This is a genomic window from Pseudomonas frederiksbergensis (assembly GCF_017114915.1).
GTDB classification, from domain to species: Bacteria; Pseudomonadota; Gammaproteobacteria; order Pseudomonadales; family Pseudomonadaceae; genus Aquipseudomonas; species Aquipseudomonas frederiksbergensis_I.
On the sequence record NZ_JAAUOE010000003.1, the window covers coordinates 1 to 57526 of the forward strand.

Here is a 57526-nt window from a genome sequence, read left to right on the forward strand (position 1 = left end):
TCAACAGAATCGGCCGATTGCTGCCTGTCGCGAATGGCTCAGAATGGCCGCTCTCTGTCGCTCGTCTCTTGTGCGTGCATTGGTCAACCGGATGCAAACGGTGGTCACCACGAATGCAAATGACTGGTCAGTAGTAATGCAATTTAGTGGTCATGTGCGATGCAATTACGCAACAAGCAGCTGATGTCGGGCGGCCCGCCGAGCGCAGTGACCACCACCAGCGACCCGCTTCACACGGTGCTTTGGACATAAAACCTAATGTTTCCCAGATTACCCAACGAAGCATTGGGTCGTTCTCCAATGTCAAGTTGCTTGCGTGAACCAAGAGGTTTCGAGGCTCGAAACTCCCGCTACGGTTTACGCCCCATCAGCGTCCTCCAGCGTGATAGGGGTTATACGGCAGTCAGCTCTTGCCATTGCTTCACGCAAAAGACCTCAAGATCAAACACATGATGAATGGCTCTACTACTGCTTACCTGCGGATGACAACGCTGGAGGCGTGCCTAAGTACGAGGGATGGGGTTGAAATTGGACTTCTAGCCTTTGGACAAGAGCGAGAATTTTGCTGGTCAACGAAAGGACGCGGATGCGCGCCGCAACCTCTTCGATTTGCACGTGACCCAACAAGAACCGGATCGCCAAAAAAGTACTTCACTACATGGTTTCGAATTGAACAGCGGGCTTTCACTTCCGTCTATCCATACTTGGTCTGTGGACGGCACAAGACATCTCTCCACATATGGCCAAGGTATTTCTCCACATATACCTCCTGGTCAACGCCATCCCGAGCGAACAAACAGAAAAGGTTTCCCCTAAAAAACAGGCAAAAGACAAGATTTTTATCTAGATATAGAGAGTTTTTTAAGAAATTTATCTATTTAGTGGTTCTACACACTTCGTACACGGACGGCACAAGACATCTCCCCGCATATGGACAAGGAATTTCTCCACATATAGAGACTGGAGGTCATGCCGTTCAGAGGCTCCATTGCGTCTAGAGGGCAGTGAGATAATTGCTAGAGAGCCAGGTGTGTTCCATCACTCAAAGCCCTTGCGCTGTAAGCGCTTGCTGAAGTCGCGTTACGTAACCTAGGCAGGCAGAAAACAGCGAAGTGCCGACATAGTCGTAAACTGACCGTGAGGGATCAGCCCATTTGCTATGCTGGCGTAATGATTAGCTCAGGGGCCCACCCATGCTTACTCTCCATTTGCCACCCGAGCTTGAAGAACGCCTTCAAAGGCTCGCTCAAGCTACTGGCAGGTCCACGGCCTTTTACGTCACCCAAGCCATTGCGCTACATCTCGACGATATTGAAGATTTGAGTATCGCAGAGCGGCGCCTGCTTGATATTCAGGCCGGTAGCTCAGAGACAATACCTTTAGAGCAGGTGCTAACGCATAGGCGCAGGCGATAACACACGCCTTCTGGCAGCTTTGCTGCAAGGGCGGTAATCGATAAATCAGCAGTCATTCGACAAGTGTTCTGATCAGGCGTAAGTTGAAGCGTTGCGAAGAGCAGGTCTGAATTCCTAACGCCAGCTGAGTGGGGCTGGTATCGGCGTCAGAAGGTACCTCTAGCAACCCCCACAAACCCCGGCCTTGCCCGGGGTTTTGCGTTTCTGGCGTTACGCTTTGTCGCGCAGTTCGAAGTGGTAGCGGTGATGGCGCCCGTCTTTTTTCTCCGGACCACAACGCCCACCGCAACGGCTTTGCTACCAATGCACATAGCGCCGATGAGCACCCGCGTCTGGTTGAGTTCGCCCGCTTGGGTATGGCTGTAACCATTGAGCTTGAGCAAGCCGGAATACCGGCCATTCGATCTTCGAGCCAAGAGGTCAAACTCTAGTCTCAATCAAATGATCGGAGGGTCAATCATGAGCGATGCTCAGCAAGCACAGGCAGAAATCCTAGCGTTGTCGGTCGCTGTATTGAAGGCGCGCGCCACAGTAGTTGAAGCGGGTGGGTATGATGAATCTATCGACCAGCTCCGATTCGCTTTTGCCGATGCAGGGGTAGATATTTGTGCATTCCAAAAACGAGTTCTGGACGATCTGGAAGTTAGGCGCAAGGTTGCTCAACTGGCACGGAAAGTCGAAAGCGAGACTGCTCATCGTCTGCTTAACGATGAGGTTGCGATGGCTGAGAGGGTTTACTCCCGGGAGCTCGATGCCGAGGCGGCGCGCCTTGAACTTCAGTGCAAGGTGGCTAGTTCTGAGTACCAGCGCAAATTCGCCGTTTTAATTAAAACCGGTTTGACAGAATCGCAGGTATTGGTTGCGATCGGACCTGAGCCAGATGTTCGGGCGCTGGCTTTGCGAGCGCAGGAGTTGCGGCAAAACGCTGAAGGTCGCCGTCAAGCCATTCGCGAGACAGCCCAAAAGTTAGCCCGTATCGAAGCGTTGCCGCACCGCATAGCCTCCGGGCACTCAGCTTAATGTCAATTCGGATTGATCCCCAAGCCGAGAATGCATTGGCAGTTCAGTTGGGTAGGAGGCTTAAGCGTGCCAGGGCAGCGGCAGGGATGATTCTTGATGACGCTAGGAAAGCATTAGGCCAGCAGAATCTTGGGCAGGTCTGCCAACATGAAAAAGGCCGCCGCTTGCCTGGTACCCTCCAGATTCTGCGGTATGCCAGGCTGTACGGTGTGAGTACAGATTTTCTGTTTGGGCTGACTGATGTGCCAACACCCCGACCGACGCCTAAGGATGTTCCTAGCGCTGCAATCGCTGGCGCTGTGCAGAAGTGCATGACTGAGTCGCTTGAGTCGCTAACACACCTTATGGCGAGCCGCATTGGCGTATTGGTTGTCGGCTTCGGTCAAGATAGGGCTGAGCTGCGCAAGGCACTCGAAATTGCTAGGCAAGCCAGTGAGTCACTTGCACGCATTCGAGCGCGACATTCCCAGTTTGATGACCGGATCTGTGGTGGTGCAAAGCTGGTCACTTTGCTAGGTCAGCTTTCGACAGCCGCGGTTGAGTTTAGCGCCCGTGAGAGGCGTGAACGTCTTGAGCTGGGGGATATCGAAACTGCTGTTCTTAGGCCCACGCGATTCGGCTTTTGTGATTGACCAAAGCTAATGCTCAAGCGGAGTGCTCAGTGCTTTGGTAATAAAACCTAATGTTTCCCAGATTACCCAGTGAGGCTTCTGGGTCGTTTTCCAACGTCAAGTTACTTGCGCGAACCAAGAGGTTTCGAGGCACGAAACCCCCGCTATGGTTTACACCCGAAAGCAGGTGTTTTGGCTGAAAACCCCGTCACGCATATAGTTCCTGGCCATAACCCATCAGCGCCCTCCAGCGTGATAGTGGTTATTGCATCCAAAACGGCGCTCATCGACGAACACTCCTTTTTCAACTAATGTTCAGTCGTCAGTTGCCCCCACGGGCCGCCTCTCTCGCAGAGTCCCGTGCGTAGCGCTTCCAGCGATGGGAGATGTCACCAACGGACCATGGAAGGGGCACCCAAATCTGAACGACTGGACGTAGATCTGATTTGCGTAGGCTGGTGTGGCGTCATCACACCGCCCCCAGCGCATCCCCTCCCAACCTCTATCCACGCTGGATTTGAAATCTGACTTGGCGGGCTCCCCGGTTTTGGGGACACCCGTGGGGCTGGAGCAGGCCCTCAAGATGCTGGACGAGGAAATACCGCTGATGAGCGTTGGTACATTTCAAGGAATGTATTAAGAAAACGCATCACCGCACCGTCGTCCTCTAGAAATAACATCAACTTTTCGTCCTCAAAGTCATCATCCTCCAGACAATCGCAAGCGTGATCCAGAATAAGCTGCCATTGCACATCTTGGTCATACGTAATGCCAAATGTCACAGCAAGCCAAGCATACTCATCAGGCTCGCCCCCAAAGCCATCCTCCCCCCAGACACGATCCGTCTCCAGTAGAACTGCACTGATTAACGTTTTCCTGCTCATAGTTAGCTCCTGGGGTTACCTGACAACACTGTTAATGATAGAGCTGGCGTCATGTTGCATGAGGTACAGCTCCTTTTACTGGGAAGCCGCCACCTTCGCGACCAAACGAATGGAGGTGGACAGGTTGGTCAACCGGGGTAAAAGAAACCCGGCAGGCGCGAACGCCACTCACAAACAGCCGCCATAACTCGAAACGACAGGCACAAAAAAGCGCCTGCGTTCTCATGGGGCGCTTGTGCGCCTTTTGCTTTATTGAGTGACCAAAGGGACGATCAGGGGATGATTTTCAACGAGCGCGATCAGCAGAGCATTTGCCTGGACGCTGCCTTGATCCGCTGCGTTGCGCAGGCGTCCCCAGGCGGCTTTGACTTCGGCGCGGGTTGGTTTGGCCTGGTGGCCGCGGAGCTTGGTAGGGGTCGACATGATTTGTCCTCTATGAGCTGTAAAAGCCGTTCAAGGCTCACATTAGGCCTGATCTGAGTGTATATCCAGTGCTTTTAGGGTGCACTCTAGGTGATACACGTAACCGGATTAAACGGGACTGAAATAGTTGGATTGTAGTGGATCGAGGAGGGAGTTTTTGTTGCAGTAAGTCGGGGATAGGCTAAGTGATACAGGGCTGTGTTTTCAGCTCAGTTGATCAGCCTCAGTCTGACCTCAGATAATTACTGGAGCGCGTCGGAGGGTGGAAGGTTTTACGAGTAGGTCGCAAAAGGAGAGAGAAGGTGGCAAGAAGTGGCTGGTTTGACGTCAGATTCCTGGACAACGACCTGATCTCCCATTTCGGTAGGGCAGGTGTCGCGACACGTTTCGCGAATAATGAAAATGTGTCGCGAACGGATAGTATAAATGGCGGCACACCGAAAGGGCTTCTCGGGATTCGTGCAGCTATGGTTTCGACAGAGTATTTGAGGGGGGGCGATATTGCGGGGGTGAAAAAAGCCCGGCGCTTGGCCGGGCATTCTCTGTGATCAAGGGCGAGTAAAATCAGTAGCTTTGGGAATTGGATACTTGCGGACTGCCTTCACCTGTTCTTGCGATATTTCCTTCATCATCTGAATCAGATTGCTCGCTGGCAGGCCCTGCGACTCCTTCTGAGGCGTCAACAGCCTGCTCAACGCCTGCTCCTGGGCTGCTTTGGACGGTGTCATTACTAGTACCCTCAGCGGATGGTGGGATCAACGCCACAAATGTGAGATTTGTATCGGGATCATGGCATAAACCGTAGAGCGATTCGACGGCTTTCAGTTCCGCATCCGACGGAGCGCGTACCTTGTTGAAAAGAGTCGAAGCTTCCTTACGATCAATTACGAAACCATGTGATGGGTAGTCAAGCATAAGGGAGCGAAGCGAGTCGTCAGTTTTAAGATTTTTTACTTTATCATTGAGACGTTTTCCATAGGAAAACGCTATTGATACTGCGCGTTGAGACTCACCTATTTTATATGGATCGATTTGGGCGTAGATTGGTGCAATTAGCCCAGTCGTGAGCTTTGTAGCAATTTCTGCTGCTGTTTTCGTCGTGACCGAGAGCTGTACATTCAAGTCTATGAGAACGCTTTTAAGAATGTCTGTCGATTGGCTGCGTAGAAAAGCCATTGCCTGGGTAATATCAAGTCCAGAGGACATATCAAATAATTCGTCTGGTTTCTTCAGCTGCATATCCAACGGGCCCAGCTCTCCTTTGTCTGCGATTACCAGTTCGTCAGCACCAATTGCCATCAGCGTTCCCGCGCTCTTGCAATAGGTGGGAATGACGATCGTCAAGTGCTCGTAATGATGTCGAAAACCTCGAGCTATTCGGTAACCCGCCGACGGATCGCCCCCATAAGTGGCTAAGAAGAGGTAGGCACTTTTAGTTTTCTTTTTGATGAATTCGTCAGTTATTCGATCGTATCCGCTGCGGCTGACGTTCCCGACATAGATGTAGCAGTCCTTGCCCTGGGTAGTACTCAGATCTGCAATATTTTTCCATGCGTCTTCAAATAAGCCCATCTATGTCTCCCTGGCTGCGCTCTTGGTGATTCGAATATAGCAACACAATTGAGAAGGCGCGCGGCAAGGAAGTAGCTGTTGATGAGCCTGCTCCAGCCTGCTGTCTGGTCCGCGGTTGGTCCTTTACTGACAGCACTGCAATGTCTTCCCTGATGTACTCCAGGTTCTCATCCAGAGTGACCAGTGCGCAGCGCACGTTATCGGCAACGTCTGCCGATCCGCGCTGCCCGACCCAATTGGAGAGCTCTTCTACAGCGGCGCCCAGGGCGAGTTGGTTTTGATTCAGTGCGTTGAGCAGGCCGGCGATCATCGTGTTGTTCATTGCATCCCTCCATGTGAATTCGAAGGGTAGCAGTACGTGCTCATCTCGACCTGTTACCTGGCGCTGACCAACGTTAGATAACGGTGGACTAACGTTATTGGGCGGCGGGTCGACTTGCGGGTGCAACGACGCGCCCAGCTTAAGTACATAAGGTCTTTGCAGTTCTGTGAGACCAAATCAGTCTCACTGAGACCAAGTTGTCACATATCGCGATATTTCACTGTGGGAGCGAGAGTATTGCAGGGAGTTTACCTGGGGGAGAGAGTTGCACTCAGACTTGAGGGCATCAGCCAGATGCGCGGAATTCTGCTCGCATCTTGTCCAGGCACCCGATGTGCTCAAACTTGAGCACATCTCTGTGCAATATTGGTTACTGAAGAGTTGTAGCGAGGAAGCGCTCAACGTCATCGATCATGCCTTTTACGTCTCCAAGGTTGAATTTTTCTACATCGCCATGGGCTGCGGCATTGCGGATGCCTGCCATCGCTGTGATGCGTTTTTGCTGAATTGAGTTGTAAGCGCCCGCTTTCGCCAGGTCGGCGTTCATCTTGTCGAGCTTCCCATGGTCGATACCTCGATCGGTGCAGAGGTTGCGAATAGTGGTTTCCAGTACCACCCCGGCAATCACCGCGGCTGCCGATGCATATCCTGCGGAAAGCAGCTCGCTGGCTTGTTCGAGTTCGCTCCCGAAAACTTCTGCCTGAACCAGGTTGCGGACAGTGTTGAGGTAACCACCCTCGAAATCCTCCTTTATGGCAAGAAATACCGCCCTGAGTTGTTTCAGAATTTCGTAGTTGGTTGCGAGGCCGGGTGCTTTCTCAGCGGCGATGAAACTGACCAGTTGCTGCGACGATTCCCCGCACGTATTGATAAGAAGCGTTTTTGCTTTGACTTTCCAGTTGAGCAGCGCATTTTGGTCGACGTATATCGAGGCTGCCCCTGTCATTGGGCTGGGCGCACTTCTCTTGGACGCCTCGATTGCCTCCAATTGCTCCTCGAGTTCAGAGAACCGCTTTTCGAACAACTTCGTCATTTCGAATTCCTTTTCCAAGTAAGGGCCGATCCCCAGGGCAGATACTAGCCTGGGCCCGCGACGTTAGCATTCGCAATCAAGCGGTTTCCCTCGACCACTGCCGGATCTAAAACCGAGAAGGGTGTCGTTCCCAGCAACAACACCTGAAGTTATTTTGCATACCTCATTGCGTGACTAGCAACGAGGAGTTCAGATGACGGATGAAGTTAAGCCTCCGCGCTCAGCAGCAGCCAGGCAACGGGACTACAAAGAGCGCGAGCGAGCGGCCGGCTACAAGCTCACGGCGCTGTGGATTCACTCGGAGACGGAGGATGAGGGCAAGCAGGCAGCGCGGGATGGCAAGCCACTCAAGCCGATGGGCACGAAAGATTCCTTGAGCTGGGCGGCAGGCTGGATCACTGAGAAGGGTAAGCAGTAAATACTCCCGGATTCAGGGTATTTAGTCGGCTGAACATTTTGCCGATTGATCGATGGTCCAGAAATGGTCCATCACAGAAGAGGTGCCAATCCGGTACGCGAACACCGGGATGACGATCACACGACGACGCTTAGAGGCTCACGTCATGCAATGTAAAAAGTTTGGAAGTAACCAAGGCACTACCCCACAACAGGGTGGTGCCTTTTTTTCGGTTTGAAACACTGCTCGACTTCTAGGGTGGCGGATCGGCGACTATCGGCCTTGGCCCTTTTCAACCTGGTAGATCAGATCCTTCCTCACTTCCTCCGCGCATGGACGACACATACCGATCAGCGTCCAAGGGAGGAAGTCGACAACAAGAAAGGTGAAGCCTCCAACGCGTTTACATTTCCCTGAATAACCATGGGCGCATCGCGCCTGCTGGTACGTCTTTGGTCCCATCTTATAAACCCTGGTGGTGGTAATTTATAAAGGGTGGGATTTTTTCCGTTTTCATACCCCTCTGGAGGCCCCGGTTTCATTGAAAGGTACTGGGAAAAAATCCCAGTACTGCACCATTTCAGAAAACAACCGGACACAACCGGACAATGAAGGCGTGTTGACTGGGAAAAATTCCCAGTACTAGGCGGAAAAATTCCCACCGAAAAACTCGAAATTAAATGAACTTGAAGCGCGGCGGCCCAGGGGAAACGTCGAGGTCTTTTCCTGGGCAATCGTCTATTGCCGCCCAGGTAATCGCATACAACGCACAGCGAGCCATTCCCTGCTCCCTACCTCCCTTACGGCTCTCCCTGGTACGAACGATCAAGCCTACTTCCATCAGCTCAGCAAGGGCGGACGCTAATGTCTTGGCATCCATGGGTTTGCCCTTGGCGATCATTGATGCTGTGCAAGACAGGTCGCCGTTGTTGCGGCCGTTGTAGTTCCTGGCCAGCTTGATCAGCACGGTTACCGCTTTAGTCGACAGATTGTCGAAGGCGTCACTGATCAGCAGTCGATAGGGCAGGGCCAGTACTCGACCGCCGCCAAAGTCGACCTTGTATTTTTTCTTCCTGGCCATTCGGCGGCTCACAGGCAGGCGCAGAGGCCTCCACAAAACTGCGGCGACCTCTGCGATCTCTGGATTACGACGCTTCGCGCATGAGGATGTATTTGGCTACGCGGTGGGGTGGCCGGCCTGGTTCAGTTGACTGATGCGTCCAGTAAGTGCGGATTTCATGCCCCTTTTTCCTGAGGCGGCGGATGGTGTTTGGTGGCTGGACGATATCCAGGTTCTTTGCTGCCTCGATGGTCGATACCGGGCCGATGCGCAGGGCCTCCATCATTTTGCGGTCTTGCTGAGTTGAAGAATGGCGTGTCATAGTTTGCCCTTCACGTTGGTGCTATCCAGTGTGTTTTTGCTAAGGCGGTGTTCGAGCACCGCCTTAGCAACCTTCCGCGCAGTCCTACTCAATTCCTGCCCCTTGTTCATTCTGAGCTTCACCTTGCGCCGGCATTCGCTGCTCGCTCAATGAACGCCTTCAGTTCGGATGCCAATGCCAGGCGCCGACGGCCGATCTTGAAAGTCTTGATTTCGCCTTGAGCGATCAACTCGTAAGTAGCTGAACGCGAAATACCCAAAATGCGGGCAGATTCTTCGACGCTCACTGACAGCGGTGCAATCTGTTGCTGCGCTTGTTCCATATCTGCCTCCTAAGTCCTAGTCGGTATGTCCAGGATCTGGAGCAAATCCTATTGATGTGTTTGCTGCACGTCAACTGCAATCATGTACTTTGTGTGAGCGTGTGGACTTCGCTGGATGCAAAAGGTACGATTTATTAGGCATAAATTGACAGGTACTAGATAGATGGCGAAGAACAAGTCAAACCAAGGTGCACGGAAGACTGAGACTCTGACACTCCGCCTTGATCCTAAGGTGAAGATGATGATCGAAATGATCTCTAGGGTGCGTCGACAGTCCATTACTGGTGTCGTCGAAGCAGCGATTGAAGAGATCGCCTCCGATCTACTCACCCCCTTTTTTCACAATGGCGAAACTTTTAATTTTTCGCTTTCAGACGTTATCGGTGAGGTTTGGTCGACTGATGAAAGTGAGCGCTTCATCAATATGTGCTATCACGTCCCTACCTTGCTCACTTACGAAGAGCAGCGAATTTGGGAAACCATCAAAGCGTCTAAAGTTTTCTTGTGGACAGACGGAATAATGGAAACTTCTTGGGAGCTTGAGGGAGGGGGGCGTCTGGACCGCTTAGAGTTAGGTCGCTGGTGGAGTGATCTGCTTGGGCACGTAGAAGCGCATAAAGATAGCAGGACCGTTGTTCCCTTTGAGCCGCAATTCTAAATCAGTTCAACTGCCGCCGCTTTTGTACCTGGGGCCAGGTGCGCATATCGAAGTGTCATTTTGATATCGGCGTGTCCTAGCAGTTCACGTACCGTGTTGAGTGGCACGCCGGCCATTACCAGACGTGAAGCGAAGTCGTGGCGCATATCGTGCCAGCGAAAACCCTCGATCTTGGCTCGCTCAAGCAACTTGAGCCAGGCGCTTTTAACATCCTCCAAGCGTCCACCCGCCTGACTCGGGAAAACGTACCGAGAATTCCCTGCCTGTTTCTTCCAATCCGTCAGCACGGCAAGCGTTTCCTTGTTCATTGGAATATGCCGCGTGTCGCTCGTTTTGGTGGTGGCACCGGCGGCGGTGATCGTTTTCGTTTGGAAGTTCACCGCTGTCCATTGCAGGTCGAACAATTCGCCCCGCCTCATACCGGTATTCAGTGACACCAGCACCAGGGGCTTCAAGTGGTCAGTGAAGGGCAGCAGCAAACTTTGCATCTGCTCTTTGCCGCGATCTGCCCGCCACTTGTTTGCCGTCTCGCGCTCGGTCCGGGCCTCGTCTTGGCGTGCGTCTAGGGCTTCGTGCAGGCGCTTGGTCTCATCTGCATCCAAGTATCGGACCTTTCCCACTGAGTCGACCTTGAGCTGCTTCAGCTTTGCTAGCGGATGTGCGGCGATGTACTCCCATTCAACGGCCCGGCTGAATACGCCGCTGATCGAGCCCATCTTTCTATTTACTGTCGAAGGCTTGTTGCCGGCCTGCATCCATCCGGTGCGGATCTGCTCAAGATCGCGGCCTGTGATTGAGTCGATCCGTTGAGGCATTATCGGCTCGAAATTGTTGTCGAGCGTGTGCAGGGTTTTCTCGTGGCCTTTGTGATGGGTTTCGAACCACGGCATATAGGTGTTGTCGATGAACTCGCGCAAGGAGGGTAGGGTGGCACCCTTGCGGCCTTGGGTGATCGCCAGCGGCTCGCCGTGTTCGTGTGCGTCGGCCAGGTACCGGGCAGTCTCGGTGCGCGCCTGGTCAAGCGTCATCACCCCGACGCGGCCGAGGGTGGCATTCTTGTTGCGGCCCCAGGTGATCATGTAGGACTTATGCCCGCTCGGCAGCACGCGGATGAACAGACCCGGCTGCACAGTGTCATGCACCCGGTATGCTTTCTGTTCGGTAGTCAGGCTGTTGATAAGCTTTTGGGTGATCTTCGTTTTCAAGCAGTACAGCTCCGTGACAGCAGCGTGGCAGCAAAAAGGACTATACGGTGCCGTTTTCACGGACGCAACCGGACTAGAGGCCGCGTGATTGCTGGGCTTGTCCAGCCGGGGCTCGCTATAAGTTGACCCTCCTAAGGGGAAGGTTGGCAGTTCGAACCTGCCCTGGGACACCATATATTTGAAAACCCCACGCAGAGTGATCTGGTGGGGTTTTTTTGTGGCTGTCTGCAGCGGTGGATTCAACTCCAGCCCAACATCAAGCCGTCAGCGTATGGTCTCCCTCCCCAAACCAGGTGCGCACCAGATCGGTACCGCTCGTGCCAGTGTTGGCAAGAACCGCCACATCAGCGAAGTTCGTACCATTGGCTGCGCCATCGATGTCTACCTTCACGGTGATGTCACTGCCGGACTGCGCCAGTTGAACGAAGTCGGACGCCTGGCTGATACCGCTAACGAAGTTGGCGCTGAGCAGGGCAGAGAGGTCGAGCGCGTCGCCTTCGGCGAAGTTGTAGTCGAGGATGGTGTCCCCGCCTTCATCCACGTTGAGGTAGGCGAACACATCGGCGCCTGCGCCACCGCTCAGAGTGTCCTCGCCGCCACGACCCACGATGATGTCGTTGCCGTCGCCGCCACTGAGCGTGTCCGCGAGCATGCTGCCCACCAGTGTGCCGCTGGATTCGCCCTGGTAACTGACTTGGGTGCCGGCCTCGCCACCGTCGGTGATCTGGAAGGCTTCCACCGAATAGTGCCCCAGCAGGTTCATCTCAGCCCGATGCATGCCGTCTTCCACGGTCAGCAGGCCGCCGGCGCCAGAGGCGTTGGCGCTGTAGCTGAGTTGGGTGTTGGCACCGAAAGCGAGATCGCCGAAGGTCAGCATGTCATCGCTCTCAAGGCCGAGGATGCCGACCAGCGAGCCCGCCGATTCAGCCTGTGCGATCACCAGCGTGCCCGCACCTTCGCCGTGGAACGCGACGGACCCGTGTGCGGCGCCGGCGAAGGTCAGGGTCGCGTCGCCATCGATGGTGGCGCTGCCATTGCCGGTCACATCAGCCAGCAGGCGCAGGTCGCCACCATTGGCCCACAGGTGGCCGGAGTTTTCGACCGCACTGGCTACCGTCATGCCGCCAGCGCCCGTGGACTCCAGCACGCCGCTGTTGACGATGGTGTGGGTGCCGGTGTCGAGTACCAGGCTATTCAGCCCGCTGGCCAGGATCAGCCCCGCATTGACCAGTACCATCTGCCCGGCGCCCAGCTGACCGGCGCCGGAAATGCGGTTGTCGACATTGGTCAGCACGGTGTCGGCAGTGCCGCCGAAAATCACGTTTTGCGCGCTGTCGGATAGCAGCACCTGACCGCCACCGGTCAAGGTCGCGCCACGGAACAGAATCTCAAGGCTGGTCTCGCTGCCGGTGGAGCCGAGTTCGATGGTGCCGCTGTTATGGATGCTGCCACCGAACGGCATGATCGCGCCGTCGGCAATGGTGAGGGTACCGGCGTTGTTGGTGAGCGGGTCGACATCGAACTGGAAGTTCGCTTCGCTCAAGTCCGCGGCATCGATACCTTTCAGGGTGACGGTCTGGCCTGAACCGATGCTGACCAATGCATTGCCATTGGCGTCGTTAGTGATACTCAAGTCAGCGAAGCCGGTGACGCCCGTGAAGCCGATCAAGTCGATCTTGTCCGCTGCGGCATTGAAGCTGTGGATGACGTTGTTGCCGATTGGCTGGGCGAACACGAACAGGTCGGCGCCGCTGGAACCGGTGAGGTTGTCGTCTGCTGACAATGCGAAGATTGGCGAGCCGGGGGCGTAGGCTTCGATGTTGTCGTACACCGTGGCATTCCCCATGCTGCCGTCGGCATTGCTCCAGCTCATGCGGACATCCAGCACCAGGGCTCCGACGAAGTCGGCCGAGGTGGTAACGGTCAGGCTGCCGGGATCAGTGGTCAACACCGTCCAGCTGCCGTCTCCATTGTCGGTGCCGCCGCTGATCGTCCAACCTGCAGGCAGGCCTCTGATGTTCACCGCCACCCCGCCAAGATGATCCTCCGGCCCGGTTAGGGCGAGGTTGATCGGCTCGCCGGCAATGCCGGCAGGAGCGACGGTCGAAGTGATCGAGAAATTGCCGGCGTTGTCGTAGACCTTCGCGGTGACGGTTGCGCCGTTGCTGGGCTTGTTCCCGCCGTTGAAATTGAAGGTCCAGGCACCTGCTGCATTGAAGGTGGTTACGGTGCTGACCAAGGTGCTACCCACGAAGACTTCGACTTTCCATACGCCCGAGCCGTCGGTGTCGGTGGCGACTCCAGATGCTGAATTCCGGCCACTGCCAATCGTCAGTGTTGTGGTTGGCGCGACTTCGTCGACGTTGCTGATGGCGATATTGAAGGTCTGGGTGGCCGTCGAACCATCGGCGCTGGTGGCCTGTACGGTTATAGTGTGGTTGGTTGCTGTCTCGTAGCTGAGCGCCCCGGCGGTGGAGACCACACCGGTGTTGCTGTTGATGGCAAACCGGCCGCCTGCATTATCAGCCAGCGAGTAAGTGATGGTTTGGCCACCCGCATCCGCATCAGTGGCTAGGGCCGTAATGCCCACGGCAGTGCCGACTGCGGCATTTTCTGCCACGGAGTTGGCCGCAGCATTGCTGTCAGTCGGCCCGACTACCGGGTTGTCGTTGACGTTAGTGACAGTCACCGCAATCGCCTGGTCGTCAAACAGCGTGCCGTCCGACGCCCGCACAATCACGTTATAGACGTTGTTCGTTCCCGAATCGGTCGGCGCCTCGAAGTTGGGTGCAGAGACAAAACTCAGCGCGCCTGTGCCTGAAGTGATCGAGAACTTCGCGGCATCCGCGCCGCCGACGATGCTGTAGCTCAGCGTTTGCGCCGGAAGATCAGCATCGGTCGCTACCACTGTTGTGACCACTGTGGTGTTCTCCGCCACGCTGACCGAGGCCGCCGCACCACCGCCATTGGAGGTGATAATCGGGCTGTTGTCGTTGACTCCCGTCACGGTTACCGCGATCGCCTGGTCGTCAAACAGCGTGCCGTCCGAGGCCCGCACAATCACGTCATAAACGTTGTTCGTTCCCGAATCAGTCGGCGCTTCAAAGTTGGGGGCAGAGATAAAGCTCAGCACGCCTGTGCCTGAAACGATCGAGAACTTCGCGGCATCCGCTCCGCCGACGATGCTGTAGCTCAGCGTTTGCGCCGGCAGATCAGCATCGGTCGCAGCCACTGTCGTGACCGCTGTGATGTTCTCCGCCACGTTGATCGAAGCCGTCGCACCGCCACCGTTGGAGGTGATAGTCGGCGAGTCGTTGCTGCCGGCGATCTGGACGGTGACCGAAGTGAGGGTGCCATCGGCACTGCTCACCGCGAAGGTGTCGGTGTAGGTGATGCCAGCGGCGAACTCGTTGTGCGCGGAGTCGGCGATGTAGGTCCAGGCACCGTCGGTACCGATGGAGAACTTGCCGTAGCTGCCGGCGGTGTTGGTTTGGGCGACGAAGGTCGCGGTGCTGTCGACGTCGCTGATGGTCAGGGTGCCGGCGGTGGAGATGTCGGCGGCGGTATTGGTTTCGGTCAGGTTGGCGATGTCGGCAGATAGCACGGCGGCATCGTTGGTGCCGAGAATATGCACGGTGACCGAAGTGAGGGTGCCATCGGCACTGCTCACCGCGAAGGTGTCGGTGTAGGTGATGCCAGCGGCGAACTCGTTGTGCGCGGAGTCGGCGATGTAGGTCCAGGCACCGTCGGTACCGATGGAGAACTTGCCGTAGCTGCCGGCGGTGTTGGTTTGGGCGACGAAGGTCGCGGTGCTGTCGACGTCGCTGATGGTCAGGGTGCCGGCGGTGGAGATGTCGGCGGCGGTATTGGTTTCGGTCAGGTTGGCGATGTCGGCAGATAGCACGGCGGCATCGTTGGTGCCGAGAATATGCACGGTGACTGAAGTGAGGGTGCCATCGGCACTGCTCACTGCGAAGGTATCGGTGTAGGTGGTGCCAGCGGCGAACTCGTTGTGCGCGGAGTCGGCGACGTAGGCCCAGGCACCGTCGGTGCCGATGGAGAACTTGCCGTAGCTGCCGGCAGTGTTGGACTGCGCCTGGAAGCTTTCCGGGCTGTCGATATCGCTAACGGTCAGGCTGCCGCCGCTGGTTAGCGGAGCATTGGTTTCGCTCAGCGTGACGCTGGCCGAGGACAGCACGGCGGCGTCATTACTGCCGGTGACGGTCACAGTCACCTGCTGGGTATCCACGCCGCCGAGGCCATCGCTGACCTGTACGCTGAACACTTCGTTGTAGCTCTCGCCGGCCTTCAGCGACTGCACCGCACTGGCAACGCCATCGGTGCCGTTGGCCAGGGTGTACGTCCACTGGCCGGTGCTGTCGACGGCGATCGAGCCATAGGTTCCAGTTGGCGAACCATTGATGGTCCAGCTGGCGGTGGCATCGTGGTCAATGTCGGCCGAGCTGAACTGACCACTGACGCTGAGCTTGGTGTCTTCCTTCACGGTGCCGACATCGTTGCCGGTTGCGAAGCTGAGCACCGGCGCGTCGTTGCTGCCGGTGACGGTGACGGTCACCTGCTGGGTATCCACCCCGCCGAGGCCATCGCTGACCTGTACGCTGAACACTTCGTTGTGACTCTCGCCGGCCTTCAGCGATTGCACCGCACTGGCAACGCCATCGGTGCCGTTGGCCAGGGTGTACGTCCATTGGCCGGTACTGTCGACGGCGATCGAGCCATAGGTTCCAGTTGGCGAACCATTGATGGTCCAGCTGGCGGTGGCATCGTGGTCAATGTCGGCCGAGCTGAACTGACCACTGACGCTGAGCTTGGTGTCTTCCTTCACGGTGCCGATATCGTTGCCGGTTGCGAAGCTGAGCACCGGCGCGTCGTTGCTGCCGGTGACGGTGACGGTCACCTGCTGGGTATCCACGCCGCCGAGGCCATCGCTGACCTGTACGCTGAACACTTCGTTGTGACTCTCGCCGGCCTTCAGCGATTGCACCGCACTGGCAACGCCATCGGTGCCGTTGGCCAGGGTGTACGTCCATTGGCCGGTACTGTCGACGGCGATCGAGCCATAGGTTCCAGTTGGCGAACCATTGATGGTCCAGCTGGCGGTGGCATCGTGGTCAATGTCGGCCGAGCTGAACTGACCACTGACGCTGAGCTCGGTGTCTTCCTTCACGGTACCGATATCGTTGCCGGTTGCGAAGCTGAGCACCGGCGCGTCGTTGCTGCCGGTAATGGTGATGGTGACCGTCTGCGGTGCCGAGGCGGCGTCAGCCGCACCGCTGTCGTCGGTGGCGACCACCGTGTACGAGAAGGTGATGGTTTCGCCCGCGCCGAGGAAGTCGAGGTTCTGGTTGCTGCTGTAATTCCAGCTGTCCTGATCGACCGAGAAGCCGGCCACCAGTGCCGAGGCCACGCCCGCATTGAGCATACCGCCGCTCCAGGCGATGTCGCCGTTGGAGGTGTGCGACACAGTCACCGTGTCGATGCTGTCCGGATCGACAAAGCTCAATACGCCGCTGTCGCTCAGTGTGGCCGCACCGTTGCCTTCGTTCATCGCCCCGGCGCTATCGGCAATTGTCAGCGTCGGCCGGTCGTTGGTGCCGGTGATCGTAATGGTCACGGTCTGCACCACGCCGTCGCCGATCGCCACGTTATAGGTCTGGGTGCGAGTCTCTCCTTCGCCGAGGAACTGCAGGGCGGCGTTGTCTACTGCGAAATGCCAGCCCAGCGAACCGCTGTCCGTGCCGGTGCTGTCGTTCAGTGGGTCTGTGGTGAAGCTGCCCAGGTAGCCGGAAGCGCCCGGCGTGACGGTGACGCTGTGGGTGTCGATCAGGTCGACGTCGGTGAAGGTGATGCTACCGCTGGCCGCGTAGTCGCCGCTGTCTTCCTTGGCATCGCCAGCCTGCACGCCGCTGGTGATCTGCACCTGGTCGTTGGTGCCGGTGATGGTGATAAACACGTTCTGCGTGGTCAACGAGCCATGCCCATCACTGATGGTGACCACATAGGTTTCGCTAGCCGTCTGCCCCTGGGCCAGGGACTGGGCAGCCGCATTATCTATGGTGTAAGTCCAGCTGACGGTGCCGTCGGCCGCGTTGGCCGCTTCGGTCACGGGGGCAAGGACGAAGGTGCCCAGCGCTGTGGCATTGCCTCCTGCCGCCACGAATGAGGCGGTATGTGTGTCACTCAGATCGACATCGCTGAACGCAATCGTGCCTGTCGCACTCAGCGAGTCGGTCGAGCTCAGCGAGTCGGTTGGGCTCGGCGTCGTGGCCGCATCTTCGGTTACCGTGCCGGCCTGCATGCCAATGCTCATGGTCACACTGTCATTCATACCGGCGAATTGCACCTGCGCAGTGGCCCAACTGAGCGTGCCGTTGCCCAGGCGAATCGCATAGGTAAAGCTGTCTGTCAGGGACGCTCCAGCCGCAAGCGCCTGAAGTTGCGCCTTGAAAGCAGTCGACAACGTAGCGGCGTCGTAGCCGACCTTGCCATCCGATGTAATCCAGATCTTTGCCCCATTGAAACTGGTGTCAGTACTCGTCGCCTCGATTCTGCACGTGTCCTGGACCAGCAGGTCGGCCGGGGCATAAACCTTGGTGGCCGTCGAAAGACTGGTCGCGTTATCGAGTGACCAGAGTGTCTTAGCATTGCCGCCCAGGTCATTGGACATGACGTCCAGGTACACGACCCCCAGCAGTTCTTCAGTGATGCTCGCGGCGCCCGCGTCAGTAACACCGGTCGTGAAGATGTCGCCCGTCGCCTGCGGTGTGTTGGAAAACGAAGTGACGGTGCCGCCGCTGGTCGTTGTGGTGGTAGCCATGTCTTTCTCCCGAGAATGCTCTTTTTTTTAGAATTTCCAGATCCTGCCAACAGGACGAAGTCCCGTGCTGTGCCGCTCAGGTTGTTCAGGAGCGGTGCGAGGCGGCCGGACATCGTCGGCCTGACGAGGCAGGCGTTGCCGGCAGAGGGACGCTGGTATCACGGAGGTGGAAAAGTTCGCCGCACTTGAGGAGCGAATCGCAGGAGCGACTGGGCGAACGTGGGCCCAAGCCTGGGGCTGCGCTGCGCATGGCGCGCAATAACCTGAGAGCACCCATATGGCAGGGACTCCTGAAGTAATGGCTGGATGTGGCCGTGTCTTGGGTAACCCTGATTCAGGGAAACGGCCTTTCCTGATATCAGTTTGATAGGTGGTTTAGTTGTGGGGTCAGGCTTTGTAAAGGTGTAAACCGCAGGTAACAGTACGACGTGCCAATATTCCGACAAGTGGATGTTTTGGTGTCAATATTACGTCGATTTGTTTTTGGCGAAGGGGCCGCAGGCGCTCGGCACTGGTGCGGCTAAAATGAGCTGAAACCCTTATGCGGCAAGGGCTGGCTGCATAATGTCAGTGCCGGGACACTCTCAAATTGCAACGTCAGCGGTTAAAAAAGCTCCGCCAGAGCTTTTCTCCGGCGTTTATTTTCAGGCCCGAACCACCCGGCGACGTACCTGGGAAGTCTGTCATTGCTGTGTCTTACTCCTGGCTCCACTCAAGCCCCGAAGGTGGTCGCCGCTGAGCAAAGTCACCTCGGCGCTTCAAGGGAATGCGACTACTGGCCGATAACCCGGACGGTCGTTGTGGTTTTCGTTGTTGGCGGCCGGCAATCACGGGCTTCTGCGAAATGACTTGATAGCTTATGGCCTCTCGCTATCATCTGCGCGCCAAAAGCACCGCCCGTGCAGTTGCCTTTGGGTTTTCTTCTTAAATTTGCCTGGAAATCTTCGATGCTGTCGTATCACCAAAAAAGCTTTTTGATCGTCGATGATTTCTCGGATTTCCGCAGTTCCGTCAGGTCCATGCTGCGGGAGCTGGGCGTCAAGGACGTCGACACCGCCGATACCGGTGAACAGGCGCTGCGCATGTGCTCACAGAAGTCCTACGACTTCATCCTGCAGGATTTCCACCTGGGCGATGGCAAGAAGAACGGTCAGCAGGTGCTCGAAGACCTGATGATCGAGAAGCTGATCAGCCATGAAAGTGTGTTTGTCATGGTCACCGCCGAAACCAGCCAGGCCATGGTACTCAGCGCACTGGAGCATGAGCCCGATGCTTACCTGACCAAGCCGTTCAACCGCTCCGGCCTGGCCCAACGCCTGGAGCGACTGGAACAGCGCAAGACCTTGCTCAAACCGATCCTGCAAGCGCTTGACCGGGGCAAACCGGTTGAAGTGCTCAATGCCTGCATCGCCCTGTGTAAACAGGACATTCGATATTCACCGCTGTGCCTGCGTTACCGCGCCGATGCGCTGCGCGATTTGAACCAGAACGAAGCGCTTGAGCGTCTCTACGACAGCATCATTGCTGATCGCCCGTTGCCCTGGGCGTTTGCCGGGTTGGGCCAGTTGCTGTTCAAGCGCGGTCAGGTCAGCCAGGCCAAGGGCATTTACGAAAAAGCCCTGAAAGTCTTCCCGATGATGCCGGCCCTCTACGATGGCATGGCCGACGTGCTGGTCGCCGAAGGCGACACCAAAGCAGCACAGAAAGTGCTGGAAGAGGCTATTCGCCTGTCGCCGCTGGCGGTGCGTCGGCAAGCGTTGCTGGGCAAGTTGGCGATGACCAATGAGGATTTCGACACCGCCTCCAAAGCCTATCGCCAGGCCGTGAACCAAGGGGCGCAGTCACGTTTCAAGGATGCGGAAAGCAACCTCGGCCTGGCCCATGCGTTGATCAGCAAAGGCGCGGAAAAGGGCCTGGACACCCGGACCCGTCTTGAAATCAACACGACGCTGAGTGCGGTGGCGAAGGAAAACCCTTCCGATCCGGGGTTGCAGGTTCGCGCACGGCTGATGAAAGCCACCAGCCTGCTGCTCAACGATGCCGAAACCGCCGAGAAGCTCACCGAGCAGGCGATGATGCGCCTCGACGGCATGGAACAGTTCATGAGTGCCGAAGCAGCGCTGCTGGTGGCCAAGCAACTGCAAATGCTGGGGCAGGCGAGTGCCGGTGCTTCGATGCTGAAAAATTGTGCGGAAATCTACGGCGACGATCCGACCGTGATGCAAGGCATCGCCAAGCTGACCGACGACCCGACCATCCTCAATTCCGGTAATGCAGCCGCCGACCTCAACCGCCAGGGCGTGCGGGTGTACAAGACCGGCAATCTGGTGGAAGCCCGGGATGTGTTCCGCAAAGCCCTGGCGTTGCAGCCGAAGAACATCAGTATTGCCCTGAACATGGCGCAATCGCTGCTGCACGGCACCGACACCAGCGTGCCGTCGGCCGAGCTGGAGGAATGCCGGGCCTGCCTGAAAACCGTCGGCCTGATGCCCGATACCGACGCGCGGTATCCGCGCTACCAGAAACTGAAAATCAAGGCGTTCGGCGAATGATTGACAGCGAACCGTCACTCGATTTCTCCACGGTGATTGCCTCCACCGTGCACGACATGAAGAACTCCCTGGCCATGCTGATGCAGGCGCACAGTCAATGGCTGGCACGCTTGCCCGATCCCGAACGGCACACGCCGGAGCAGGGCGTCATCGAGTTCGAGTTCGCCCACCTCAACGGCATGCTGGTGCAGTTGCTGGGGTTGTACAAACTCGGCGTCAACCAGATGCCGTTGCAGCCGGCTTACCATGAACTGGATGACTTCATCGAGGCGCAACTGGCGGCTCACCAGGAAGTGTTCGCCAGCCGCGGCATTATCGCGACCTATGAAGTGGATCCGTTGAGCCCGCTGGGTTTCTTCGATCGGGAGTTGATTGCCTCGGTGCTCGCCAACAGCATCAACAACGCCATCCGTTACGCCCGGCATGCCTTGTTGATCAGCGTCAGCGATGAGGCAGGGCAACTGGTGCTGACCATCAACGACGATGGCGAGGGTTATCCCGCCGAGATGATCGAGCGTCAGGCCGATTACGTGCAAGGCATCAACCACAGCAGTGGCAGTACCGGCCTGGGCCTGTACTTTGCGGGGCGGATTGCCGCCTTGCACCAGCGCAATGGCGTGGGCGGACGCACCGAAATCAGCAATGGCGGCCTGTTGGGCGGCGGTGTGTTCAGGCTCTGTCTCCCCTGAACAATACGATCCTCAGGGGATTGCGCCTTTTTGTTTGACGCTGCTTGATATTCCGAACGGCCGGAGCCTATTTTGTACGGGTCGCCGTTCGCGGCTCGTACAACAACAAGGATTGCGTCATGACAACCGATGGCCATCGTTCACTCGCACAGCGATTGACGGGCATTGATGAGATTGAATGTGTCACGCCGGACCTGAACGGCGTACCCCGGGGCAAGGTGATGACCGCCGAAGGTTTTCTTGAAGGGCGGCGTTTGCAGATGGCGCGAGGCGTGCTGCTGCAATGCATCATGGGCGGCTATCCGCCCGCGCACTTTTACGGCAGCGATGATGGCGACCTGGCGCTGGTGCCGGATCCGGCGCAGATCCACCGCTTGCCCTGGAGTTCGCAGCCTCGGGCGCTGGCGATTTGCGATGCGCAGGAGCTGACGGGCGAGAGCTCGCACCTGTCGACCCGCGGCCAGCTCAAGGCGGTGATCGCTCGATACGCTGCCCTCGGTCTGGCACCCGTTGTGGCGACCGAGCTGGAATTCTTTGTGTTCGCACCCAACCCTGACCCGACGCAACCCTTCCAGCCGCCGGTCGGCCTGGACGGTCGCCGCGAGGACGGTCATTCGGCGTTCAGCATCAGCTCCAATAACGGCCTTCGTCCGTTCTTCAATGAAGTCTATGAATGCATGTCGGCGCTGGGTTTGCCGCGCGATACCTTCATGCACGAGATGGGCGTCAGCCAGTTCGAGATCAACCTGCTGCACGGCGATCCGTTGCTGCTGGCCGACCAGACCCTGCTGTTCAAACACCTGCTCAAGGAAGTGGCGCTCAAGCATGGCCTGACCGTGGTCTGCATGGCCAAGCCGTTGGCCCACACGCCGGGCAGTTCGATGCATATTCACCAGAGCATCGTCGAGATCGACACCGGGCGTAATGTGTTCAGCGACAAGGCCGGCGAGCCGACCGCGACCTTCCGTCATTTCATCGGTGGTCAGCAAGCTGGCCTTGCGGATTTCACCGCGTTGTTTGCGCCGAACGTGAACTCCTATCAGCGCCTGTGCCATCCTTTCGCATCACCGAACAATGCCTGCTGGTCCCACGACAATCGTGCGGCCGGGCTGCGCATTCCGGCCAGTTCGCCGGTTGCTCGTCGGGTCGAGAATCGCTTGCCGGGGGCCGATGCCAATCCGTATCTGGCGATCGCCGCGAGCCTGGCATCGGGGCTGTATGGCATCGAAAACAAACTGGAACCGAGTGAAGCGGCCCGGGGCGAATTCGTGGTGCCGGATAATCTTGCGTTGCCGTGTACCTTGCATGCCGCTCTCGAACGTCTGAAACGTAGCCAATTGGCGAAGGAACTGTTCGGCAAGGAGTTCATCGAAGGCTACATTGCGTCGAAGTCCATGGAGTTGACCAGCTTCCTCGATGAAATAACTCCCTGGGAACGGCGTGTTCTAGCAGCCCAGGCCTGACGACCTGTCGCCATCGGGCTATCGTTGTCGATAGCCCGATACTCACTGCAAGGAGCCGCTCGGAACGCCAATGCGCCAAATCCTGAAATCCTTTCGAGGACTTTATTTCGCCTCGCTGATGATGTTGATCGGCTCGGGCCTGTTGAGTACTTACCTTGCCCTGCGCCTGGCGGCCGATAACGTCGACAGCCTGTGGGTCGGCGCGTTGATGGCGGCCAACTATTTCGGCCTGGTGCTGGGCGGCAAGATCGGCCATCGGCTGATTGCCCGGGTCGGGCACATTCGAGCCTATTCAGCCTGTGCCGGGATCGTCGGCGCGGCGGTGTTGGGCCATGGTCTGGTGGATTGGTTGCCGGCCTGGCTGTTCCTGCGGGTGATCGTCGGCTTGGGCATGATGTGCCAGTACATGGTGATCGAAAGCTGGCTCAATGAGCAGGCAGAAGCCAACAAGCGTGGCGTGGTGTTCAGCGGCTACATGATCGCCTCGTACCTGGGGCTGGTGTTGGGGCAGCTGATTCTGGTCATGCACCCGGGGCTGGGCCTGGAGCTGTTGATGCTGGTCGCACTGTGTTTCGCTCTGTGTCTGGTGCCGGTGGCCCTGACCCGACGGATTCACCCGGCACCTTTGCACCCGGCGCCGATGGAGCCACGCTTTTTCATCAAGCGTGTGCCGCAGTCACTGAGTACGGTACTGGGGTCGGGGTTGATCGTCGGTTCGTTCTACGGTCTGGCGCCGCTGTATGCTTCGCAGCAAGGGTTGTCCACGGAACAGGTCGGTCTGTTCATGGGCAGCTGCATTTTTGCAGGCCTGGTGGTGCAGTGGCCGTTGGGTTGGCTGTCGGACCGCTATGACCGGGCGGTATTGATCCGCAGTTTTGCGTTTAGCCTGGCACTGGCCGCGTTGCCACTGGCGATCATGCCGCAGGTGCCGCTGGAGGTGCTGTTCATCGCCGGGTTCCTCTGCTCGTTGGTGCAGTTCTGTCTGTACCCGTTGGCGGTGGCGTTCTCCAACGACCACGTCGAGGGTGATCGCCGGGTGTCGCTGACGGCAATGCTGCTGGTGACTTACGGTGTCGGCGCGAGTGTCGGACCGTTGGTGGCCGGGGTATTGATGAAGTTGTTCGGCAGTCAGATGCTTTATGCGTTCTTCAGTTTTTTTGCGTTGGTGCTGGTGTGGCGAATCCGCCCGAAAGCGGTCACCAACCTGCACCAAGTGGACGATGCTCCGCTGCATCACGTGGCCATGCCGGACAGCATGACGAGTTCGCCACTGGTGGCTTGCCTTGACCCGCGAGTCGATGAGCAGGTGGTGCAGGATCAGATGCAGAATCCGGTCAACCCGGAACCTGATCCGGAGCCGGATGCCGAGCTTGAACCGGTAACGGAGTCAGAAGACCCGGACGCGGGGCGCGAGCAAGGTTTTACTGAAGCGAGGCCTTGATCAAGGCATAAAAAAACGGGCAGTCACCGCAAGGGACTGCCCGTTTTTTTATGGGAGTGGCGTATCAGAAGTCGTCTTTATCGAAACGCCGCGCTTCGCGCTGGAGCTGATAGACGAACCGCTCGACCTGTCGCTGCACCAGGCCGCTCATATTGTGAAAGCGTACGCCGGCGAAGGTGGTGTTGATCTTTTCTTCAAAGTGCAGGTAACGCAATTCCACAGGTGCCGTCATGCTGCCGAAGGGCAGGGCGGCGATGAAACGATCGTAGACCTGGCCCAATTGCAGCCTGGCGGTGATGTCGCCATCAAAGCGCAATTTGCAACCGGTGGCGGAGATGTCCAGCAGTTTGCCGCCGATCGGCGACTTGAGTTTCTCACCCCCCAGTTCGACATTGACCAGTTGTGCCAGCTTCAACGCGGCGCGGAAAGCATTGCGGCGCTGGTGGTAGACCACTTCATCGGGCAACGCGCCACGGTAGCAGCGGCCATCGCCGGATTCGTCGATCGTCAGCGGGCCATTGCTTTCCCAGGCGATGCGTACGCCGTCGTGGAAGCCTTCGACCTTGAACGGTTCGCCGGCCAGCAGAAAGCGTTCGCCGTCGCGGGGGATCATTTCGTCCAGGGCGATTCTGTTGCTGTCACGGTCGACGTCCACCAGATAACTCTGGAAGCGCTGGCTGCGCTCGTGGAACGTGATGATCAGCGGGTCATGGCTGTCTTGCAGCTGGCGCAGGTTGCCGGAGATTTCCAGGGGCGTGGTGAGCACCTTGGGTGGCTGCGGAGCATCTTCCGCGCTTAAGGCATTGAACACGGGGCATCAATCTCCAGGCAAATATGACAACTGGCCAGTATTCTGCCAGCATGTTTCGCGTCTTGATAGGGCGTGCTCATAGAAAGGCTCAAGCCTGACTGAGCGGGCGTGGCTTGGCGAGCTTGGAGGTTGATCCGCGGGCATCGTAGAGCGCTGGCGGTTCGCCGCCGGTGAGGATTTTCAGCTGGTTGGCCGTGGCGGCCTGCTGCACCAGAATCGACTGGCCATTGTTGGCGTTGGCGGCCTGGCATTGGGCCAGGAGGTCGGTCAGCACGTCGCTCTGGCTCAGCAACCGTTCACCAACGCTTGAATGGCTGGCAAGTTGCTCCAGGCCCTGGCGAGTGGTCGGCAGATTGAGGCTGGCGAGGATTTCACTGCGCTTGCGGCCATGCTGTTCGAGCAAAGTGATCAATGCCTGTTTGCTCGCCAGAATCTCTTCGAGCAGTGGCATGTCGCGACCGTGCAAGGCGAGGGACTCGGTTTGCAGCAACTCCAGCAGCTGTTGCGCCGGGGCAAAGTCGTCGATGATCAGTTGCAATAAAGTAGTGTCGTGCATGGCTGGCCTTGGGTTTTAAGCGTCCAAAAGCCTGGCGCGGGCGGTGGCCTAGCGCTGGGCTTCGAAGTTGAGCAGTTTGCTGGCTACACGGTTGCTGTCGACTTTATAGCTGCCATCGGCAATCGCTGCTTTCAACTCGGCCACGCGGGCGTTGTCGACGGCAGGCTGATCGCGCAGCTTGTCAGTGACCTTCTGCAACTGTTGAGCCTCATTGCTGAGGTGTACCGATTCCCCGCTTTGGGTGGCAATGGCCTGTTCGGCCGGGGTATTCAGCGGCGCGGATTGGCCGGCTTCGGCGGTTTCCTTCGCGGTGCTGGTACGTGTACTGCCCGTAAGTGACGAGGAGCTGTTTAAACGACTGAAATCAATGACCATGACAAAAAACCTCTGGGTATTTGGACGCTTGCCATGTTTTCGGCTATCCCTGTGAAAACTTTAGGCCCATTTATCAATGAGCTCGCATGCGCCAGCGCATGTCCTGCATGCGGCACAGTTTAGGCAACCGCCAGGCGGTGCGCCATGATTTCACCCACAGAGCGTTCTACATGGCAACTTCCACTTGGCCGGGCGCGGTGACTTGCGCCTTGATGACCCGTTGGGAGTTAAGGTTTTTCACACGAATCTGTTCGCTCAGGCCGCCGTTGGACAGCGCTTCACCCGGCATGCGCACACTGAGCGTGCCGCTGCGGGCTGTAATCACCACCTGGTCGCCCTTGCGAATCACTTCCGCTTGTTCGAGGTGCACCAGGGTGATGATCTGATCGGCGACCATCGGTCGGGTAAGTCTTTGTCCAATCGCCTGATTGACGGAAGTCAGAAAACCCTGATTTATCAAGCTGATATCGCGCTCGCGCAGGGTGACGTCCTGAGGTTCGATGATCCCTGTGCGCTTGAGGGGGCGAGTGGTGGTCACGATGTCGCGAAACAGCTTTACCTGGGCGGGCACGAAGACGGTCCAGGGTGAGGCGCTATCGCAGCGAACCTTGACCGTGACCCGGCCCAGAGGCCTCGCGGGGCTCTCGAGGGAGGCTGTCAATTCCTTGTCGCACATGGGCATGCGCAGGCGCGGATCGAGTTGATTGACCTGGATTTCGTAGCGACCTTCCGTTTGACTGCTGGCCAGATAGTCTTCCACGGTGAATTCAAGAAAGCCCTGGGTGACGCCGATAAGCATGTCAGGCAAGGTAACCGCGTCAGCAAGGGCAGGGCTGCCAGCGTTGAACAGGCAAGCGGCCGACACCGCGCAGAGTAATCGGCGGCAGGTTGATGTCAGGTGTCGGAAAAATGTCGGTTCTGTGTTCATAAGAGTTAAAAAGCAAGCGCCGTGCCGTTTCGTGATGAATGTGCGTCGCAACACACTTAGCGTTGGTGTAGGAGTCTGGGCATGGCTGGTGTAATGGATTCGGTGAACCAGCGCACGCAACTGGTAGGGCAGAATCGCCTTGAGCTGTTGTTGTTCCGTCTCGACGGCCAGCAGCTGTATGGGATCAACGTGTTCAAGGTTCGTGAGGTGCTGCAATGCCCCAAGCTGACCCTGATGCCCAAGTCCAGTCCTGTCGTGTGCGGTGTGGCGAATATTCGGGGGGCAACCATTCCGATTCTAGATCTGGCGATGGCGACCGGTGCCGGTCGGTTGCTGGACCAAAGCAATCCCTTCGTGATCATCACGGAGTACAACACCAAGACCCAGGGTTTCCTGGTTCGGTCGGTCGAGCGCATCGTCAACATGAACTGGGAGGAGATCCATCCGCCACCCAAGGGTACGGGGCGTGATCACTACCTGACGGCTGTGACTCGGGTCGACAATCAGTTGGTCGAAATCATCGACGTCGAGAAGGTGCTGGCGGAAGTGGCGCCGACACCGGAAGCGATTTCGGTGGGCGTGGTGGATGTCGAGACTCAGCACAAGGCATTGTCCCTGCGGGTGCTGACGGTCGATGACTCGTCGGTGGCGCGTAAGCAGGTGACCCGTTGCCTGCAGACGGTCGGTGTCGAAGTGGTGGCGTTGAACGACGGTCGGCAAGCGTTGGATTACCTGCGCAAGCTGGTCGACGAGGGCAAGAAGCCAGAAGACGAGTTCCTGATGATGATTTCCGACATCGAGATGCCGGAAATGGACGGGTACACCCTGACGGCCGAGATCCGCGCCGACCCGCGCATGCAAAAGCTGCATATCATCCTGCATACTTCGTTGTCGGGTGTGTTCAATCAGGCGATGGTCAAGAAGGTCGGTGCCGATGACTTCCTGGCCAAATTCCGCCCTGATGACCTGGCATCCCGGGTAGTCGACCGGATCAAAGCAGCAGATAACAGCTAGGGGCGTTCTGTCCCTGGCAGTCAACACGATTTAAGAGGCGGCATCTTTGTCTACGGGTAATTTGGATTTCGAACAGTTCCGGGTCTTCCTGGAAAAAGCCTGTGGCATTTTGCTCGGTGAAAACAAGCAATACCTGGTCTCGAGCCGTCTCAACAAACTGATGGAGCAGCAGGGCATCAAATCGCTGGGTGAGCTGGTGCAGCGCATCCAGACCCAGCCGCGCAGTGGTTTGCGCGAGCAGGTGGTGGATGCCATGACGACCAACGAAACCCTGTGGTTTCGTGACACCTATCCGTTTGAAGTCTTGAAGAACAAGGTATTGCCTGAAGCGATCAAGGCCAGCCCCGGCCAGCGCCTGCGGATCTGGTCGGCGGCGTGTTCGTCGGGTCAGGAACCCTATTCGCTGTCGATGTCCATCGATGAGTTCGAGCGGGTCAACATGGGCCAGTTGAAGATGGGCGTGCAGATCGTTGCCACCGACCTGTCCGGCACCATGCTGACCAACTGCAAGACCGGCGAGTATGACAGCCTGGCCATCGGCCGCGGTTTGTCGCCCGAGCGCCTTCAGCGTTACTTCGACCCCAAGGGGCCGGGGCGTTGGGCGGTCAAGGCACCGATCAAGAGCCGGGTAGAGTTTCGCCCGTTCAACTTGCTCGACAGCTACGCGAGCCTGGGCAAGTTCGACATCGTGTTCTGCCGCAACGTGCTGATCTACTTCTCCGCCGAGGTGAAGAAAGACATCCTGTTGCGCATTCACAGCACGCTCAAGCCGGGCGGTTATCTGTTCCTTGGCGCCTCCGAAGCGCTGAACGGTTTGCCGGATCACTACCAGATGGTCCAGTGCAGCCCGGGGATCATCTACAAGGCGAAGTGATTCATTGACGGCTAAAAAAACGGGAGTCCTTAGGGGCTCCCGTTTTTTTTGTGCCTGATTTCTCATTCCCGCCGCATCATCTGTAGGAGCGGGCTTGCCCGCGAAGGCGTCGTGTCAGTCGATATCAATATTGCTGACACACCGCTTTCGCGGGCAAGCCCGCTCCTACGAGGTTATGGGTGTTCTTTCGAGCGTGAGAAGCGGCAGAAAAGCGGCATCCGGCGGAAACCGGTTGCCGCTTTTCTGGCATTGCCGCCTTGCCCTTGCCCGCAAAGCCCCGGTTTACGGGCTTTTTTGATTTGGCACGCGGCTTGCTAAAGCCCTGATACGAAAAATCAGGTCACCCGAAGGTTTCCCGACATGAGCATCAGCTTCGATAAAGCGCTCGGTATCCATGAACAAGCCTTGGGCTTTCGCGCTCAACGCGCCGAAGTCCTGGCCAACAACATCGCCAACGCCGACACCCCGAACTACAAGGCTCGGGATCTGGACTTCTCGAAAGTGCTCGCCGAGCAGAACGAGAAAACCAAAAACGGCAAGTTCGCCTTGAACATGACCAACAGCCGTCACATCGAAGCTGAAGGCCTGGGCAATGGCGACGAGTCGCTGATGTATCGCACGCCGATGCAACCGTCGATCGACCAGAACACCGTGGACGCTCAACTGGAACAGTCGAACTACGCGGAAAACGCGGTCAACTTCCAGGCCAGCTTCACCCTGCTCAACAGTAAATTCAAAGGGCTGGTATCAGCCCTGCGCGGAGAGTAAGCCATGTCCCTATCCAGTGTTTTCAACATTGCCGGTAGCGGCATGAGTGCCCAGACCACTCGCTTGAACACCGTCGCCAGTAACATCGCCAACGCCGAGACCGTTTCCTCGAGCATCGACCAGACCTACCGCGCGCGTCACCCGGTGTTCGCCACCCTGTTCCAGGGTGGTCAGAGCGGCGGCAGCGATTCGCTGTTCCAGAACCAGGACGCAGCCGGTCAAGGCGTGCAGGTGCTGGGCGTGGTCGAAGACCAGAGCAACCTTGAAGCGCGCTACGAGCCGAACCATCCAGCCGCCGATGCCAAGGGCTATGTCTACTACCCGAACGTCAACGTCGTCGAAGAAATGGCCGACATGATCTCCGCGAGTCGTTCGTTCCAGACCAACGCCGAAATGATGAACACCGCCAAAACCATGATGCAGAAGGTCCTGACCCTCGGTCAGTGATAAGGGGCGATTCATATGAGCGTTATTAGCGATGTCTTGGCCAACTCCTCGGTCACGAACACTACCACCAAAGACAGCCTGACCTCGGCTGCTACCGGCGGCCAGGCACTGGGCAAGGACGCGTTCCTGCAGCTGCTGGTGACCCAACTGAAAAACCAGAACCCGCTCGATCCTCAGGACAACAGTGCGTTCGTAGCCCAGTTGGCGCAGTTCAGTAGTCTGGAAGGCATCACCACGCTGAACGAGACCGTCTCCGGTATTGCCGGCAACTACAACTCCTCGCAAGCCTTGCAGGCTTCTTCGCTGGTGGGCCGTTCGGTCATCGCGCAGACCGACAAAGCCGTGGTCGACACTTCCAAGAGTCTCAACGGTACCGTCGTGGTGCCGACATCGGTTTCCGCGGCGACCGTCAAGATCACCAACTCGGCAGGCACGGTCATCCGCACCCTCGAGCTGGGCAGTCAAAGCGCCGGCAACGCCAGTTTCATATGGGACGGCAAGGACAGTTCGGGCGCAGTGGCTCCGGCGGGTACTTACACCTTCGGCGCATCGACCACCATCGACGGCACGAACACCTCACTGATTACTTACCTGCCGGCAACGGTCAACAGCGTGACCATCAGCCAGACCGGCGGTGAGTTGATGCTGAACCTGGCAGGCCTGGGCAGCGTTGCCCTGTCCAAAGTGCAAACCATTGGTCTATAGAGCCGACTAACACGGCACAAAGGAGTGGAATATGTCTTTCAATATCGGCCTTAGCGGTCTCTATGCAGCCAACAAACAACTGGACGTGACCGGCAACAACATCGCCAACGTCGCGACCACCGGTTTCAAATCGTCCCGTGCAGAATTCGAAGACGTGTACTCGGCCACTCGCCTGGGTACCGGCAGCAAGACCATCGGCAACGGCGTGCGCCTGGCCAACGTATCCCAGCAGTTCAGCCAGGGCGATGTGAACAACACCGGCAACGTGCTGGACATGGGTATTCAGGGCAACGGTTTCTTCATTCTCAGCGACAACGGTTCGCTGAGTTACACCCGTGCCGGTGCGTTCAAGACCGACGCTGAAAACTATGTGGTCGATAACAACGGCAACCGTTTGCAGGGTTATGGCGTCGATGCCAACGGCAAGATCATCAACGGTGTGTTGACCGACTTGAAGATCGATACGTCAAGCCTCAAGCCGAATCCGACGACCAAGGTTGATCAGACGATGAACCTGAACTCGGCGGAAACATTACCGACCGTGACCACGTTCAGCCCGACCGATACCAACAGCTATAACAAGACCATCTCCACCAAGGTCTACGACAGCCAGGGTAACGAGCACACCATGGATCAGTACTACGTGAAAACGGGTACCAATGCCTGGCGTGTCCATACCTACATGGACGGTCGCTCCCCGGCCAACCCTGCAACCACGCCTCCAGTGGCGATCACTGCTGACATCACTTTCAACTCCGACGGCAGCATTAACACGCTGACGGCGGGTGCCGGCTGGACCAAGACGGGTAACACGTTGACCATGACCGGTTGGGTGCCAGGTGCCATTACCAACGCCGCAACGATTCCTGTGACCTGGGGGCCGAACGGTTCCGTCGCTGCCACTGGCGGTATCGCGTTCAACATGGCGCTGACCACTTCTTACAACTCGCCAACCGCCCGTACCGCCCAATACCAGGACGGCTATGCCACCGGCCAGATTTCCAGCCTGACCATCGACGCCAGCGGCGTCATGACCGCCAACTTCAGCAACCAGCAGACCAAGGCCATCGGCCAGGTGGCGGTGGCGAGCTTCGCCAACGAGCAAGGCTTGCAGCCAATTGGCGGCACCCGCTGGAAAGAAACCTTCGCTTCCGGCGTGGCCGGTGTCGATGCACCGAAGACCGGTACGCTGGGCTCGGTAGTCTCCAACTCCCTGGAAGAGTCCAACGTCAACCTGACCAACGAACTGGTTGATTTGATCAAGGCGCAGAGCAACTACCAGGCGAACGCCAAGACCATCTCCACCCAGAGCACCATCATGCAGACCATCATTCAGATGACCTGATGCTTGATAGTGCTGCATAAGAAACCCCTCGCAAGAGGGGTTTTTTCATTCTGTAGGAGCGAGGCTTGCCCGCGAAGAATGCACTGCGGTTTTTCAGGTATTACGCGTCATCGTTCTTCGCGGGCAAGCCTCGCTCCTACAAGGCAGAGGCAAAAGAAAACCCCCGACCAGCCAAAGGCTCATCGGGGGTTTCAGGTAAGCGCCGTGGAGCGCCTACCGGCTCAGCTTATTGGCAAGCTTCGCAATCCGGCTCGTCGATGGCGCAGGCCTTCGGCACTGGAGCTGGACCGGCTGGGGCTGCCAGGACCGAGTCGTCACCGTGGTTGCCGCCGCTGGAAACAGCGTTCAGCTTACCGGTGTTGATGGTCGACTTCTCGGTGCTGGTCGCGGCCAGGGCACGGAGGTAGTAGGTGGTTTTCAAGCCACGGTACCAAGCCATGCGGTAGGTCACGTCCAGCTTCTTGCCCGAAGCGCCGGCGATGTACAGGTTCAGCGACTGAGCCTGGTCGATCCACTTCTGACGACGGCTGGCCGCGTCGACGATCCACTTGGTGTCCACTTCGAAGGCCGTCGCGTAGAGCTCTTTGAGTTCTTGCGGGATGCGTTCGATCTGCTGCACCGAACCGTCGTAGTACTTCAGGTCGTTGATCATGACCGAGTCCCACAGGCCGCGAGCCTTCAGGTCGCGAACCAGGTACGGGTTGATCACGGTGAATTCGCCCGACAGGTTCGATTTCACGTAGAGGTTCTGGTAGGTCGGTTCGATCGACTGCGACACGCCGGTGATGTTGGCGATGGTCGCGGTCGGTGCGATGGCCATGATGTTGGAGTTACGAATGCCTTTCTGTACACGGGCGCGAACCGGTGCCCAGTCCAGGGATTCGTTCAGGTCAACATCGATGTACTTCTGGCCACGCTGCTCGATCAGGATCTGTTGCGAATCCAGTGGCAGGATGCCTTTGGACCACAGCGACCCCTGGAACGTCTCGTAGGCGCCACGCTCGTCAGCCAAGTCGCAGGACGCCTGGATCGCGTAGTAGCTGACCGCTTCCATCGACTTGTCGGCGAACTCGACGGCGGCGTCGGAACCGTAAGGGATGTGCTGCAGGTACAAGGCGTCCTGGAAGCCCATGATGCCCAGACCGACCGGACGATGCTTGAAGTTGGAGTTCTTCGCTTGCGGCACCGAGTAGTAGTTGATGTCGATCACGTTATCGAGCATGCGCACGGCGGTGTTCACGGTGCGTTGCAGCTTGGCGGTGTCCAGCTTGCCGTCGACGATGTGGTTCGGCAGGTTGATCGAGCCCAGGTTGCAAACGGCGATCTCGTCCTTGTTGGTGTTCAAGGTGATCTCGGTGCACAGGTTCGAGCTGTGAACCACGCCCACGTGCTGCTGCGGGCTGCGCAGGTTGCACGGGTCTTTGAAGGTCAGCCACGGGTGGCCGGTTTCAAACAGCATGGACAGCATTTTGCGCCACAGGTCTTTGGCCTGGATGGTCTTGAACAGCTTGACCTTGCCCGGGTACTCGGTCAGGGCTTCGTAGTACTCGTAACGCTCTTCGAAGGCCTTGCCGGTCAGGTCGTGCAGGTCCGGAACTTCGGACGGCGAGAACAGGGTCCACTTGCCGTCATCGAAGACGCGCTTCATGAACAGGTCAGGGATCCAGTTGGCGGTGTTCATGTCGTGGGTACGACGACGGTCATCACCGGTGTTCTTGCGCAGCTCGATGAACTCTTCGATGTCCATGTGCCAGGTTTCCAGGTAGGCACAGACAGCGCCTTTGCGCTTGCCACCCTGGTTAACGGCGACGGCGGTGTCGTTCACCACTTTGAGGAACGGCACGACGCCCTGGGATTTGCCGTTGGTGCCCTTGATGTAAGAACCCAGCGCACGAACCGGCGTCCAGTCGTTGCCCAGACCGCCAGCGAATTTCGACAGCATGGCGTTGTCGTGGATCGCGTGGTAGATGCCCGACAGGTCATCGGGCACGGTGGTCAGGTAGCAGCTCGACAGCTGTGGACGCAGGGTACCGGCGTTGAACAGGGTCGGGGTCGAGGACATGTAGTCGAAGGACGACAACAGGTTGTAGAACTCGATCGCACGGTCTTCTTTGTGCTTCTCTTCGATTGCCAGGCCCATGGCCACGCGCATGAAGAAAATCTGTGGCAGTTCGAAACGCACGCCATCCTTGTGGATGAAGTAACGGTCGTACAGGGTTTGCAGACCCAGGTAGGTGAACTGCTGATCGCGCTCGTGGTTGATCGCCTTGCCGAGTTTTTCCAGGTCGAAATCGGCCAGAACCGGGTTCAGCAGTTCGAATTCGATACCTTTGGCGATGTACGCAGGCAGTGCCTTGGCGTACAGGTCGACCATTTCGTGGTGGGTCGCGCTGTCGGCGACGCCCAGGAAGCCCAGGCCTTCGGCACGCAGGGTGTCCATCAGCAGGCGAGCGGTCACGAACGAGTAGTTCGGCTCACGCTCGACCAGGGTACGGGCGGTCATCACCAGGGCGGTGTTGACGTCGGTCAGGGCCACGCCGTCGTACAGGTTCTTCAGGGTTTCGCGCTGGATCAGCTCGCCGTCGACTTCTTCCAGGCCTTCGCACGCTTCGGTAACGATGGTGTTCAGACGACCCATGTCCAGCGGTGCCAGGCTGCCATCGGCGCGGGTGATGCGGATCGATGGGTGAGCGTTGACGGCTTCTTGGGCAGGGGTGTGCGCTGCGCGCTCTTTGGCGCGGGAGTCACGGTAGATCACATAGTCGCGGGCTACTTTCTGCTCGCCGGCACGCATCAGGGCCAGTTCGACCTGGTCCTGGATTTCTTCGATGTGGATGGTGCCGCCCGAAGGCATGCGACGCTTGAAGGTCGCGGTGACCTGTTCGGTCAGGCGGGCAACGGTGTCGTGGATACGCGACGAAGCGGCAGCGGTGCCACCCTCAACTGCAAGAAACGCTTTGGTGATGGCGACGGTGATCTTGTCATCGGTGTAAGGAACGACAGTGCCGTTACGCTTGATCACGCGCAGTTGGCCAGGCGCGGTGGCGGACAGATCCGGATTCGAATCGGCGGCCTGCGGCAAGGTGCCCTGCGGGTTCTCGCGAGTTGTGTCGGTTTGCATGGGGGGGTATCTCCACATTCTCTATGTTTGTTTGGGCACCATCACGGTGCCCACCGTTCTGTCCTGAAGCACTACAACCGACGGGCGTCGGGCATAACAACTTCGGGACAGTAGGAAAAAGGCTAATGATGCCGCTTCCTTGCCGAAGTCTTTAGTTGCGAGCCAGGGCTCGAAACCGGATTCCTTTCAGGGTGGCAGTAATGACTGCAACACCCGTACCGTTCTGGCCGTTCAGGCCTGAAAAAACGGTGCCCTCCGCGTGTACGGTTTGGGCTTGTAAAATCACGCTTGGTTCAACCATAAACAGGCAATAAAGCGCTTGAGTTTCTGGTCTTAAATGTGGTTGGGCTTTTGAGTAGAAACCCTACATGTAGGGTTTTTTTTGCGCCGTGCTACAAGATAATGCGTTTTAGGGGGGGATTGCAACGTACTGCCTGTGGATAAACCTGTGCGTAAATTGTGTGTGAAATGTGGAACGAGCGTGTAAGCCGCGACGCTGCTGGAGCGCATGATTTTTCGTCGATTTTCAAAGATCGAAAACGCGCGTCCGGATTTTTAAGGGCGCGAACCCTATCACAAAAAACAGGCTTGTCCGAACGTATTTGTCGGCTTGTGTTCCAGTCGTTCGACGTTTATACAATCGATTGATGGTTACGCATTCTTATCCTCCCCAATCATTACAAAAAGACGGGGGGATCCTTCCTTATTGGTGTTGTTGGCAAGCAGAGGTCATCGTGGAGCAAGAAGCCTGGCAGGTATTGATTGTCGAGGACGACCAGCGTCTGGCCGAACTGACCCGCGATTACCTGGAAGCCAACGGCCTGCAAGTATCGATCGAGGGTAATGGCGCCCTGGCCGCGGCACGCATCATCAAGGACAAACCGGACTTGGTGATCCTCGACCTGATGCTCCCTGGCGAAGATGGCCTGAGCATTTGCCGCAAGGTTCGCGACAAATATGACGGGCCGATCCTGATGCTCACCGCGCGCACCGATGACACCGATCAGATTCTGGGCCTGGACCTGGGCGCCGACGACTACGTCTGCAAACCGGTGCGGCCGCGCTTGCTGCTGGCGCGCATTCAAGCCCTGCTGCGGCGCAGCGAAGCACCTGAAGCGGCCCCGGAAAAACTTCGACGCCTGCAGTTCGGCCCGTTGGTGGTGGACAACGCATTGCGCGAAGCCTGGCTGCACGACAACGGTATCGAATTGACCAGCGCCGAGTTCGATCTGCTGTGGCTGCTGGTGGCCAACGCCGGGCGCATTCTGTCGCGCGAAGAAATTTTCACCGCGCTGCGCGGCATCGGTTATGACGGCCAGGACCGCTCCATCGACGTGCGCATCTCGCGTATCCGCCCGAAAATCGGCGATGACCCGGAGCATCCGCGGCTGATCAAAACCATCCGCAGCAAAGGCTATTTGTTCGTGCCGGAAGCCTGCACGCTGTGAACTCGATCTTCCTGCGTATTTATGGCGGCATGTGCGCGGCGCTGATTCTGGTGGCCGTGCTCGGCGTGCTGGCCTTGCACCTGCTGAACCAGGTGCGCAGCGAGCAGTACCGCGAGCGTCTGGCTCACGGCACGTTCTCGCTGATGGCTGACAACCTGCAACCGATGAATGAAACCGAGCGCCACCGGGCCTTGCTGGTGTGGGGGCGCTTGCTCGGGATTCCGCTGGCGCTGAAGACGTTCCCCCAGACCGACCTCGACCTGACCCAGCGCACCCGCGTGTTGCGCGGCCAGGCACTGGTGGAGCAGACCGGCCCGCACGCGGCGAAGGTGTATCGCCTGGTCAGCGACAAGGAACAACTGGTGCTCACCGGAGAAGTCCAGCAGATCAGCGAGCAACTGGCGCGGGCGACCATTTACCTGCTGGCCGATGAACTGGTGCGATACCCGGTGGCCGAGCAACCCAAGCGTCTGGCGCAGTTAAAGGAAGACAAGGGCTTCGGCTTCGATCTGCGGCTGGTTACGGTCGATCAGGCCGACATGGATGAAGACCAGAGCCGCCGTGTATCCGAAGGCGACACGGTCATGGCGCTGGGCAAGGGCGGCGATTCGATCCGGGTGTTTGCCGGCATGGTCGGTACGCCGTGGGTGCTGGAAATCGGCCCGCTGTACCAGATGAATCCTTACCCGCCCGAGTGGCTGGTGCTGATCGCGGCCCTTGGCTTGAGCCTGATCGGTTTGATCGTCTATCTGTTGGTGCGTCAGCTGGAGCGCCGTTTGCGCGGGCTGGAAGCCGCCGCCACCCGCATCGCCAAGGGCAGCCTGGAAACCCGCGTACCGGCGCGCGGCGCGGACTCGGTGGGGCGCCTGGCCTCGGCGTTCAACGGCATGGCCGAGCACTTGCAGCAATTGTTGGCGATTCAGCGAGAACTGGTGCGTGCCGTGTCCCATGAATTGCGCACACCGGTAGCGCGCCTGCGTTTTGGCCTGGAGATGATCGGCTCGGCCAATACGCCTGAGGCGCTGGAGAAATACCGCGAAGGGATGGATCACGACATCGAGGACCTCGATCGGCTGGTCGATGAAATGCTCACTTATGCCCGGCTGGAGCAGGGCTCGCCGGCACTGAATTTCCAGCGGATCGATCTGGATGCGTTGGTCAATCAGGTGATCGAGGAACTGGCACCGTTGCGCGCCGAGGTCACGGTGCAGCGTGGCTTGTGCCTGTCGGCCGCCGATTGTGACGGCGCCTGGGTCGAGGCCGAACCGCGTTACCTGCACCGGGCGTTGCAGAACCTGGTGAGCAACGCCATGCGCCACGCCCATTCACGGGTAACTGTCAGCTATCAGGTGGGGCAGCAGCGCTGTCGGGTGGATGTCGAGGATGATGGGCCGGGCGTGCCGGAAACGGCGTGGGAGAAAATCTTCACCCCGTTCCTGCGCCTCGACGACAGCCGCACCCGCGCCTCGGGTGGGCACGGGTTGGGGTTGTCGATCGTGCGACGGATCATCCATTGGCATGACGGGCGAGCGTTGATCGGCAAGAGCAAAAGCCTGGGTGGGGCCTGTTTCAGTTTGAGCTGGCCGAGGAATCAGGAACGGCGTTGAGATTGGGCACATGACCTGTAGCAGCTGGCGAAGCCTGCGTTCGGCTGCGAAGCAGTCGTAAATCCTGAGCACGCGATTTGCCTGAAACACTGCGGTTTATGGTTTGACGACTGCTTCGCAGCCGAACGCAGGCTTCGCCAGCTGCTACAGGGCTTCAGGCCTTGATACTGACCAGACTCAACAACTGCCCATCCATCACCGCAAACTGCGCATCCAGCTCAGTGCCGCTACGCCATTCACTGGACAGGTCGGTCAGCAACCGCAACCGTACTTCACCGTCCTCGCTCCACTCCAGCATTTCGGCGTGTTCGAAGTAGAAGCGCTTTTGGACGATCGGGTAGAGCGCCTTGAACAGGCTTTCCTTCACCGAAAACGTCAGCGTCACCAGCATCGCCAACTGATCGCGAGCCCCGGTGGCCATGCGCTGCAATTCTGGCCCGGTGAGAATTTCCCCGGCCAGGCGTTCGGCCCGTTCCGCGTCGAGCAGGTTTTCCAGGTCCATCCCCAAACCACGCCAATGGGCCTTGTTCGCGACAATCGCCGCAGCCCGGCCGGTGCTGTGGGTGATCGAACCGGTGATATGCGCCGGCCACACCGGTGCGCGGTCCTCGCCAATGGCCGGAATGAAGCTCAGCCCTTCCAGTTGGTGCAACGCGGCCCGGGCGCAGATTCGACCGGCGAGAAACTCGGCCTGGCGCTTGGCCACCGAACGCTGGATGCTCGCGGGCGGCTCAATGGCGCTGCGCAGGAAATCATCGCTGGCCAGTTGCATGGTATCGAAGTGGGTGCCCAACAGGACCGTATCGTGCAGCACAAACGGCAGCGGCCAACGGGCGTCGAGCGGGGTGCAGCAGGCGGGCAGGGCGGGGACGGGATTCATGACGGGCATTTTGCCGGGTTGCCTTGTGGCTGGGTAGCCCCAAGGTGATCGTTCCCACGCTCTGCGTGGTAATGCATCCGGTGACGCTCTGCGTCAAATCCGCGAAGGGACGCGGAGCGTCCCGGGCTGCATTCCCACGGGGACCGTGGGAACGATCACTGTGTCAGCCAAAGATCTTCTTGAAAAACGCCTGCATGTCCGCCCAGGATTTTTCATCCGCGTCCTTGCTGTAACCAATGTCCGGCCCGCCGTGATCGCCATGGCTCAGACGGTCCGCCTCGGGATTGCTGAATCCATGCTTGGCGCCTTCGAGGGTGACAAACTTATAGTCGGCACCGGCCTTGTCCATTTCCGCCTTGAACGCCGTCACGTTTTCCGCCGTCACCATGCTGTCCAGCGCGCCATGCTCCACCAGGACTTTCGCCTTCACGCTGCCGGGAGTCGCCGGCGTATTGGTCACCAGCGCACCGTGGAAACTCGCCACGCCCGCCAACGGCACGCCCCGGCGCGCCGCATCCAGCACCACCTTGCCGCCGAAGCAATAACCGATGGCCGCCAGTTTGTTCGGGTCGGTCTGTGGCTGTTGCTTCAACAAATCGAGCCCGGCTTGAAACCGCGCATTGGCCGCTGCGCTGTCCTTTAATGCCGCTTGCATGAAGGTCATGGCGTCCTTGGCGTGTTCGGTGTTCTTGCCGTCGCCAAACATATCGATGGCCAGCGCGCTGTAGCCCAAACCGGCCAGATCGCGGGCGCGGCGCTTGGCGTAGTCGTTAAGGCCCCACCATTCATGCACCACCACTACGCCTGGGCGTGGGCCTTTGATGGCATCGTCGTAGGCGTAATAGCCAATCAGCTTGGTGCCATCGGCACTCTGATAGGGCATTTCCTGGGTCTTGATGGCGGCCTGACTGAGCCCGCTCATGGCCAGTAATACGAGGGTGAGGAACATGCGCATGATCGAGTTTCCTGATTAAAAACCGTGAAGTGAGCGTAGTCGATTTGATTCAGCTCAGGTTCAGAGTGCGTTCAGGGGCCGTACAGGGTGAGGTCAGTAACCTTGCCCCGTACCCGAAAAGCACATAGCGCATGAGGCAATTCCCCAATGACTACCTTCAAAAAACTGCTGCTGGCTTTCACCGTGATGGGGGCCAGTGTTGCCGCCCACGCCGACACCACCCATTTCGCCGGCCTGACGTTTGGCCAGACCAGCGACAAGGTTAAAAAGTCCAACGCCCTGAACGACAACCTCAATCACCCGAACGCCGACGGTGTGATCGACAAGGACAACACCTGGGGCCTGCGTGTGGGTCAGCAAAACAGCCAGGGCCGCTACTACGCCACTTACGACAACGTGTCGGGCTCGCACAACGGCATTAAACTGCGTCAGGAAAACCTGCTGGGCAGCTACGATCTGTTCTACCCGGTGGGTGGCAGCACCCAACTGTTCGGCGGTGCCACGGCCGGTTTGACCAAACTGAGCCAGAACTCACCGGGCTTCAGCCATGACAGCGACATCGGCTATGCCTTGGGCGGGCAGTTCGGTGTATTGCAGCAGGTTTCGCAAAACACCTCGGTCGAGCTGGGTTACCGTTACCTGCGCAGCAACGCCAGCACCGAGATGAGCGAGCGCGGCGGCAGTAAACAGGGGTCGCTGGACTTGACCAGCAGCGCCCAGACCTACCTGTCTGCCAACTACGCTTTTTAATGTAGGGGCGAGCTTGCCCGCGAAAGCGGTGTGTCAGGCAATATCAATGTTGACTGTACCGCCGTCTTCGCGGGCAAGCCCGCTCCTACACGGATTTCGTGATTTGCCCCGGAGAGCCCTATGAAATTGCTGGTCGTCGAAGATGAAGCGCTGTTGCGCCATCACCTGCAAACCCGTTTGACGGACAGCGGCCATGTGGTCGAGTCGGTGGCCAACGCCATCGATGCGTTGCATCAGGCCGGGCAGTTCAACCATGACCTGGCGGTGATCGACCTCGGTCTGCCGGGCATGGGTGGGCTCGACCTGATTCGTCAACTGCGCTCCCAGGGCAAGACGTTTCCGATCCTGATCCTCACCGCGCGCGGCAACTGGCAGGACAAGGTCGAAGGCCTCGCCGCCGGGGCCGACGACTACGTGGTCAAGCCGTTCCAGTTCGAAGAGCTGGACGCCCGGCTCAATGCCTTGCTGCGCCGCTCCAGCGGTTTCACCCAGTCGACCATCGTCGCCGGTCCCTTGCTGCTGGACCTCAACCGCAAACAGGCGTCCCTCGATGACCAGCCGCTGGCGCTGACCGCCTACGAATACCGGATCCTCGAATACCTGATGCGCCATCACCAGCAAGTGGTGGCCAAGGACCGCTTGATGGAGCAGCTCTACCCGGATGACGACGAGCGCGATCCGAATGTGATCGAGGTGCTGGTCGGCCGCCTGCGGCGCAAACTCGAAGGCCCGGCCGGGTTCAAGCCGATCGACACCGTGCGTGGCCTCGGCTACCTGTTCAATGAGCGCTGCACTTGATTCGTTCCCTTCGTGTCCGCTTGATGCTCGCCGCCACCATCCTGGCGGTGTTGTTCATGCTGGCGTTGCTGCCGGCGATGCAGGGCGCGTTCAGCTTGGCGTTGCAGGACTCCATCGAGCAGCGCCTGGCGTCGGACGTCACCACGCTGATCTCCGCTGCCCGGGTGGATAACAACCGCTTGCAGATGCCGGCGCAGTTGCCCGATGAGCGCTTCAACCTCAGCGACAGCCGTTTGCTCGGCTACATCTATGATCGCGAAGGTCATCTGGTCTGGCGCTCGAAGGCCACCCAGGAAGAGAACATCAACTACAAACCGCGTTACGACGGACGCGGTAACGAGTTCGCGCGGATTCGCCAGGCCAGTGGCGATGAATTCTTCGTCTATGACGTCGAGGTCAAACTGCTGGGCGGCAAAAGCGCGGCGTTCAGCATCGTCGCGCTGCAACCGGTGCGCGAATACGAAACCACCCTCGAAGGCCTGCGGGAAAATCTCTATCTGGGATTTGGCGCAGCCCTGCTGGTGTTGCTCGCCTTGCTGTGGATCGGTCTGACCTGGGGTTTGCAGGCGTTGCGTCGGCTGAGCCAGGAGCTGGACCAGATCGAAAGCGGCACCCGCGAAAGCCTCAGCGAACAACACCCGCGCGAACTGCTGCGCCTGACCGGCTCGCTCAACCGCTTGCTGCACAGCGAACGTGAACAGCGCAGCCGTTATCGCGACTCCCTCGACGACCTGGCCCATAGCCTGAAAACCCCGCTGGCGGTGTTGCAAGGGGTCAGCGAAGACATGGCGCAAAAGCCGCAAGAGCGCGATCAGGCCTGGGTGCTGCAAACCCAGATTGAACGCATGAGCCAGCAAATCAGCTATCAACTGCAACGGGCCAGCCTGCGCAAAAGCGGCCTGGTGCGTCATCAGGTACGCCTGCGGCCAGTGCTGCAAAGCCTCTGCGACACCCTGGACAAGGTCTACCGCGACAAATCCGTGCGGGTTGCGTTCGATTTGCCGGATCAGTGCTACGTGCCGATCGAGCAGGGCGCCTTGCTGGAAATGATGGGCAACCTGCTGGAAAACGCCTATCGCCTGTGCCTCGGCGAAGTGCGCATCAGCGTGCGCGAAACCCTCAGCGGGACTGAGTTGTGTGTCGAGGATGATGGGCCGGGTGTGCCACCGGACCAACGCGCGCGGATTCTTGAGCGTGGCGAGCGGCTCGATCGCCAGCATCCGGGGCAGGGGATTGGCTTGGCGGTGGTCAAGGACATCATTGAGAGTTACAGCGCCAGGCTGACGCTCGGAGATTCGCCGATGGGCGGGGCGGCGTTCAGGATTCATTTTCCGGTGGTTTGACCCTGGGTGACGATCGTTCCCACGCTCTGCGTGGGAATGCAGCCCGGGACGCTCCGCGTCCCACCTTCTAAAGCCGAACGCAGAGCGTCCGTTGAGGCATTCCCACGCAGAGCGTGGGAACGATCATCGATCGGTTTTAAAGCTCCTGCGCCCGATAGGCCCCCGGCGTCAACCCCGTCCACTTCTTGAACGCCCGATGAAACGCCGAAGGCTCGGAAAATCCCAACTGCTCGGCAATCTGTTGCAACGACAGATCCGCACGCCCCAGGTGATAAATCGCGATGTCCCGCCGCAACTGGTCCTTCAACTCCTGAAAACTCGTGCCTTCTTCGCGCAAATGCCGGCGCAAGGTTTGCGGGCTGATGTGCAGGTGCGCGGCCACGGCTTCCAGGTCCGGCCAGCGCGCGCTGTCGCGGCTGAGCAGGCGCCGCAGCTGGCTGCTCAGGCTGTCGCCTTCGTCGGGGCGCGATAGCAGGTCGGCGGGGGAGCGCTCGAGAAAGTGCTTGAGGGTTCGCTCGTCCTGCAACAGCGGCATGTTCAGGTAGCGACTGTGAAACAGCAGGCTGCTCTGAGCGCAAGTGCTCTTTGTTGTGGAAAAGCCCAGCGGACAGGAAAACAGCAAATCGTATTCGGCGCCGTGTTCGGGCCTCGGGTAGCTGAACGTGGCCTGCTCCAGACGAATGCGCTGGCCGATCAGCCAACTGCCGAACCGATGCCAGATCACCAGCAGGCTTTCGCTGAGGAAATGGTCCGGGTCCCACAGCGGCGCATCGTCCAGGCTCAGGCGAATCAGGTCGCCTTCGCGGCTCAGGGTCAGGCGCGGTGCTCCGGGGAACAGGCTGTAAAACAGCAAGCCGCGATTGAGCGCTTTCTCCAGATTGCGGCAGTGGATCACCGCGTGGCACATCATGGCGAAACTGCCGGGTTTGCTCGGCGCCTGCCCGAAGCCCAGGTATTCGTCGTCCAGGGCCAGCCATAGCCCCTGGATCAATCGGGTGAATTGTTCAGGCGCGATTCGCGCCCGGGGCTCTTCCAGCAACTCGGGGCTGATCCCCAGTTGCTGCAGCAGGCTCGAGTAGTCATACCCGCGCCGACGCGCGCCACCGAGGGCGGCACGGGCGAAATGGCTGGCGATGGTGCGTTCACGCATAGAGGGCAGGTCCGTCCACTGAGCAATGGATGGTAGCGGTGCCTGTCGAGGATGAACAAGGCGGATATCCGCCAAATTGCAGGACGAGGTTTGGCGGATGGGCGGAAATCCGCCACCTCGTTGTAACCGGCCGGTGACGAAAAAAAACCTGCAACCCTTGATGTCACAAGGTTGGCAGGCTTTTTAGTGAATGTGGCACGGGCCCTGCAATACAAGCCGCAGAGGTCTGCCGTCAGGGCAGCTCGACAAAACAAATCCCTCCAGTGCAGGAGGGTTCGCAAATGAGGTGTCAGGGACAACAGATGGATGTTGTTACTGGGGCACTCTTGAGGAACTTTGCAATGACGACTCGTCAGCCGCTGTATAAATCCCTGTACTTCCAGGTGATCGTTGCCATCGCTATCGGCATCCTGCTCGGTCACTTCTACCCGCAGACCGGTGTAGCCCTCAAGCCGCTGGGTGACGGGTTCATCAAACTGATCAAAATGGTCATCGCTCCGATCATCTTCTGTACCGTCGTCAGTGGTATCGCCGGCATGCAGAACATGAAGTCGGTCGGCAAGACCGGCGGTTATGCGCTGCTGTACTTCGAAATCGTCTCCACCATTGCCCTGCTGATTGGTCTGGTCGTGGTCAACGTCGTGCAACCGGGCGTCGGCATGCACATCGATGTATCGACCCTGGACACCAGCAAAATCGCTGGCTTCATCTCGGCCGGTAAAGACCAGAGCATCATCGGCTTTATCCTCAACGTGATCCCTAACACCATCGTCGGTGCTTTCGCCAACGGCGACATCCTGCAAGTGCTGATGTTCTCGGTGATCTTCGGTTTCGCCCTGCATCGCCTGGGTGCCTACGGCAAGCCGGTGTTGGACTTCATCGATCGTTTCGCCCATGTGATGTTCAACATCATCAACATGATCATGAAGCTGGCGCCAGTCGGTGCCTTCGGTGCGATGGCCTTCACCATCGGTGCCTACGGTGTCGGTTCGCTGGTGCAACTCGGTCAGCTGATGATCTGCTTCTACATCACCTGCATCCTGTTCGTGGTCGTTGTACTGGGCGCGATCTGCCGCGCACACGGCTTCAGCGTGCTGAAACTGGTTCGCTACATCCGTGAAGAGCTGCTGATCGTACTGGGTACTTCCTCTTCGGAATCCGCCCTGCCACGCATGCTGATCAAGATGGAACGCCTGGGTGCGCAGAAATCGGTTGTGGGTCTGGTGATTCCGACCGGCTACTCGTTCAACCTGGACGGTACTTCGATCTACCTGACCATGGCCGCTGTGTTCATCGCTCAGGCAACCGACACCCCGATGGATCTCACTCACCAGATCACCTTGCTGCTGGTGCTGCTGCTGTCTTCCAAAGGTGCGGCCGGTGTGACCGGCAGTGGCTTCATCGTGCTGGCGGCCACCCTGTCGGCTGTAGGTACTCTGCCGGTGGCCGGTCTGGCGCTGATCCTGGGTATCGACCGCTTCATGTCCGAAGCCCGCGCCCTGACCAACCTGGTGGGCAACGCCGTGGCCACCCTCGTGGTTGCCAAGTGGGTCAAAGAGCTGGACGAAGACACCCTGCAGACCGAGCTGGCTTCCGGCGGTCGCGGTATCTCCGACGATCGTGAAGTGGACGACCTGGGTGTGGCCGAAGGCCCAGCCAGCGTCAAGTAAACGCCCCCGCTGCACTGAGAAAACCCGCTTCGGCGGGTTTTTTCATGGCCGGGATTTGAGCGCAAAGGTCACCGCCGCAGGCAGATAAGGTGATTGCTGCAATGTCCGGGGCTGCCTAGGCTTGGGGGATTGCACTGGAGAACGCTCATGCTCGGTCCACTGGCATCACTCAAGGTTCTGGATTTCTCGACATTGTTGCCGGGGCCGTTCGCCTCGTTGCTGCTGGCGGACATGGGCGCCGAGGTGCTGCGCATCGAATCGCCGACTCGCATGGACCTGCTGCGGGTGTTGCCGCCCCACGATCAAGGCGTGTCGGCCAGCCACGCGTATCTCAATCGCAACAAACGCAGCCTGGCGCTGGACCTCAAACAGCCCGAGGCGCTGGAGGTGATCAAGTCGTTACTACAGGACTACGACATCGTGCTGGAGCAGTTCCGTCCCGGCGTGATGGAGCGGCTGGGCCTTGGGTATGAAGCCTTGAAAGCGATCAACCCGCGGCTGATTTATGTGTCGATCACCGGCTACGGCCAGACCGGCCCTTACAAGGACCGCGCCGGCCATGACATCAACTACCTGGCGCTGGCCGGGCTTTCGAGCTACACCGGCCGGGCCGACAGCGGACCGTTGCCATTGGGTGTGCAGGTGGCGGACATCGCGGGCGGCTCGTTGCACGGGGTGATCGGGTTGTTGGCGGCGGTGATTGCGCGGCAGCAGACCGGGCAGGGGCAGCATCTGGATGTGAGCATGACCGACTGCGCCTTCAGCCTGAACGCCATGGCCGGTGCCGGGTATCTGGCCTGTGGCGTGGAGCCGGGCAGGGAAGAGCAGATGCTCAATGGTGGCAGTTTCTATGACTACTACCGCTCGCGCGATGGACGCTGGTTGTCGGTGGGCAGTCTGGAGCCGGTGTTCATGCAGCAACTGTGCACGGCGCTGGGCCGGCCGGAACTGGCGGCCCAAGGGTTGGCGCCCGAACCGGCCCGGCAACAGGCACTCAAGGAAGCGTTGAAGGTTGAATTCGAGAAACATGACTTTGCCCGGTTGTGTGAGCTGTTTGCCGGGGTCGATGCGTGTGTTGAGCCGGTGTTGAGTCTGGGCGAAGCGCTTCGGCACCCGCAGTTGCAGGCACGGGAATTGGTGGCGCAGGTACCTCGGGGCGATGGGACGGCTCAGGCGCAGATGGCTTGTCCCTTGAAGTTCTCGGCAGGGTTGCCTGAACCTCGGCACGTTGGCGTCCGGCTGGGGCAGCATACAGATCAGGTGTTGAGGGAGCTGGGGTTTAGTGCTGAGCGGATCGAAGAGTTGCGTATGGCGAAAGTAGTGAGTTGATTGATCGTTCCCATGCTCCGCGTGGGAATGCCGCCATGGACGCTCCGCGTCCACTGTGACGCAGAGCGTCACGGGATGCATTCCCACGCGGAGCGTGGGAACGATCATGGGTTATTCGACCCGCATCTCCCCACTGAACACCAACGTACTGCGGCAGCGCCGGCACAAATACCGTCGCCCTTGGCGCACCAGGCTATGTCGCTGGGCTGAAAACGGGAAATCGCTGTCGGCGCACGGGCATTTGTAGATGTAGCGGGTCACGCTGCGGCGTTTGACGTCATAGGTGTGGCAGCGGTTGGGCGGCAGTTCGTAAACACCGCGCATGATCAGTTGCCACTCTTCACCGTGAGGCTGGATGCGGTCACCGAACAGTTGATGAGCGATCAGGTGCGCGACTTCATGCGCCACGGTCTGCTTGAGGAAGTCTTCGGTGTTTTCCCGGTACAGCTGCGGATTGAAACGCAGCAGGTTCTCGTGCAAATGCGCGACACCGGCTTTTTGCCCCCGCAGCTTGAGGCTCACCACGGGGCGTTTGAAAGATCGTTTAAAAAAGGATTCGGCTTGCAGGAAACAGTCTTCGACGCGGGTATTGAGTTGCTCGGGCATGCTTGATGGATCTCCAAGGATGTCGAGTATGCCGCAACCCCGCAGGCTTGCGAATCGCTCAGGCGCTGAATGGTCGTTGCTCGCATTAGAAGGCCGCCTTGCGGCGGCCTGTATTGCGGATCGTGTTTTTTATCCGAGTGGTCAGTGGTCAGTTGGTATAGACGGGTCCCACGCCCAGGCCCCAGACAATCACGGTGAACGCCATGATGGCCACCAGCACCACCAGTCCAACGGCGAGCACCGAGCTCGAAAACAGGAATCCCTCGTCCGATGGAATGTTCATGAAGGTCGGCAGGCCCACATATAGTAGGTACACCGTGTAACAGACGGCCGCAGTGCCGACGATCATCCCCAGCCACAAGTGCGGGTACAGCGCCGCCAGGCCGCCGATGAACAGTGGGGTGGCGGTGTACGTGGCGAATGCGATACAGCGTGCCAGGCTCGGGTTGGCGTCATAGGTGCGGGCCATCCAGTGGATGAACGCGCCCATCACCGCGACACCGCCGAGCATCGCCAGGTACGACATGATGGTCATCCATAGCGCGCTTTCCATGGTCAGCATGACCGGCGCTCGATTACCGATGACCCAGCCGACTTGCGTAGTGCCAATAAACGCCGATACGGCGGGGATCGCCGCCAGAATCAGGGTGTGCGTCAGGTACATGTGGCTGATGCTTTCTTCCTGGTCGCCACGGATTTCTTTCCATTCCTGGTCAGGGTGGGTGAAGAGCCCCACTACGTGATGGATCATGCCAGTCACTCCTCTTGTTGTTGCCATCGCCCCCCAGCGGAGCGCTTACGGGCCAAAGTGGCCAAGTAAGAACAGGTCTGAATAAGCGTGCGACCTTATGTCGCAGTATAGAAAGGAGTTACTGGCAATAGTGCAGGGGGCTTAGAGCAAATCGCGCTGTAAAACACACCGTTAATCGCGCAAATGCATTGGGAACCTGATCTTCGGCGGTGCTGAAATGGCTGAAGATCGCAGATCCGTCAGGGTGCTTCGCCCTCGACGGGTTTTTGCGTAAAATGCCGGCCTTTCGTCACACCTCACGGATTTCGCGTCATGGGCACTCTTACGGTCAACCAGAACAAACTGCAAAAGCGCCTTCGCCGCCAGGCCGGTGAGGCTGTCGCCGATTTCAACATGATTGAAGACGGCGACAAGGTCATGGTCTGCCTGTCCGGTGGCAAGGACAGCTACACCATGCTCGACGTGCTGATGCATTTGCAGAAGGTCGCCCCGATCAAGTTCGAGATCGTCGCCGTGAACATGGACCAGAAGCAGCCAGGCTTTCCCGAGCACGTGCTGCCGGCGTACCTGAAAGAACTGGGCATCGAGTACCACATCGTTGAGAAAGACACCTACTCGGTGGTCAAGGAGCTGATTCCGGAAGGCAAGACCACTTGCTCGCTGTGCTCGCGCCTGCGTCGCGGCACGCTCTACACCTTTGCCGATGAGATCGGCGCGACCAAAATGGCCCTTGGTCACCACCGCGACGACATCGTCGAGACGTTCTTCCTGAACATGTTCTTCAACGGCTCGCTCAAGGCCATGCCGCCAAAACTGCGCGCCGACGACGGGCGCAACGTGGTGATCCGCCCGCTGGCCTACTGCAACGAAAAAGACATCCAGGCCTACTCCGACCTCAAGCAATTCCCGATCATTCCGTGCAACCTTTGCGGCTCCCAGGAAAACCTGCAACGCCAGGTGGTTAAAGAGATGCTGCAGGAGTGGGAGCGCAAGACGCCGGGCCGTACCGAGAGCATTTTCCGCAGCTTGCAGAACGTTATTCCGTCGCAATTGGCGGACCGCAACCTGTTCGATTTCACCAACCTCAAGATCGACGAAACCGCCGCTTCGCGGTTCGTCAATGTGGTGAACCTCTGACGGTTCAAATAACTCAGACACACGGCGCTCGCGGGCGCCGTTTTCATTTCATCCCATAGGAGAGGGCATGCGCGATTACAAGTGGCTGCACGAATACTGTCTGAACCGCTTCGGTTCGGCGGCTGAACTGGAAGCCCATCTGCCGGTTCCCAAGACCCCGGCGCAATTGCGCAAGATCAGCGACGACCGCTACCTCTCAACCATGGCATTGCGGGTGTTTCGTGCCGGGCTCAAGCACAGCCTGGTGGATGCCAAGTGGCCGGCGTTCGAAGAGGTGTTCTTCCAGTTCGACCCGGAAAAAGTCGTGCTGATGAGCGCCGAGCATCTGGAGCGCTTGATGCAGGATACGCGGATCATCCGCCACCTGGGCAAGCTCAAGAGCGTACCGCGCAACGCACAGTTCATTCTGGACGTGGCCCATGAGAAGGGCAGCTTTGGCGCGTTGCTCGCTGACTGGCCGGTGACCGATATCGTCGGTTTGTGGACCTACCTGAAAAAACACGGCCATCAGTTGGGCGGCTTATCGGCGCCGCGCTTCTTGCGAATGGTCGGCAAGGACACCTTCGTGCCGAGCTACGACGTGGTGGCGGCGCTGAATGCGCAGCAGATCGTCGACAAGGTGCCGAGCAGTTTGCGGGACCTGGCCACGGTGCAGAATGCGTTCAACCAGTGGCATGAAGAGAGCGGTGGACGGCCGATGAGCCAGATTTCGATGATGCTCGCGTACACAGTCAATCACTGACGAAGATGATCGTTCCCATGCTCCGCGTGGGAACGATCACTGTGGGGCTATCAGGCGGCGGAGGTCTGGCCTTCGCCCGCCAACTTGCGGTTCAACTGATACCGCCACCGTACATACAGCAACGCCGAGCAGAACACCGCCAGGCTCGCGCCCATCTCCAGCAAGCCGAACAGCTGCCGGTTCGGGTCATACGCGGCCAGTGCGCCTTTGATGAAATACAGGTTCACCACAAAACACATCCACGAATGCCCACGGGCGCTGCCGACGATCATCCCCGGCGCCAGCAACAGCAGGGGCACCAGTTCGATCAGCAGAATCACCCATGGCCGAGCGCCGTGCAGGTCGGCGAACATCAGGTAATAGGCACAGAGCAGTCCCGCCAGGCCGAAAAAGCACAGCAGGCTGATGACGCGCATCGCCCGTACTCGCGGTTCGAGCCATTCGATGGCGGGCAGGATTTTTGGCTTCTTGGCCACCCTCAGCCCTCCAGTTTCTGTGCAGTCTTGGCCAGACGCATACCCAGTGCGCGGCACAGCGCCACTTCGTGCTCGTCCAGGCCACTTTTACCATCGGCCCCTGCGTGATGGCTGGCGCCATAAGGCGTGCCGCCGCCCTGGGTTTCCAGCAGCGCTGACTCGCTGTAAGGCAGGCCGGTGATGAGCATGCCGTGGTGCAGCAACGGCAGCATCATCGACAGCAGCGTGGTTTCCTGGCCGCCGTGCAGGCTTGCGGTCGAGGTGAAGACCCCAGCCGGTTTGCCCACCAGGGCGCCGGTGAGCCACAGGTTGCTGGTGCCGTCGAGGAAATACTTGAGCGGCGCGGCCATGTTGCCGAAGCGGGTCGGGCTGCCCAGGGCCAGGCCGGCGCAGTTCTTCAAATCATCGAGGCTGGCGTACAGCGCGCCTTCATCGGGAATGTCCGGCGCCACGGCTTCGCATTCGCTGGAGATCGCCGGCACCGTGCGCAACCGGGCTTCAAGGCCGGCCTGTTCGACGCCACGGGCAATCTGCCGGGCCATTTCATTGGTCGAGCCGCTGCGGCTGTAATACAGCACCAGAATATATGGCGCGCTCACGGCAACAACTCCAGTACCTTCTCCGGCGGACGGCCGATGATGGCTTTGTCGCCGATTTCGAGAATCGGTCGCTCCATGAGTTTCGGGTTTGCAGCGATGGCGGCGATCAATTGCGCCTCGCTCAGGCTGCTGTCGGCCAGGTTGAGGGCTTTGTATTCGTCCTCGCCGGTGCGCAGCAATTGCCGGGCGCTGATGCCGAGTTTGCTCAGCAGGCTCTGGATTTGCGCGGCGTCCAGCGGGGTTTCCAGGTAGCGGACTACCGTTGGCGTCAGGCCACGGGCTTCGAGCAGTTCGAGCGCACCGCGGGATTTCGAGCAGCGCGGGTTGTGATAAAGCGTCAGATCGGTCATGGGCGGGTCGCTTATTGCGTAAAGTGGCGGCTATTCTAACTGTGCGGCGCGTAATCCAGAACCTTGGGAGGCGATGGGTCGCAGGTGCATTCCATTTTTGACAAGGATTGAGACATGACAAGGCGACTGGCAGCGGCATTGGCGATCATGGGGACGTTATTGCTGGGGGGCTGCGGCAATGACTATGGCATCGACCAGAATGGTCGCAAAGTCGCCGCCGAGCGTCTGGATAAACAATGGCTGGTGCTCAATTACTGGGCCGAATGGTGTGGCCCGTGCCGCACCGAGATCCCGCAATTGAATGCCCTGGCCGAGCAGCTCAAGGGCAAGAAAATCGGTGTATTCGGAGTCAACTTCGACAATGTGCAAGGCGAAGAGCTGAAAAGCGCCAGCGAGAAACTGGGGATCGCGTTCACTGTGCTGGCCCAGGACCCGGCCGACCTTTTCGAACTGCCGCGCAGTGAAGCGCTGCCGGTGACTTACATCATCGATGACAAGGGCAAGGTGCGGGAACAGTTGATGGGCGAACAGACGGCGGCGGGGGTAATGGCGAAGCTTGAGGCGTTGCAGGCGGTCAACTGATCCGCTGATCGTTCCCACGCTCTGCGTGGGAATGCCGCCCGGGACGCTCCGCGTCCCTGTGACGCAGAGCGTCACTGGATGCATTCCCACGCAGAGCGCGGGAACGATCGGGGCGGGAAGCTCAACCCTCTTCAAGCCACCAGCGCAACGGCTTGCCCTCGGCCGGCCAGAAGCGCATCTGGTCGATCGGCGAGACGTCCCAACGCTGGACGTTTTCCAGTGCTTGCAGAAAGCGTTTTTCCTGCTCCATCAACGCCGGCGCGCAGAGTTTGCGGGTGCTGCCGATCTTGCCGAAGCTCAGCTTTTCGCCTTCCAGGGCATACGGCGCGAACCAGTGGTTGCAGCCGCCGTTGCCGTAGGCCCGACCGTCGTCACCGAGGGTGATGGTCAGGTGGCTGTAATCCATCAGTGGACGTTCGCCGATCCACTCCAGGATGTAACTGCGGTTCTGTTGCAACTTCACCGGCTCGGCGGCGCAGCCCAGCAGGCTGGCGCCAACCATCGCGGTCAGAGCAAGGCGTTTCATCACGCAGGCTCCCGGCATTTCGGGCACAGGTGTTTCTCGCCGACAGCGGTCCAGCCCAGTTCGGCAATCCGCGCGGTGGCGGCTGGTTTTTCGGCCTTGCTGCCCAGCTTGGCGTCGACCGCGAACTCGAAGTTCAGCTCTTTGGCGCAGCTGTCGCAGTTGACTTGCCAGGTGTGGATCGCCAATTCGCCGAACACCGGACCACTGGCCACCGCGACCCATTGGCCGGGCGGGTTGATCAGGTGGCGAACGGTTTCGACGGTCAGGCGCATGGACAAGTCCTTGCTGCCTTTGAGGGTCACTACCAGCACGTCGTTATTACGAATCGAGCCGCCGTTGCCGGTGACTTGATAACGCCCCGGCACCAGGGCGCGGCATTCTGTGAGGGTGTGTTGCGGGTTCATCAGGCTGTAGCGGAAATCGTGTTCGACCATGGGTCCTCCAAATATGCGCGATATGCTAGCACGGGCATGAACGCAGCATGGCGCGGGCTGGTGACCTTCGATCAGGTTCAACCGCCCTCGACCTGATTCTGAGGCAACCCGGCCGCCCAGGCTGCGATGTTCTGCAACGTGGTCGCGGCAATCGCGCCCAGGGCTTCGCGGGTCAGGAAGGCCTGGTGCGCGGTGACGATCACGTTCGGAAAGGTCAGCAGGCGCGCCAGCACATCGTCCTGCAGCGGCAGGTCGGAGCGGTCCTCGAAGAACAGCTGCGCTTCTTCTTCATAGACATCCAGCCCCAGATAGCCCAATTGGCCATTTTTCAACGCATCGATCAGCGCCGGCGTGTCCACCAGACCGCCGCGCCCGGTGTTGATCAGCATCGCGCCGGGCTGCATGTGCGCCAGTGACTCGCGGTTGATCAAATGTTTGCTCTGCTCGTTGAGCGGGCAATGCAGGCTGATGATCTGCGACTCGGCCAGCAGTTGCGGCAAGCTCAGGTAGCGCGCGCCGAGAGCTTCGACTTGCGGGTTCGGATAGGGGTCATAGGCCAGCAGCCGGCAGCCGAAGCCGTTCATGATTTTTGCGAAGGTCGCGCCAATCTGCCCGGTGCCGACCACGCCGACGGTCTTGCCCACCAGATCGAAACCGGTCAGCCCATGCAGGCTGAAATCGCCCTCGCGGGTACGGTTGTAGGCGCGGTGCAGGCGGCGGTTGAGCGCCAGGATCAGCGCCACCGCATGTTCGGCCACGGCGTGGGGCGAGTAGGCCGGAACCCGCACAACCGCCAGCCCCAAGCGCTTGGCCACTGTCAGGTCGACATGGTTGTAACCGGCCGAACGCAGGGCGATCAGCCGTGTACCGCCTGCCGCCAGGCGTTCGAGCACCGGGGCGCTGAGGTCATCATTGATGAAGGCGCAGACCACCTCGTGATGCTCGGCCAGCGTCGCGGTGTCGAGGCTCAGTCGCGCTGGCTGGAAATGCAGCTCGATGCCGGCGGGCAGGTCGGCGGCGAGAAAACTGTCGCGGTCGTAAGTCTGACTGCTGAAAAGAATCGTGCGCATGCTGTCCTCCTGGAAATCTCAAACCCCGTAGCAGCTGCCGAAGGCTGCGTTCGGCGGCGAAGCCGTCGTAAAACCTGCATCCGCGGTTTACCTGAAAGACCGCAGTGCCTGATTTCACGACGGCTGCGCCGCCGGACGCAGCCTTCGGCAGCTGCTACAGGATTGAGCTTAGCCTTCAGGGCGCTCGGCGTTATTGCGCTGCATCAGGCATTGATGCGTGCCTGGGCTGCCAGGCGATTGATGGCTCGCTCGAGTTCTTCCAGCGCGCCGCTGGCTTTGGGGTCCTGTTGCTTGAGCAGGGTTTCGCTGCGCTGGCAGGCGGCACGCAGTTGCGGGACGCCGCAATAACGGGTGGCGCCATGCAGGCGATGGACCCGCTCGATCAGGGCATTCTGGTCGCTGGCTTCACGGGCCACGCGGATGGCCTCGCGGTCGGCTTCCAGGGACGCCAGCAACATGGCCAGCATGTCCGCCGCCAGATCGGCCTTGCCGGCCGCCAGGCGCAGGCCTTCATCGTGATCGAGTACCTGCAGCTCATGACTGCCGTTGCTTTCGCTGGAGCGTTCCGGCCCCAGGTTGCGCAGCGCCAGGCCGGTCCATTTCAACACCACCTGCGCCAGTTGCCGTTCGCTGATGGGTTTGGTCAGGTAGTCGTCCATGCCGCTTTGCAGCAACGCGCGTTTTTCATTGGCCATCGCGTGGGCGGTGAGGGCAACGACCGGCAGTGGCGTGCAATGGCGCTCGCTTTCCCACTGGCGAATCGCTTCGGTGCTTTGGCGCCCATCCATGCCGGGCATCTGCACGTCCATCAGCACCAGGTCGAAGGTCTCGTTCTGCACGGCCTTGATCGCGGCGTAACCGCTTTCCACCGCGAGCACCTTGGCGCCCATGTCTTCGAGCAGGGTTTGCACCAGCAGCAGATTGGCCGGGTTGTCGTCGACACAAAGGACTTTCGGCGCACGGCTGGAGACCGGTTCGGCGGGGTCGCTGCGTTGCTGGCGCGGATTGACCAGATCGGACAGGGCCCGACGCAGCTTGCGGGTGCAGGCCGGTTTGGACTGGAGCTGGCTGTGGGGGTTGGGCACCGAGAGGTGGAACAGCGTCAGTTCAGTGGTCGGGCACAGCACCAACACTCGGCAGCCCAGGTGTTCAAGGTCCCAGATATGCTGGTTGAGGCGCTCCGGCGGCATGTCGTTGCTGGTGATGCCGAGCACTGCCAGACCGATCGCCTGATCGGTCTGATGGGCGCCGGTCACGCCATTGGCCAGGCTTTCCAGGGTATTGAACGGCGTGACGGCCAGGCCGCAATCCTCCAGTTGATGCTGTAAGGCCTGACGGGCCAGTTCATGGTTTTCCAGCACCGCCACCCGTTGCCCGAGCAGCGGTGGGCCGGGCAGGTCTTCGGCGTCGTCGCGGGTTTTGGGCAGGCTCAGGCTGATCCAGAATTCCGAGCCTTCGCCCGGTGTGCTTTCGACGCCGATTTCGCCGCCCATTTGTTCGATCAGGCGTTTGGAAATCACCAGCCCAAGGCCCGTGCCGCCGGGTTGCCGGGACAACGAGTTATCCGCCTGGCTGAAGGCCTGGAACAAGGCGCGCACGTCCTGATTCGACAGACCGATGCCGGTGTCCTGAATGCTGATGCGCAGTTGCACGCTGTCTTCATGCTCTTCTTCAAGCATTGCCCGGGCGACGATGGTGCCTTCGCGGGTGAACTTGATCGCGTTGCTCACAAGGTTGGTGAGAATCTGCTTGAGTCGCAGCGGATCGCCCACCAGCGACAGTGGCGTATCGCGATAAACCAGGCTCACCAGCTCAAGCTCTTTGGCGTGGGCGGCCGGGGCGAGGATGTTCAAGGTGTCTTGCAGCAGGTCGCGCAGGTTGAACGGAATATGGTCGAGCACCAGTTTGCCGGCCTCGATTTTCGAGAAGTCGAGAATCTCGTTGATGATCCCCAGCAAGCTGTCGGCGGACTTTTCGATGGTGCCCAGGTAGTCGAGCTGGCGCGGTGTCAGTTCGCTTTTTTGCAGCAAATGCGTGAAACCGAGAATGCCGTTAAGCGGTGTGCGGATTTCATGGCTCATGTTGGCCAGGAACTCGGATTTGATCCGGCTCGCTTCCAGGGCTTCCTTGCGCGCCAGGTCCAGCTCGATGTTCTGGATCTCGATGGTTTCCAGGTTCTGGCGCACGTCTTCGGTGGCCTGGTCGACGCTGTTTTGCAATTCTTCCTGTGCGTTCTGCAGGGTCCCGGCCATTCGGTTGATGCCGGACGCCAGTTCATCCAGTTCCTGGCTGCCGAGGGGCGGCAGGCGGGTTTCCAGATGGCCGTCCTTGAGTTGTGCCACGGCTTGTTGGATCTGGCTCAACGGCCGGTTGATGGTCCGGCCCATACGCAACGCCAGCAGCGCCGCACCGGCCAGCCCCCCGCCGATCAGCAGCAGGCTGGCGAACAGACTGCGGTAACCGCGCAGCAACATGCCATTATGGGACAGCTCGAGTTCGACCCAGCCCAGCAGGCGGTCGGCTTCATCGGGGATCAGGTCGCCGGCCAGGTTGCGGTGTTTGCCGAACACCGGCAGCAGATAACGCGTGGCGTCATTGCCACTGCGGCGCAGCAGCTGTGAACCGTTGCCCAGGGGCGCCTGATTGAGCATGGTCGGGCCGGCATGGGCCAGCGTCGTGCGGTCGGGGGCGAGGAAGGTCACCGCGCGCACGTCGGTCTGTTCCAGGGACTGGGTGGCGATGCGCTCCAGCAGGTCGTTGTCTTGGCGACCCATGGCCGGGGCCACCAGCGGCGCCAGCTGTTCGGCGATCATTTCGCCGCGCTGCATGAGTTGGGCTTGCAGGTCCGATTGCTGCGTCCAGGTGAAATAACCGCCCAGGACCAACGCCATCAGGGTGGTCGGCAACAGGGTCAGCAACAGCACGCGGCCTTTAATTCCCAGTTTTTTGAGCACGCATCTCTCCCGCATCCAGCTGTTTATTGACCTGCACATGCGTCCGGCACGCGCCACTTGCGCAGTGTAGCGATTTGCAGGCGGGCATTCTTCGTAAAATTGATGTCGTCATTCGTCGGTCGGTTCCATGCTTTTGGTCCGGGGAGCGAACCTTGGGTTGCCCCTGGCCAGGCAATCCCTTCAACATGGCCGAGTGGC

The 57526-nt window shown here is 59.0% G+C and carries 51 protein-coding genes and 1 pseudogene; 25 read left to right on the forward strand and 27 right to left on the reverse strand.

Annotated features, from left to right (window positions below):
- Positions 1-1193 precede the first annotated feature (1193 nt).
- The 3 genes from relB to HCU66_RS02960 all read left to right on the forward strand — a co-directional run bounded on the left by relB (position 1194) and on the right by HCU66_RS02960 (position 3067).
- Positions 1194-1415, forward strand: coding sequence for a type II toxin-antitoxin system RelB family antitoxin (gene relB / locus HCU66_RS02950; RefSeq protein WP_205887082.1), 222 nt, complete (start codon positions 1194-1196; stop codon positions 1413-1415).
- A 459-nt stretch (positions 1416-1874) separates the two neighbouring features.
- Positions 1875-2435, forward strand: a complete 561-nt coding sequence (locus tag HCU66_RS02955) for a hypothetical protein (RefSeq protein WP_205887083.1) — start codon at positions 1875-1877, stop codon at positions 2433-2435.
- Between the two features lie 86 nt (positions 2436-2521).
- Positions 2522-3067: a hypothetical protein gene (locus HCU66_RS02960; RefSeq protein WP_205887084.1), complete on the forward strand. Its 546-nt coding sequence runs from the start codon at positions 2522-2524 to the stop codon at positions 3065-3067.
- A 557-nt stretch (positions 3068-3624) separates the two neighbouring features.
- Here the strand turns inward: HCU66_RS02960 and HCU66_RS02965 are convergent.
- The 5 genes and pseudogenes from HCU66_RS02965 to HCU66_RS02985 all read right to left on the reverse strand — a co-directional run bounded on the left by HCU66_RS02965 (position 3625) and on the right by HCU66_RS02985 (position 7280).
- Entirely contained in the window at positions 3625-3930 is a 306-nt protein-coding gene (locus tag HCU66_RS02965; RefSeq protein WP_205887085.1) for a hypothetical protein, read from the reverse strand.
- A 249-nt stretch (positions 3931-4179) separates the two neighbouring features.
- The gene (locus HCU66_RS02970; protein WP_205887086.1) at positions 4180-4353 is read right to left on the reverse strand and encodes a hypothetical protein; all 174 of its coding nucleotides are present in this window, start codon (positions 4351-4353) and stop codon (positions 4180-4182) included.
- A gap of 564 nt (positions 4354-4917) precedes the next feature.
- The gene (locus HCU66_RS02975; protein WP_205887087.1) at positions 4918-5925 is read right to left on the reverse strand and encodes an SDH family Clp fold serine proteinase; all 1008 of its coding nucleotides are present in this window, start codon (positions 5923-5925) and stop codon (positions 4918-4920) included.
- Between the two features lie 130 nt (positions 5926-6055).
- A pseudogene (locus HCU66_RS27465) lies at positions 6056-6247 on the reverse strand (hypothetical protein); the annotation flags it as partial.
- Between the two features lie 370 nt (positions 6248-6617).
- Positions 6618-7280, reverse strand: a complete 663-nt coding sequence (locus HCU66_RS02985; RefSeq protein ID WP_205887088.1) for a DUF4145 domain-containing protein — start codon at positions 7278-7280, stop codon at positions 6618-6620.
- Between the two features lie 193 nt (positions 7281-7473).
- Here HCU66_RS02985 and HCU66_RS02990 point away from each other — a divergent pair, with 193 nt between their 5' ends.
- The gene (locus HCU66_RS02990) at positions 7474-7698 is read left to right on the forward strand and encodes a hypothetical protein (RefSeq protein ID WP_205887089.1); all 225 of its coding nucleotides are present in this window, start codon (positions 7474-7476) and stop codon (positions 7696-7698) included.
- Between the two features lie 655 nt (positions 7699-8353).
- Here HCU66_RS02990 and HCU66_RS02995 read toward each other — a convergent pair.
- The 3 genes from HCU66_RS02995 to HCU66_RS03005 form a co-directional block, all read right to left on the reverse strand.
- A complete protein-coding gene (locus HCU66_RS02995) occupies positions 8354-8758 on the reverse strand; it encodes a helix-turn-helix domain-containing protein (protein WP_205887090.1) in 405 nt (134 codons plus the stop codon).
- Between the two features lie 64 nt (positions 8759-8822).
- Complete coding sequence (locus tag HCU66_RS03000) at positions 8823-9023, reverse strand: helix-turn-helix domain-containing protein (protein ID WP_205887091.1); 201 nt, start codon at positions 9021-9023, stop codon at positions 8823-8825.
- 154 nt (positions 9024-9177) lie between these two features.
- The gene (locus tag HCU66_RS03005) at positions 9178-9381 is read right to left on the reverse strand and encodes a helix-turn-helix domain-containing protein (protein WP_205887092.1); all 204 of its coding nucleotides are present in this window, start codon (positions 9379-9381) and stop codon (positions 9178-9180) included.
- Between the two features lie 241 nt (positions 9382-9622).
- On the opposite strand from HCU66_RS03005, the gene HCU66_RS03010 reads away from it, so the two are divergent.
- Entirely contained in the window at positions 9623-10039 is a 417-nt protein-coding gene (locus HCU66_RS03010; protein WP_205887093.1) for a hypothetical protein, read from the forward strand.
- Here the strand turns inward: HCU66_RS03010 and HCU66_RS03015 are convergent.
- Positions 10036-11244: a site-specific integrase gene (locus HCU66_RS03015; RefSeq protein WP_205887094.1), complete on the reverse strand. Its 1209-nt coding sequence runs from the start codon at positions 11242-11244 to the stop codon at positions 10036-10038. The genes HCU66_RS03010 and HCU66_RS03015 overlap by 4 nt on opposite strands.
- 256 nt (positions 11245-11500) lie before the next feature.
- Positions 11501-18082: a VCBS domain-containing protein gene (locus tag HCU66_RS03020; protein ID WP_205887095.1), complete on the reverse strand. Its 6582-nt coding sequence runs from the start codon at positions 18080-18082 to the stop codon at positions 11501-11503.
- 947 nt (positions 18083-19029) lie between these two features.
- Between HCU66_RS03020 and HCU66_RS03025 the strand changes: the two genes are divergently transcribed.
- From HCU66_RS03025 to HCU66_RS03040, 4 genes are all read left to right on the forward strand, one after another.
- The gene (locus HCU66_RS03025) at positions 19030-20634 is read left to right on the forward strand and encodes a tetratricopeptide repeat-containing response regulator (RefSeq protein WP_205887096.1); all 1605 of its coding nucleotides are present in this window, start codon (positions 19030-19032) and stop codon (positions 20632-20634) included.
- Positions 20631-21323, forward strand: coding sequence for a sensor histidine kinase (locus HCU66_RS03030; RefSeq protein ID WP_205887097.1), 693 nt, complete (start codon positions 20631-20633; stop codon positions 21321-21323). The genes HCU66_RS03025 and HCU66_RS03030 overlap by 4 nt, the downstream gene beginning before the upstream one ends.
- 221 nt (positions 21324-21544) lie before the next feature.
- A complete protein-coding gene (locus tag HCU66_RS03035; protein ID WP_205887306.1) occupies positions 21545-22786 on the forward strand; it encodes a glutamine synthetase family protein in 1242 nt (413 codons plus the stop codon).
- Positions 22787-22856: 70 nt separating this feature from the next.
- Entirely contained in the window at positions 22857-24227 is a 1371-nt protein-coding gene (locus HCU66_RS03040) for an MFS transporter (protein WP_205887098.1), read from the forward strand.
- A 64-nt stretch (positions 24228-24291) separates the two neighbouring features.
- Here the strand turns inward: HCU66_RS03040 and HCU66_RS03045 are convergent, their stop codons facing one another.
- The 4 genes from HCU66_RS03045 to flgA form a co-directional block, all read right to left on the reverse strand.
- Positions 24292-25038, reverse strand: coding sequence for a flagellar regulator YcgR PilZN domain-containing protein (locus tag HCU66_RS03045; protein WP_205887099.1), 747 nt, complete (start codon positions 25036-25038; stop codon positions 24292-24294).
- A gap of 88 nt (positions 25039-25126) precedes the next feature.
- Positions 25127-25594 carry a flagella synthesis protein FlgN gene (locus HCU66_RS03050; protein WP_205887100.1) on the reverse strand — a complete coding sequence of 156 codons (468 nt, stop codon included), beginning with the start codon at positions 25592-25594 and terminating at the stop codon, positions 25127-25129.
- Between the two features lie 48 nt (positions 25595-25642).
- Complete coding sequence (gene flgM, locus HCU66_RS03055; RefSeq protein WP_205887101.1) at positions 25643-25969, reverse strand: flagellar biosynthesis anti-sigma factor FlgM; 327 nt, start codon at positions 25967-25969, stop codon at positions 25643-25645.
- A gap of 166 nt (positions 25970-26135) precedes the next feature.
- Entirely contained in the window at positions 26136-26897 is a 762-nt protein-coding gene (flgA, locus tag HCU66_RS03060) for a flagellar basal body P-ring formation chaperone FlgA (RefSeq protein ID WP_205887102.1), read from the reverse strand.
- Positions 26898-26978: 81 nt separating this feature from the next.
- On the opposite strand from flgA, the gene HCU66_RS03065 reads away from it, so the two are divergent.
- The 6 genes from HCU66_RS03065 to flgE all read left to right on the forward strand — a co-directional run bounded on the left by HCU66_RS03065 (position 26979) and on the right by flgE (position 32050).
- Positions 26979-27911 carry a chemotaxis protein CheV gene (locus tag HCU66_RS03065; RefSeq protein ID WP_205887103.1) on the forward strand — a complete coding sequence of 311 codons (933 nt, stop codon included), beginning with the start codon at positions 26979-26981 and terminating at the stop codon, positions 27909-27911.
- Between the two features lie 46 nt (positions 27912-27957).
- Entirely contained in the window at positions 27958-28785 is an 828-nt protein-coding gene (gene cheR / locus HCU66_RS03070) for a protein-glutamate O-methyltransferase CheR (protein ID WP_205887104.1), read from the forward strand.
- Positions 28786-29145: 360 nt separating this feature from the next.
- Positions 29146-29553 carry a flagellar basal body rod protein FlgB gene (flgB, locus tag HCU66_RS03075; RefSeq protein ID WP_007899124.1) on the forward strand — a complete coding sequence of 136 codons (408 nt, stop codon included), beginning with the start codon at positions 29146-29148 and terminating at the stop codon, positions 29551-29553.
- A gap of 3 nt (positions 29554-29556) precedes the next feature.
- Positions 29557-30000 carry a flagellar basal body rod protein FlgC gene (gene flgC / locus HCU66_RS03080; protein ID WP_205887105.1) on the forward strand — a complete coding sequence of 148 codons (444 nt, stop codon included), beginning with the start codon at positions 29557-29559 and terminating at the stop codon, positions 29998-30000.
- A gap of 15 nt (positions 30001-30015) precedes the next feature.
- Positions 30016-30705, forward strand: coding sequence for a flagellar hook assembly protein FlgD (gene flgD, locus HCU66_RS03085; protein ID WP_205887106.1), 690 nt, complete (start codon positions 30016-30018; stop codon positions 30703-30705).
- A gap of 31 nt (positions 30706-30736) precedes the next feature.
- On the forward strand, positions 30737-32050 hold the full coding sequence (flgE, locus tag HCU66_RS03090; RefSeq protein WP_205887107.1) for a flagellar hook protein FlgE: 1314 nt from the start codon (positions 30737-30739) through the stop codon (positions 32048-32050).
- 226 nt (positions 32051-32276) lie between these two features.
- Here flgE and HCU66_RS03095 read toward each other — a convergent pair whose 3' ends face one another.
- Positions 32277-35171, reverse strand: coding sequence for a ribonucleoside-diphosphate reductase subunit alpha (locus HCU66_RS03095; RefSeq protein ID WP_205887108.1), 2895 nt, complete (start codon positions 35169-35171; stop codon positions 32277-32279).
- 734 nt (positions 35172-35905) lie between these two features.
- Here HCU66_RS03095 and HCU66_RS03100 point away from each other — a divergent pair.
- Entirely contained in the window at positions 35906-36619 is a 714-nt protein-coding gene (locus HCU66_RS03100) for a response regulator (RefSeq protein ID WP_205887109.1), read from the forward strand.
- Positions 36616-38226: an ATP-binding protein gene (locus HCU66_RS03105; RefSeq protein WP_205887110.1), complete on the forward strand. Its 1611-nt coding sequence runs from the start codon at positions 36616-36618 to the stop codon at positions 38224-38226. The genes HCU66_RS03100 and HCU66_RS03105 overlap by 4 nt, the downstream gene beginning before the upstream one ends.
- A gap of 154 nt (positions 38227-38380) precedes the next feature.
- Here the strand turns inward: HCU66_RS03105 and HCU66_RS03110 are convergent, their stop codons facing one another.
- Both HCU66_RS03110 and HCU66_RS03115 read right to left on the reverse strand, forming a co-directional pair.
- Positions 38381-39106 (reverse strand): 4'-phosphopantetheinyl transferase family protein, encoded by a 726-nt coding sequence (locus HCU66_RS03110; RefSeq protein WP_205887111.1) that lies wholly within the window; start codon positions 39104-39106, stop codon positions 38381-38383.
- Between the two features lie 163 nt (positions 39107-39269).
- A complete protein-coding gene (locus HCU66_RS03115) occupies positions 39270-40061 on the reverse strand; it encodes a dienelactone hydrolase family protein (protein ID WP_205887112.1) in 792 nt (263 codons plus the stop codon).
- A gap of 147 nt (positions 40062-40208) precedes the next feature.
- Between HCU66_RS03115 and HCU66_RS03120 the strand changes: the two genes are divergently transcribed.
- The 3 genes from HCU66_RS03120 (at position 40209) to HCU66_RS03130 (ending at position 42952) form a co-directional block, all read left to right on the forward strand.
- Positions 40209-40811, forward strand: a complete 603-nt coding sequence (locus HCU66_RS03120) for a porin family protein (protein ID WP_205887113.1) — start codon at positions 40209-40211, stop codon at positions 40809-40811.
- A 120-nt stretch (positions 40812-40931) separates the two neighbouring features.
- On the forward strand, positions 40932-41609 hold the full coding sequence (locus HCU66_RS03125; RefSeq protein WP_205887114.1) for a response regulator transcription factor: 678 nt from the start codon (positions 40932-40934) through the stop codon (positions 41607-41609).
- On the forward strand, positions 41606-42952 hold the full coding sequence (locus tag HCU66_RS03130; RefSeq protein ID WP_205887115.1) for an ATP-binding protein: 1347 nt from the start codon (positions 41606-41608) through the stop codon (positions 42950-42952). The genes HCU66_RS03125 and HCU66_RS03130 overlap by 4 nt, the downstream gene beginning before the upstream one ends.
- A 136-nt stretch (positions 42953-43088) precedes the next feature.
- Here the strand turns inward: HCU66_RS03130 and HCU66_RS03135 are convergent, their stop codons facing one another.
- The gene (locus tag HCU66_RS03135; protein WP_205887116.1) at positions 43089-44102 is read right to left on the reverse strand and encodes an AraC family transcriptional regulator; all 1014 of its coding nucleotides are present in this window, start codon (positions 44100-44102) and stop codon (positions 43089-43091) included.
- Positions 44103-44443: 341 nt separating this feature from the next.
- Here HCU66_RS03135 and HCU66_RS03140 point away from each other — a divergent pair, with 341 nt between their 5' ends.
- Positions 44444-45772 (forward strand): dicarboxylate/amino acid:cation symporter, encoded by a 1329-nt coding sequence (locus HCU66_RS03140; RefSeq protein WP_205887117.1) that lies wholly within the window; start codon positions 44444-44446, stop codon positions 45770-45772.
- Positions 45773-45919: 147 nt separating this feature from the next.
- Positions 45920-47101 carry a CaiB/BaiF CoA transferase family protein gene (locus tag HCU66_RS03145; RefSeq protein ID WP_205887118.1) on the forward strand — a complete coding sequence of 394 codons (1182 nt, stop codon included), beginning with the start codon at positions 45920-45922 and terminating at the stop codon, positions 47099-47101.
- Between the two features lie 111 nt (positions 47102-47212).
- On the opposite strand, the gene HCU66_RS03150 is transcribed toward HCU66_RS03145, so the two are convergent.
- Positions 47213-47707, reverse strand: coding sequence for a SprT family zinc-dependent metalloprotease (locus tag HCU66_RS03150; protein WP_205887119.1), 495 nt, complete (start codon positions 47705-47707; stop codon positions 47213-47215).
- Positions 47708-47855: 148 nt separating this feature from the next.
- Complete coding sequence (locus tag HCU66_RS03155; RefSeq protein ID WP_205887120.1) at positions 47856-48458, reverse strand: Yip1 family protein; 603 nt, start codon at positions 48456-48458, stop codon at positions 47856-47858.
- A 312-nt stretch (positions 48459-48770) separates the two neighbouring features.
- Between HCU66_RS03155 and ttcA the strand changes: the two genes are divergently transcribed.
- Complete coding sequence (gene ttcA / locus HCU66_RS03160; RefSeq protein WP_205887121.1) at positions 48771-49595, forward strand: tRNA 2-thiocytidine(32) synthetase TtcA; 825 nt, start codon at positions 48771-48773, stop codon at positions 49593-49595.
- Between the two features lie 67 nt (positions 49596-49662).
- A complete protein-coding gene (locus HCU66_RS03165) occupies positions 49663-50337 on the forward strand; it encodes a DNA-3-methyladenine glycosylase I (protein WP_205887122.1) in 675 nt (224 codons plus the stop codon).
- Positions 50338-50387: 50 nt separating this feature from the next.
- Here the strand turns inward: HCU66_RS03165 and HCU66_RS03170 are convergent, their stop codons facing one another.
- Genes HCU66_RS03170 through arsC form a run of 3 tightly spaced genes read right to left on the reverse strand, consistent with a single transcriptional unit; the run spans position 50388 to position 51762 of the window.
- Positions 50388-50813: a DUF2069 domain-containing protein gene (locus HCU66_RS03170; RefSeq protein ID WP_205887123.1), complete on the reverse strand. Its 426-nt coding sequence runs from the start codon at positions 50811-50813 to the stop codon at positions 50388-50390.
- Positions 50814-50815: 2 nt separating this feature from the next.
- Positions 50816-51412, reverse strand: coding sequence for an NAD(P)H:quinone oxidoreductase (wrbA, locus tag HCU66_RS03175; protein ID WP_205887124.1), 597 nt, complete (start codon positions 51410-51412; stop codon positions 50816-50818).
- Positions 51409-51762, reverse strand: a complete 354-nt coding sequence (arsC, locus tag HCU66_RS03180; RefSeq protein WP_205887125.1) for an arsenate reductase (glutaredoxin) — start codon at positions 51760-51762, stop codon at positions 51409-51411. Before arsC ends, wrbA begins: the two co-directional genes overlap by 4 nt.
- Before the next feature lie 114 nt (positions 51763-51876).
- Here arsC and HCU66_RS03185 point away from each other — a divergent pair, with 114 nt between their 5' ends.
- On the forward strand, positions 51877-52344 hold the full coding sequence (locus tag HCU66_RS03185) for a TlpA family protein disulfide reductase (RefSeq protein WP_205887126.1): 468 nt from the start codon (positions 51877-51879) through the stop codon (positions 52342-52344).
- A 121-nt stretch (positions 52345-52465) separates the two neighbouring features.
- On the opposite strand, the gene HCU66_RS03190 is transcribed toward HCU66_RS03185, so the two are convergent.
- The 4 genes from HCU66_RS03190 to HCU66_RS03205 all read right to left on the reverse strand — a co-directional run bounded on the left by HCU66_RS03190 (position 52466) and on the right by HCU66_RS03205 (position 57328).
- On the reverse strand, positions 52466-52870 hold the full coding sequence (locus tag HCU66_RS03190; RefSeq protein ID WP_205887127.1) for an META domain-containing protein: 405 nt from the start codon (positions 52868-52870) through the stop codon (positions 52466-52468).
- Positions 52870-53304 carry a hypothetical protein gene (locus HCU66_RS03195; protein ID WP_205887128.1) on the reverse strand — a complete coding sequence of 145 codons (435 nt, stop codon included), beginning with the start codon at positions 53302-53304 and terminating at the stop codon, positions 52870-52872. Before HCU66_RS03195 ends, HCU66_RS03190 begins: the two co-directional genes overlap by 1 nt.
- A 77-nt stretch (positions 53305-53381) precedes the next feature.
- Positions 53382-54374 (reverse strand): 2-hydroxyacid dehydrogenase, encoded by a 993-nt coding sequence (locus HCU66_RS03200; protein WP_205887129.1) that lies wholly within the window; start codon positions 54372-54374, stop codon positions 53382-53384.
- Between the two features lie 203 nt (positions 54375-54577).
- Positions 54578-57328, reverse strand: coding sequence for a response regulator (locus tag HCU66_RS03205; protein WP_205887130.1), 2751 nt, complete (start codon positions 57326-57328; stop codon positions 54578-54580).
- Between the last annotated feature and the right edge of the window lie 198 nt (positions 57329-57526).

Bases quoted from the DNA above. Each gene is read 5' to 3' on its own strand.
- HCU66_RS03005 (WP_205887092.1), bottom strand. From the start codon at position 9,381: ATGGAACAAGCGCAGCAACAGATTGCACCGCTGTCAGTGAGCGTCGAA.
- HCU66_RS02995 (WP_205887090.1), bottom strand. From the start codon at position 8,758: ATGGCCAGGAAGAAAAAATACAAGGTCGACTTTGGCGGCGGTCGAGTA.
- HCU66_RS03155 (WP_205887120.1), bottom strand. From the start codon at position 48,458: ATGATCCATCACGTAGTGGGGCTCTTCACCCACCCTGACCAGGAATGG.
- HCU66_RS03035 (WP_205887306.1), top strand. From the start codon at position 21,545: ATGACCGCCGAAGGTTTTCTTGAAGGGCGGCGTTTGCAGATGGCGCGA.
- HCU66_RS03110 (WP_205887111.1), bottom strand. From the start codon at position 39,106: ATGAATCCCGTCCCCGCCCTGCCCGCCTGCTGCACCCCGCTCGACGCC.
- HCU66_RS03065 (WP_205887103.1), top strand. From the start codon at position 26,979: ATGGCTGGTGTAATGGATTCGGTGAACCAGCGCACGCAACTGGTAGGG.
- HCU66_RS02955 (WP_205887083.1), top strand. From the start codon at position 1,875: ATGAGCGATGCTCAGCAAGCACAGGCAGAAATCCTAGCGTTGTCGGTC.
- relB (WP_205887082.1), top strand. From the start codon at position 1,194: ATGCTTACTCTCCATTTGCCACCCGAGCTTGAAGAACGCCTTCAAAGG.
- HCU66_RS02960 (WP_205887084.1), top strand. From the start codon at position 2,522: ATGATTCTTGATGACGCTAGGAAAGCATTAGGCCAGCAGAATCTTGGG.
- HCU66_RS03120 (WP_205887113.1), top strand. From the start codon at position 40,209: ATGACTACCTTCAAAAAACTGCTGCTGGCTTTCACCGTGATGGGGGCC.
- HCU66_RS03025 (WP_205887096.1), top strand. From the start codon at position 19,030: ATGCTGTCGTATCACCAAAAAAGCTTTTTGATCGTCGATGATTTCTCG.
- flgM (WP_205887101.1), bottom strand. From the start codon at position 25,969: ATGGTCATTGATTTCAGTCGTTTAAACAGCTCCTCGTCACTTACGGGC.
- flgA (WP_205887102.1), bottom strand. From the start codon at position 26,897: ATGAACACAGAACCGACATTTTTCCGACACCTGACATCAACCTGCCGC.
- HCU66_RS02985 (WP_205887088.1), bottom strand. From the start codon at position 7,280: ATGACGAAGTTGTTCGAAAAGCGGTTCTCTGAACTCGAGGAGCAATTG.
- HCU66_RS03195 (WP_205887128.1), bottom strand. From the start codon at position 53,304: ATGGTCGAACACGATTTCCGCTACAGCCTGATGAACCCGCAACACACC.
- HCU66_RS03150 (WP_205887119.1), bottom strand. From the start codon at position 47,707: ATGCCCGAGCAACTCAATACCCGCGTCGAAGACTGTTTCCTGCAAGCC.
- flgC (WP_205887105.1), top strand. From the start codon at position 29,557: ATGTCCCTATCCAGTGTTTTCAACATTGCCGGTAGCGGCATGAGTGCC.
- HCU66_RS03010 (WP_205887093.1), top strand. From the start codon at position 9,623: ATGATCGAAATGATCTCTAGGGTGCGTCGACAGTCCATTACTGGTGTC.
- ttcA (WP_205887121.1), top strand. From the start codon at position 48,771: ATGGGCACTCTTACGGTCAACCAGAACAAACTGCAAAAGCGCCTTCGC.
- HCU66_RS03115 (WP_205887112.1), bottom strand. From the start codon at position 40,061: ATGCGCATGTTCCTCACCCTCGTATTACTGGCCATGAGCGGGCTCAGT.
- HCU66_RS02965 (WP_205887085.1), bottom strand. From the start codon at position 3,930: ATGAGCAGGAAAACGTTAATCAGTGCAGTTCTACTGGAGACGGATCGT.
- HCU66_RS02990 (WP_205887089.1), top strand. From the start codon at position 7,474: ATGACGGATGAAGTTAAGCCTCCGCGCTCAGCAGCAGCCAGGCAACGG.
- HCU66_RS03140 (WP_205887117.1), top strand. From the start codon at position 44,444: ATGACGACTCGTCAGCCGCTGTATAAATCCCTGTACTTCCAGGTGATC.
- HCU66_RS03030 (WP_205887097.1), top strand. From the start codon at position 20,631: ATGATTGACAGCGAACCGTCACTCGATTTCTCCACGGTGATTGCCTCC.
- HCU66_RS03190 (WP_205887127.1), bottom strand. From the start codon at position 52,870: ATGAAACGCCTTGCTCTGACCGCGATGGTTGGCGCCAGCCTGCTGGGC.
- arsC (WP_205887125.1), bottom strand. From the start codon at position 51,762: ATGACCGATCTGACGCTTTATCACAACCCGCGCTGCTCGAAATCCCGC.
- HCU66_RS03135 (WP_205887116.1), bottom strand. From the start codon at position 44,102: ATGCGTGAACGCACCATCGCCAGCCATTTCGCCCGTGCCGCCCTCGGT.
- flgE (WP_205887107.1), top strand. From the start codon at position 30,737: ATGTCTTTCAATATCGGCCTTAGCGGTCTCTATGCAGCCAACAAACAA.
- HCU66_RS03145 (WP_205887118.1), top strand. From the start codon at position 45,920: ATGCTCGGTCCACTGGCATCACTCAAGGTTCTGGATTTCTCGACATTG.
- HCU66_RS03200 (WP_205887129.1), bottom strand. From the start codon at position 54,374: ATGCGCACGATTCTTTTCAGCAGTCAGACTTACGACCGCGACAGTTTT.
- HCU66_RS03185 (WP_205887126.1), top strand. From the start codon at position 51,877: ATGACAAGGCGACTGGCAGCGGCATTGGCGATCATGGGGACGTTATTG.
- HCU66_RS03040 (WP_205887098.1), top strand. From the start codon at position 22,857: ATGCGCCAAATCCTGAAATCCTTTCGAGGACTTTATTTCGCCTCGCTG.
- flgB (WP_007899124.1), top strand. From the start codon at position 29,146: ATGAGCATCAGCTTCGATAAAGCGCTCGGTATCCATGAACAAGCCTTG.
- HCU66_RS03000 (WP_205887091.1), bottom strand. From the start codon at position 9,023: ATGATGGAGGCCCTGCGCATCGGCCCGGTATCGACCATCGAGGCAGCA.
- HCU66_RS02970 (WP_205887086.1), bottom strand. From the start codon at position 4,353: ATGTCGACCCCTACCAAGCTCCGCGGCCACCAGGCCAAACCAACCCGC.
- HCU66_RS03050 (WP_205887100.1), bottom strand. From the start codon at position 25,594: ATGCACGACACTACTTTATTGCAACTGATCATCGACGACTTTGCCCCG.
- HCU66_RS03125 (WP_205887114.1), top strand. From the start codon at position 40,932: ATGAAATTGCTGGTCGTCGAAGATGAAGCGCTGTTGCGCCATCACCTG.
- HCU66_RS03095 (WP_205887108.1), bottom strand. From the start codon at position 35,171: ATGCAAACCGACACAACTCGCGAGAACCCGCAGGGCACCTTGCCGCAG.
- HCU66_RS03165 (WP_205887122.1), top strand. From the start codon at position 49,663: ATGCGCGATTACAAGTGGCTGCACGAATACTGTCTGAACCGCTTCGGT.
- flgD (WP_205887106.1), top strand. From the start codon at position 30,016: ATGAGCGTTATTAGCGATGTCTTGGCCAACTCCTCGGTCACGAACACT.
- HCU66_RS03020 (WP_205887095.1), bottom strand. From the start codon at position 18,082: ATGGCTACCACCACAACGACCAGCGGCGGCACCGTCACTTCGTTTTCC.
- HCU66_RS02975 (WP_205887087.1), bottom strand. From the start codon at position 5,925: ATGGGCTTATTTGAAGACGCATGGAAAAATATTGCAGATCTGAGTACT.